This is a genomic window from Ligilactobacillus ubinensis (genome assembly GCF_024160875.1).
Classification (GTDB): Bacteria; Bacillota; Bacilli; order Lactobacillales; family Lactobacillaceae; genus Ligilactobacillus; species Ligilactobacillus ubinensis.
Map to the genome: position 1 here is coordinate 1 of NZ_JAIULA010000020.1, position 53,809 is coordinate 53,809.

General features: G+C 33.9%; 48 protein-coding genes, 2 pseudogenes and 1 riboswitch. Of the genes and pseudogenes, 14 read left to right on the forward strand and 36 right to left on the reverse strand.

All coding sequences use genetic code 11. From position 1 onward, the window contains the following. Positions 1-279: 279 nt before the first annotated feature. The 15 genes and pseudogenes from LB941_RS09395 to LB941_RS09465 form a co-directional block, all read right to left on the reverse strand. Positions 280-384 (reverse strand): annotated as a pseudogene (locus LB941_RS09395) (putative holin-like toxin); the annotation flags it as partial. Positions 385-904: 520 nt separating this feature from the next. Continuing rightward, positions 905-2,200, reverse strand: coding sequence for an SLC13 family permease (locus LB941_RS09400; protein ID WP_253361525.1), 1,296 nt, complete (start codon positions 2,198-2,200; stop codon positions 905-907). A gap of 9 nt (positions 2,201-2,209) precedes the next feature. After that, positions 2,210-3,136 carry an alpha/beta hydrolase gene (locus tag LB941_RS09405; protein WP_253361527.1) on the reverse strand — a complete coding sequence of 309 codons (927 nt, stop codon included), beginning with the start codon at positions 3,134-3,136 and terminating at the stop codon, positions 2,210-2,212. An 876-nt stretch (positions 3,137-4,012) separates the two neighbouring features. After that, a complete protein-coding gene (locus LB941_RS09410) occupies positions 4,013-4,744 on the reverse strand; it encodes a DUF1129 domain-containing protein (protein WP_341869237.1) in 732 nt (243 codons plus the stop codon). A 30-nt stretch (positions 4,745-4,774) separates the two neighbouring features. After that, on the reverse strand, positions 4,775-5,875 hold the full coding sequence (gene ychF, locus LB941_RS09415) for a redox-regulated ATPase YchF (protein WP_253361529.1): 1,101 nt from the start codon (positions 5,873-5,875) through the stop codon (positions 4,775-4,777). Between the two features lie 17 nt (positions 5,876-5,892). Next, complete coding sequence (locus tag LB941_RS09420; protein ID WP_253361531.1) at positions 5,893-6,084, reverse strand: DUF951 domain-containing protein; 192 nt, start codon at positions 6,082-6,084, stop codon at positions 5,893-5,895. 14 nt (positions 6,085-6,098) lie between these two features. Next, on the reverse strand, positions 6,099-6,920 hold the full coding sequence (locus LB941_RS09425; RefSeq protein ID WP_253361615.1) for a ParB/RepB/Spo0J family partition protein: 822 nt from the start codon (positions 6,918-6,920) through the stop codon (positions 6,099-6,101). 50 nt (positions 6,921-6,970) lie between these two features. Then, entirely contained in the window at positions 6,971-7,831 is an 861-nt protein-coding gene (gene noc / locus LB941_RS09430; RefSeq protein ID WP_253361533.1) for a nucleoid occlusion protein, read from the reverse strand. Positions 7,832-7,844: 13 nt separating this feature from the next. Continuing rightward, positions 7,845-8,576: a 16S rRNA (guanine(527)-N(7))-methyltransferase RsmG gene (rsmG, locus tag LB941_RS09435; RefSeq protein ID WP_253361535.1), complete on the reverse strand. Its 732-nt coding sequence runs from the start codon at positions 8,574-8,576 to the stop codon at positions 7,845-7,847. 278 nt (positions 8,577-8,854) lie between these two features. Then, entirely contained in the window at positions 8,855-9,343 is a 489-nt protein-coding gene (locus LB941_RS09440; RefSeq protein ID WP_253361537.1) for a hypothetical protein, read from the reverse strand. 645 nt (positions 9,344-9,988) lie between these two features. Further along, positions 9,989-10,627, reverse strand: coding sequence for an ABC transporter ATP-binding protein (locus LB941_RS09445; RefSeq protein ID WP_253361539.1), 639 nt, complete (start codon positions 10,625-10,627; stop codon positions 9,989-9,991). A 3-nt stretch (positions 10,628-10,630) separates the two neighbouring features. Further along, a complete protein-coding gene (locus tag LB941_RS09450; protein ID WP_253361541.1) occupies positions 10,631-12,763 on the reverse strand; it encodes a bacteriocin-associated integral membrane family protein in 2,133 nt (710 codons plus the stop codon). A gap of 589 nt (positions 12,764-13,352) precedes the next feature. Further along, positions 13,353-14,471, reverse strand: a complete 1,119-nt coding sequence (locus tag LB941_RS09455; RefSeq protein WP_253361543.1) for an AAA family ATPase — start codon at positions 14,469-14,471, stop codon at positions 13,353-13,355. Positions 14,472-14,487: 16 nt separating this feature from the next. Then, the gene (locus LB941_RS09460) at positions 14,488-15,918 is read right to left on the reverse strand and encodes a nicotinate phosphoribosyltransferase (protein ID WP_253361545.1); all 1,431 of its coding nucleotides are present in this window, start codon (positions 15,916-15,918) and stop codon (positions 14,488-14,490) included. A 149-nt stretch (positions 15,919-16,067) separates the two neighbouring features. After that, positions 16,068-16,841, reverse strand: coding sequence for an NUDIX domain-containing protein (locus tag LB941_RS09465; protein WP_253361547.1), 774 nt, complete (start codon positions 16,839-16,841; stop codon positions 16,068-16,070). 345 nt (positions 16,842-17,186) lie between these two features. On the opposite strand from LB941_RS09465, the gene LB941_RS09470 reads away from it, so the two are divergent. From LB941_RS09470 to LB941_RS09495, 6 genes are all read left to right on the forward strand, one after another. Beyond that, positions 17,187-18,008, forward strand: a complete 822-nt coding sequence (locus LB941_RS09470; protein WP_253361549.1) for an alpha/beta hydrolase fold domain-containing protein — start codon at positions 17,187-17,189, stop codon at positions 18,006-18,008. Between the two features lie 48 nt (positions 18,009-18,056). Continuing rightward, positions 18,057-18,710: an HD domain-containing protein gene (locus tag LB941_RS09475; RefSeq protein ID WP_253361551.1), complete on the forward strand. Its 654-nt coding sequence runs from the start codon at positions 18,057-18,059 to the stop codon at positions 18,708-18,710. A gap of 317 nt (positions 18,711-19,027) precedes the next feature. Beyond that, positions 19,028-19,960 (forward strand): LysR family transcriptional regulator, encoded by a 933-nt coding sequence (locus tag LB941_RS09480; protein ID WP_253361553.1) that lies wholly within the window; start codon positions 19,028-19,030, stop codon positions 19,958-19,960. Positions 19,961-20,223: 263 nt separating this feature from the next. Beyond that, complete coding sequence (locus LB941_RS09485) at positions 20,224-21,105, forward strand: metal ABC transporter solute-binding protein, Zn/Mn family (RefSeq protein ID WP_253361555.1); 882 nt, start codon at positions 20,224-20,226, stop codon at positions 21,103-21,105. Between the two features lie 145 nt (positions 21,106-21,250). Beyond that, the gene (locus LB941_RS09490) at positions 21,251-21,910 is read left to right on the forward strand and encodes a metal ABC transporter ATP-binding protein (RefSeq protein ID WP_253361557.1); all 660 of its coding nucleotides are present in this window, start codon (positions 21,251-21,253) and stop codon (positions 21,908-21,910) included. Continuing rightward, positions 21,910-22,710 carry a metal ABC transporter permease gene (locus tag LB941_RS09495; protein WP_253361559.1) on the forward strand — a complete coding sequence of 267 codons (801 nt, stop codon included), beginning with the start codon at positions 21,910-21,912 and terminating at the stop codon, positions 22,708-22,710. The genes LB941_RS09490 and LB941_RS09495 overlap by 1 nt, the downstream gene beginning before the upstream one ends. A 128-nt stretch (positions 22,711-22,838) precedes the next feature. On the opposite strand, the gene LB941_RS09500 is transcribed toward LB941_RS09495, so the two are convergent. The 11 genes and pseudogenes from LB941_RS09500 to LB941_RS09550 form a co-directional block, all read right to left on the reverse strand. After that, entirely contained in the window at positions 22,839-23,798 is a 960-nt protein-coding gene (locus LB941_RS09500; RefSeq protein ID WP_253361561.1) for a serine hydrolase domain-containing protein, read from the reverse strand. Between the two features lie 365 nt (positions 23,799-24,163). Then, complete coding sequence (locus LB941_RS09505; protein WP_253361563.1) at positions 24,164-24,277, reverse strand: putative metal homeostasis protein; 114 nt, start codon at positions 24,275-24,277, stop codon at positions 24,164-24,166. A 13-nt stretch (positions 24,278-24,290) separates the two neighbouring features. Then, positions 24,291-24,446 carry a 50S ribosomal protein L33 gene (gene rpmG / locus LB941_RS09510; protein ID WP_253361565.1) on the reverse strand — a complete coding sequence of 52 codons (156 nt, stop codon included), beginning with the start codon at positions 24,444-24,446 and terminating at the stop codon, positions 24,291-24,293. A gap of 397 nt (positions 24,447-24,843) precedes the next feature. Further along, a complete protein-coding gene (rpmF, locus tag LB941_RS09515) occupies positions 24,844-25,002 on the reverse strand; it encodes a 50S ribosomal protein L32 (RefSeq protein ID WP_253361567.1) in 159 nt (52 codons plus the stop codon). A 22-nt stretch (positions 25,003-25,024) separates the two neighbouring features. After that, positions 25,025-25,294, reverse strand: coding sequence for a 30S ribosomal protein S14 (rpsN, locus tag LB941_RS09520; protein ID WP_253361569.1), 270 nt, complete (start codon positions 25,292-25,294; stop codon positions 25,025-25,027). 963 nt (positions 25,295-26,257) lie between these two features. After that, a complete protein-coding gene (locus LB941_RS09525) occupies positions 26,258-27,139 on the reverse strand; it encodes a nucleotidyl transferase AbiEii/AbiGii toxin family protein (RefSeq protein WP_253361571.1) in 882 nt (293 codons plus the stop codon). Continuing rightward, entirely contained in the window at positions 27,133-27,723 is a 591-nt protein-coding gene (locus tag LB941_RS09530) for a type IV toxin-antitoxin system AbiEi family antitoxin domain-containing protein (RefSeq protein ID WP_253361573.1), read from the reverse strand. Before LB941_RS09530 ends, LB941_RS09525 begins: the two co-directional genes overlap by 7 nt. A gap of 205 nt (positions 27,724-27,928) precedes the next feature. Beyond that, a pseudogene (locus tag LB941_RS09535) lies at positions 27,929-28,333 on the reverse strand (transposase); the annotation flags it as partial. A 503-nt stretch (positions 28,334-28,836) separates the two neighbouring features. Beyond that, positions 28,837-29,535 (reverse strand): LutC/YkgG family protein, encoded by a 699-nt coding sequence (locus tag LB941_RS09540; protein ID WP_253361575.1) that lies wholly within the window; start codon positions 29,533-29,535, stop codon positions 28,837-28,839. 2 nt (positions 29,536-29,537) lie between these two features. Continuing rightward, a complete protein-coding gene (locus LB941_RS09545) occupies positions 29,538-31,028 on the reverse strand; it encodes a LutB/LldF family L-lactate oxidation iron-sulfur protein (RefSeq protein ID WP_253361577.1) in 1,491 nt (496 codons plus the stop codon). Between the two features lie 12 nt (positions 31,029-31,040). Then, positions 31,041-31,814 carry a (Fe-S)-binding protein gene (locus LB941_RS09550; protein ID WP_253361579.1) on the reverse strand — a complete coding sequence of 258 codons (774 nt, stop codon included), beginning with the start codon at positions 31,812-31,814 and terminating at the stop codon, positions 31,041-31,043. Between the two features lie 230 nt (positions 31,815-32,044). Further along, positions 32,045-32,146, forward strand: a riboswitch (THF riboswitch). A gap of 53 nt (positions 32,147-32,199) precedes the next feature. Between LB941_RS09550 and LB941_RS09555 the strand changes: the two genes are divergently transcribed. Further along, the gene (locus LB941_RS09555; RefSeq protein WP_253361581.1) at positions 32,200-32,739 is read left to right on the forward strand and encodes a folate family ECF transporter S component; all 540 of its coding nucleotides are present in this window, start codon (positions 32,200-32,202) and stop codon (positions 32,737-32,739) included. 377 nt (positions 32,740-33,116) lie between these two features. Here the strand turns inward: LB941_RS09555 and LB941_RS09560 are convergent, their stop codons facing one another. Continuing rightward, a complete protein-coding gene (locus tag LB941_RS09560; protein WP_425270532.1) occupies positions 33,117-34,298 on the reverse strand; it encodes a phosphoglycerate dehydrogenase in 1,182 nt (393 codons plus the stop codon). A 2-nt stretch (positions 34,299-34,300) separates the two neighbouring features. After that, positions 34,301-35,389, reverse strand: coding sequence for a 3-phosphoserine/phosphohydroxythreonine transaminase (serC, locus tag LB941_RS09565; protein ID WP_253361583.1), 1,089 nt, complete (start codon positions 35,387-35,389; stop codon positions 34,301-34,303). A gap of 604 nt (positions 35,390-35,993) precedes the next feature. Here serC and LB941_RS09570 point away from each other — a divergent pair. Further along, complete coding sequence (locus LB941_RS09570) at positions 35,994-37,316, forward strand: C40 family peptidase (protein ID WP_253361585.1); 1,323 nt, start codon at positions 35,994-35,996, stop codon at positions 37,314-37,316. 86 nt (positions 37,317-37,402) lie between these two features. Here LB941_RS09570 and LB941_RS09575 read toward each other — a convergent pair whose 3' ends face one another. The 4 genes from LB941_RS09575 to LB941_RS09590 all read right to left on the reverse strand — a co-directional run bounded on the left by LB941_RS09575 (position 37,403) and on the right by LB941_RS09590 (position 41,772). Beyond that, on the reverse strand, positions 37,403-38,209 hold the full coding sequence (locus LB941_RS09575; protein WP_253361587.1) for a transporter substrate-binding domain-containing protein: 807 nt from the start codon (positions 38,207-38,209) through the stop codon (positions 37,403-37,405). Between the two features lie 21 nt (positions 38,210-38,230). Continuing rightward, entirely contained in the window at positions 38,231-38,974 is a 744-nt protein-coding gene (locus LB941_RS09580) for an amino acid ABC transporter ATP-binding protein (protein ID WP_253361589.1), read from the reverse strand. After that, complete coding sequence (locus LB941_RS09585; protein ID WP_253361591.1) at positions 38,971-39,681, reverse strand: amino acid ABC transporter permease; 711 nt, start codon at positions 39,679-39,681, stop codon at positions 38,971-38,973. Before LB941_RS09585 ends, LB941_RS09580 begins: the two co-directional genes overlap by 4 nt. Positions 39,682-39,969: 288 nt before the next feature. Further along, entirely contained in the window at positions 39,970-41,772 is a 1,803-nt protein-coding gene (locus LB941_RS09590) for a glycoside hydrolase family 13 protein (RefSeq protein ID WP_253361593.1), read from the reverse strand. A gap of 305 nt (positions 41,773-42,077) precedes the next feature. Between LB941_RS09590 and LB941_RS09595 the strand changes: the two genes are divergently transcribed. Together LB941_RS09595 and LB941_RS09600 are read left to right on the forward strand one after the other, a co-directional pair. Further along, the gene (locus LB941_RS09595) at positions 42,078-43,448 is read left to right on the forward strand and encodes an NAD-dependent succinate-semialdehyde dehydrogenase (RefSeq protein ID WP_253361595.1); all 1,371 of its coding nucleotides are present in this window, start codon (positions 42,078-42,080) and stop codon (positions 43,446-43,448) included. A gap of 161 nt (positions 43,449-43,609) precedes the next feature. Continuing rightward, on the forward strand, positions 43,610-43,954 hold the full coding sequence (locus LB941_RS09600; RefSeq protein WP_253361597.1) for a hypothetical protein: 345 nt from the start codon (positions 43,610-43,612) through the stop codon (positions 43,952-43,954). Between the two features lie 47 nt (positions 43,955-44,001). Here the strand turns inward: LB941_RS09600 and LB941_RS09605 are convergent, their stop codons facing one another. After that, on the reverse strand, positions 44,002-45,321 hold the full coding sequence (locus tag LB941_RS09605) for an MATE family efflux transporter (RefSeq protein ID WP_253361599.1): 1,320 nt from the start codon (positions 45,319-45,321) through the stop codon (positions 44,002-44,004). 72 nt (positions 45,322-45,393) lie between these two features. Here LB941_RS09605 and LB941_RS09610 point away from each other — a divergent pair, with 72 nt between their 5' ends. Next, entirely contained in the window at positions 45,394-46,128 is a 735-nt protein-coding gene (locus LB941_RS09610) for a MerR family transcriptional regulator (protein WP_253361601.1), read from the forward strand. A 209-nt stretch (positions 46,129-46,337) separates the two neighbouring features. On the opposite strand, the gene LB941_RS09615 is transcribed toward LB941_RS09610, so the two are convergent. Both LB941_RS09615 and LB941_RS09620 read right to left on the reverse strand, forming a co-directional pair. Beyond that, a complete protein-coding gene (locus tag LB941_RS09615; protein WP_253361603.1) occupies positions 46,338-46,760 on the reverse strand; it encodes a flavodoxin in 423 nt (140 codons plus the stop codon). Between the two features lie 126 nt (positions 46,761-46,886). After that, positions 46,887-48,836 carry a sucrose-specific PTS transporter subunit IIBC gene (locus LB941_RS09620; protein ID WP_253361621.1) on the reverse strand — a complete coding sequence of 650 codons (1,950 nt, stop codon included), beginning with the start codon at positions 48,834-48,836 and terminating at the stop codon, positions 46,887-46,889. A gap of 279 nt (positions 48,837-49,115) precedes the next feature. Between LB941_RS09620 and LB941_RS09625 the strand changes: the two genes are divergently transcribed. The 3 genes from LB941_RS09625 to LB941_RS09635 all read left to right on the forward strand — a co-directional run bounded on the left by LB941_RS09625 (position 49,116) and on the right by LB941_RS09635 (position 52,755). Further along, the gene (locus LB941_RS09625) at positions 49,116-50,609 is read left to right on the forward strand and encodes a sucrose-6-phosphate hydrolase (RefSeq protein WP_253361605.1); all 1,494 of its coding nucleotides are present in this window, start codon (positions 49,116-49,118) and stop codon (positions 50,607-50,609) included. Between the two features lie 27 nt (positions 50,610-50,636). Beyond that, a complete protein-coding gene (locus LB941_RS09630) occupies positions 50,637-51,629 on the forward strand; it encodes a LacI family DNA-binding transcriptional regulator (RefSeq protein WP_253361607.1) in 993 nt (330 codons plus the stop codon). Positions 51,630-51,837: 208 nt separating this feature from the next. Continuing rightward, complete coding sequence (locus LB941_RS09635) at positions 51,838-52,755, forward strand: magnesium transporter CorA family protein (protein WP_253361609.1); 918 nt, start codon at positions 51,838-51,840, stop codon at positions 52,753-52,755. A gap of 70 nt (positions 52,756-52,825) precedes the next feature. Here the strand turns inward: LB941_RS09635 and LB941_RS09640 are convergent, their stop codons facing one another. Beyond that, positions 52,826-53,578: a DUF975 family protein gene (locus tag LB941_RS09640; protein ID WP_253361611.1), complete on the reverse strand. Its 753-nt coding sequence runs from the start codon at positions 53,576-53,578 to the stop codon at positions 52,826-52,828. Positions 53,579-53,809 lie beyond the last annotated feature (231 nt).

Sequence of the window (53,809 nt, forward strand, 5' to 3'; positions counted from 1 at the left end):
GTGATTTCAATGAAAATATAAAATAATTCAAGCATAGAAGCTGAATAAAAATAAAGATCGCAATTACAAAAAGCAGCAGAACAGGCTTTCTAAAAATTTACCCACACAAAGTTGACACTATCACCAAATATAAAACATTAGCCAACTTTTAAATGGCATGTTATAATGTAACCAGAAAAAAGAAGCTCTGCGTCAACAGGACTTCCCATGTAGAGCCGTTTAAGACGGTGGTAATTTTAACGATATTTGATAGCCGCTAGCTTGCCAGAGCTAAGGCGGCTACTTTTTTTGCTGACTTTTAATCAGCTCAACAATTAATGCAATTAAGGCCACAGTAAACGTACCGAAACCAAGCATTAATTGTAAAGCATCCGACACGGACACTTAAGCTACTCCTTTCATTAGGATTTATGGGCTTTAAAGGTTTAACACCATAAGCACCACCCCCGATTGGAAATAGCCACCGCCTTAACTTCTCTACTTAATCCATTATACAGGAAAAAGATTGACCAAGATATCTATTCATTTAATTAATTCCATCATCTCCACTGTTCGTCCCTTAAAGAACCTTACAAGTAAAATTCTAGCCAATCCTTTATGTTTTCAAATTAATAAAGATTTAAACGCAAATAGCATAAGTTCAAAACAAGCGGTTTAATTTTTCAATCCGTCGTAAGTTTACAGCGTCCATGCTATGATGGGCTTCATTATGCCAATATTATGCAAATGGAAACTAAAAAGAAAAAGTTTAGCAAACTAAACACATACTTAACATAATTGCTGTTATAAAAAGGCATATATCCATACTGAGAAATTCTCAAATCTTAAAGTGTCTACTTTAATTTTATGGATATCTCTCAAGTAATGGTTATATACCTTTTTTGCATACTTTTACTTTTTCCTTCTAGCCTAGATTCAAAACACCAAACATAGCTGCGATAATAATTACTAACAAGTTTGTGATTGTCATTACTGGTACTGCCCGTTTAGTATATTCGGGAACCTCTAAATCTAACAGTCCACAACCAACATATGTTGAAGAGTTAGTTGGTGTGGCACTAGTTGCTAAGGATAGATTGCAAACAAAAGGTGCAATCATCGCAACTGCTGGGATTCCAAATGCTGCTCCAATAGTTATGAAGATTGGGTATAGAGCATTGAAAATTTGGAATGGAATGAAATAAATAATAATGACACATAATAGCAATAAAATAATATGTAAATAATGCAATACTGGATGTGGTACAACTGAAATCAATGACTTAGATAAAGCACCTACCATGCCAGTATTATTGAAAACGGCCTGATACATATTAATTGCCAATAACATTATTAAAATATTAAGATACATTGGACCGACACTGCCAAAAATCTTACCATAATCTTTGGGATAGTTAACCATCGCTGTAAAGACAGTTGCAATAATAAAGACTAAATATGGTGGTACACTATACACGCCTAATGCTACCATCGCAATAATAAAGACAATTAAATTAATCCAGAAAAATTGTGGACGACTGTTTTCTTTTTCTTCTTCAACTTCTGCTGCTGTTTCTTCTTGTTCAATTACTTGGAATGTCCCATTTTTTTGTCTATGTTTCCATCCAAAATAAATCCATTGTAAAATAATAACTGGAATAAAACAGTATGCCCAAGGTAAGGAAGCTTTAGACAATGCCGTAGCACTCAATCCTGCAGCTGAAGCAGTATACGCCATTCCTATACCCCAAGGAATAAAACACATTGCCGACATTGCAGTCTGTGCAATCATAAATGCATAGCCACGATCAAAATTGAACTTTTTATAGAGCGGTAAAAGAATGGGAAAGGTTATTAAATAAGCAGGAGTAAAATTACCTGTCAGTATTGAAAAACCACCAATTAAAGTTGTTAACACCATCAAAACAATCACATTCATCTTTAAATGACTTGTTAACGCATTAACAATTGTGTTAAACATTCCAGACTCTGTCAACATTGTAAAATACAAAAAAGCAAATAATAACATAAAACCGGTTGTTTGCATTAAAGATGCAAATTGTTGAAGAACAAAGTTACTGGTTTGCGTTAAACTATGACCTAAAAGTAATGAAAAAATAAGTGGAACAATCAGCAGCACAAAATTGAATGGTACTTTATCAGTTACAACCGTTACAACAACTATTGCAATTAACAGAATTGCCATTAATGTTACATTCATAATTTTTTCCTACTTTCTTAAATTTCCGCGAATAAACGCTTCTACACGATCAAGGTTTTCATCTGTATAATATGCAACATCTCCATGTTTAGCACCCTCAATAACATAAAAAGTGGCATCTTTTCTTGTTTCAAGTAATTTTTTATACAGGCGAATGCTTTGATTATATGACACTGTATCGTCCGCTGCACCATGCATCAATAAGACTGGTGGAATTGAAACTTTTTCACTTATATAGTTAGTACAAATTAATTTTTCGGATAAAGTTGGATTTTCATATACATCCTTATTACCAATTTCCATACCTTCAGGTGAATCAGCTTTCCCTTGATTAGGAGTTGTTGGAAAGTCGGGTTGACAAATATCTGTTACTGGATTAAATGCAACAACAGCATTTACTTCAGCCGAATATTCTGAATATAGATCTGAATCTAAGACATTTTTTTGTCCTTGCGTAAATGCTGTAAGTAGTGCTGTATGGCCACCACTAGAGTCACCTAAAATAAAGACATTGTTTGCATCTACCTTATATTCGTCTGCGTGTGCCCGCAGAAACCTAATCCCGGCCTTTGCATCTTCAACAGGTGCTGGAAAAGCTGCTAATGAACTTTCTCGATATTGTAAAATACCAGCAACGAAGCCTTTTTGTGCCAAACGTGCCATCACCGTCAAGCGCTTATAATTGTCTTGCTTCAACCATGCTGATCCTTGAACCCACAACAATAATGGATATTTTCTTACTTCAGCTTCCTTTGTTTCTGGGATAACCAATTGCAATGTTCTCTTTATTCCGTCAACTTCTTCATAAACAACATCATGCTTATATATGCCATACATCTCTTTACCTGTTGCTGTCAGAAAATGGACACCTTCTTGCTGTGCTAACGATTCTTTAAACTCTAAAAAATCCATATTCTTAACTGCTTTTTCTGTCATAACTTTAAAAGCCCCTTTCTATTGTTGTATTTAAATTATTTAATTCACTATTATAACACCTATTTGTATAGTATCCATATGTAATCATCAACATATATTGTGATTTAATTAACAAATATTATACTTAAAATATATAACCATTTTGAAACCGCGTCCAATTGAGCTTTTTTATAAAACCATCAACTTTTTCTATACTTTCATTTTCTGTTAGTCAAACATAATGACCATTACTACATCCGCAAAAATTTTTACGCTCACAAAAAATTTTCGTACTCATATCATCCAACCTACCGTTTCATAGTTGTTCAATCTACACTCATCTCTTTAGTGGTACCAAATATTTTTGTTTCATTCTTCAGATATTTTTCTACAATTTTCATCCGTTATAAATTTACAGCAACCATGCTATGACGCAATCAAAGAAAACAGAAAGTCCCATAATATAGAGTACTGATAGCAAAAAATTCTATCAACATCATTTGCAACTAAAGTATTTGAACGAATCTACCAAACAAGCAAATTAAACATTAAAAAACTCTTTAAGACTTTAGAAGCTTTGATAATTTTCAGATTTGAATTTTATTGCAGTCAAAACATTCTTTTGAGTTTAAATTACAAAAAGCTGTCCACTCTAATTAAGAATGAACAGCTAATAAGCTATGCCAATTTATTATAAAAACTAAATATTTAATTTATCAGTACCACTTGTTAAAGGGGCACCTTTTTAGCTCCACATACTTAATCCCGAAACATGTGCCCAAAAGCCACTAGCTATACAGATCTTTATCAGCTAGAAAAACCAAATTTCGGATTATCCATTTGCACTTTGCACTCTCTGGCTACCTTTTGTCTCACTTGCCTAACTCAAATACACTTTTAACGAAGGAAACGTTGAAAACCGAGTTTTCCCTTTAAATAATAGCGTACTCCAAAAGCAGCTACACCTACTACTGCATACACAATTGGATTCAACGCTGCATTAATCGATGTAGGAATCAAAGCTACCAAATAAAATAGTCCCATCCAACCAATAATTAAGACCAAAGTTGCTAATGTCATGTGAACCCACTTATGTTTATGCTTGTTCAAATTCTGTGGTAGCATAGCCGTATAAAAATAAGCTAAGCCTATCCCTGCAATCACTGACGTTGTTAATAATGTTATCCAACCACCATTTGATTGCGATTGTTTACTGCTACCGAAAAAGCCCAATAATGCATACATGAAACAAAACAAAATCAACATAATCAAACCATTGTCTAAAGCTGATACCCAAAATTTTTGTGGTTTAGGTTCTTCTCTTTTTTTCTTAGGGCCATCAATGATTTCACTTGCTCGTTCTTGTACTGTTCCATATAACCTAGTCGCTGTGATTCCTTGCTTTTGCTTTTCTTTTAGTTCAGCATACATTGTATCTAATGTATCTTCTTTATCTTCATATGCTAACCCTTTTTCATCCAACGCCTTAGATAAACGGAACAAATAGTCTTCATTTCGTTTAGTCAAGCCATCAAATTTGCCTCCCCGAACTGTTACTTCTTGTTTATGCAATTCAGCTTGTTTTTTTGATGCTCCTGCATTTTTTTGACGATTTGATTCATCTGCCACTATAAATTCCTCCTCGAATTGTAACTGGATTTAAACATTAAAGCGAAATTCAATAATGTCACCGTCTTGAACCTCATATTCTTTACCTTCAGAGCGTAAACGTCCTGCTTCACGCACTGCTTGCATACTGCCATACTTATCTAAATCATTAAATGAAATTGTTTCAGCGCGGATAAAGCCTCGTTCAAAATCAGAATGAATAATTCCCGCAACTTGTGGAGCTTTCATACCCCGTTTAAATGTCCAAGCTCTTGTTTCTTTACCACCAGCAGTGAAGAAAGTTGCTAATCCTAATAATTTGTATGATGCGTGAATCAATCTATCCAATCCTGATTCTGTAACACCTAAATCTTCCAAAAAGAATTCACGTTCATCATCATCTAGTTCAGCGATTTCTTCTTCTGTCCGGGCTGAGATAGCCAAGGCTTGTGCACCTTCAGATTCAGCAAATACTTTCACTTCTTGGTAATACTGGCTATCCTCAGGATTAGTCATATAATCATCTGAAATATTTGCCACATATAAAACTGGCTTAGAGGTTAATAGGAATAACCCTTTTACAATTGCCTGTTCATCTTGGCTAAATTCAATTGAGCGAACTGTCTTGCCTGCTTCCAAAACCGGTTTAATCTTCTTTAAAACCTCAAATTCAGCAACAGCTTCCTTGTCTTTAGTCCGAGCAACTTTTTCAACTCGAGCATAACGTTTGTTAATCGCATCCAAATCAGCTAAAACTAACTCAAGATTAATGGTATCAATATCTTCTAGCGGTGCTATTTTATTAGCAACATGCGTAATATTGTCATCATCAAAGGCACGAACAACATGGACAATTGCATCAACTTGACGTATATTTTCTAAAAATTTATTCCCCAGGCCTTCGCCTTTGCTTGCACCTTTAACTATTCCTGCAATATCAGTAAATTCAAATGTTGTATGAATAATTTTTTTAGCTGGAATTAGTTCATCAATTCGTGCTAAACGTTTATCTGGAACTTCAACCATCCCCACATTTGGATCAATTGTTGCGAAAGGATAGTTTGCCATTTCAGCTCCTGCTTTCGTAATTGCGTTAAATAATGTTGACTTTCCAACGTTGGGCAATCCAACAATACCTGCAGTTAATGCCATTTTCTAGTCACTCTTTCCTAATTATTCTCTTCTGCTTTTTCGAGTATTTTTTTCATTTTCTTATCAAACTCACGTCGTGGCAGCATTATTAGTCTACCACAACCGGTACACTTGATTTTGATATCCATTCCCATTCGGATAATCTCCCAACGATTTACACCACATGGGTGAGGCTTTTTCATTTCAACAATATCATGTAAAGCGTACATTGTCATCATCCTTTTTAATCTAAGTTAATGTGCAAAACATCCAAAATTCGGTTAAAATCTGCTACAGAAAAATAATCAATCTCAATTTTCCCTTTACCACTCTTTTTACTTGAATTAACAGTTACTTTTGTTCCAAATTTTTCACCTAATAATTGTTCACTTTGCCTGTAATATGGCTCAGCGATATCTCGAACTTTTTTTCGCTTATTAACTTTATTTTTTTGTCCGTTAAGCTGTTCAACTAACCCTGTCAAATTTCTTACTGTTAGTCCTTCGTTTACTGTTTTTTGCGCTAAGGCATTTACTTTATCTTTATCTTGTAACGACAATAGCGTTCGTGCTTGCGCCATTGAAAGTTCACCTGTTTGCAACAATTTTTTTGTTGCTTGAGGTAAACCTAAAAGACGTAAATAATTAGCAATATATGGACGCGATTTACCTAAATGCTCAGCTAATTGGGTTTGATTTAATTGTAGCTGTTTCATTAATTTCTCGTATGCCTGCGCCTCTTCCAAAGGGCTAAGATCTTCCCGCTGTAAATTCTCTAAAATTGCAATCTCTACCATTTCATCTTCATTAAATTGCCGCACAATTGCTGGAATAGTTGCTTGTTTAGCTAATTTAGAAGCACGAAATCTACGTTCACCTGCAATTAGTTCATATCCCAAAACACTGGATGGGCGAACAATAATAGGTTGAAAAACACCATTTTTTTGAATAGATTCAGCCAATTCTTGTAATGCTACCTCATCAAATGTTTTTCGGGGTTGATAAGGGTTAGGTCGAATCTTTTCAATTGGTATATTTACAATAGTTGCTTTTTTTTCTGCTACCATTGCAGTTAACCACTCTTTTTTCAAATCACCATTTACTGACATAACATCACCTACTTTTGTTCCTTATCATTAAGTGGAATATCAATAATTATTCGATGGTAATCTGGGCCGTCTTCTTCAGTTGCTTTAATTTCCATTCCTGTATCACTTACCATTTTAACTGACTGTAAAATCGTATTAAGCGCAATTTTAGTGCTTTTAGAACTGCCCTTCGGTTTATTTTTAGGCTTTGCTTTAGGTTTAATTTTTGTTTCAACTTTTTTTTCAATTGGCGCTTTTAGTTCAGCAATATACGCTTCTGTTTCTTTGACCGTCAGATGTTGTTCTTCAATTTTTTTAAGAACCTGATTCTGTTCTTCTGGTTCAAGACTAATTAATGCACGACCATGTCGTTCGCTAATTGCACGATTTAACAGGGCATTTTGGATAGTTGAATCTAACTTTAATAAACGCATCTTGTTGGCCACGAAAGATTGACTTTTACCAATTTCTCTTGCTAACTGGATTTGTGTTATTTGATTCAAATCCATTAGTTTTTTATATGATCTGGCCTCTTCTATCGCAGTTAATTCTTCACGTTGCATATTTTCAATTACTGCCATTGAAGCTGCCTCGACATCGCTCATTTCTTTGACAATTGCCGGGATTTTCTCCCATTTTAAGCGCGTTACAGCCCTAAAACGGCGTTCACCTGCTATTATTTCATATTGTTCTGGCAAAAATTCACGTACCACAATTGGTTGTAATAACCCATGTTCCGAAATAGTAGTCGCTAGTTCTGCAATACTCTCATCATTAAATATCTTTCGGGGTTGATAACGATTTGTTTGAATTTTAGCAACCGCTATCTCAGTAACTTCATTTAATTGCGGTTTTTTGTCATCTTTGGATTTAAAAAATGAAAAAGCCATTTTTTCCCCTCCCTTAATTTGCCATGAGTGGTTGTCTAGCTGGCATCCCAGCTTTTCTTGGATATTTCTTAGGTGTTACTTTCTTTTTTTCAACTACAATAATATGTCTTTCATCACCTGTCACTGGTAACTCTAATTGAATATCTTGTTTTACTTTACCGCCCAAAGTTGTGATTGCAAAACTAGCTTCCTCTAATTCTGTTGCTGCTTTTTGAGCTTTAAGTGCAATGAATTGTCCATTTTTTTTAACTAATGGTAAGCAAAATTCTGATAAAACAGTTAAGCGTGCAACTGCACGTGCGGTTACTACATCAAAACTTTCGCGCTTATCACTCTTTTTTCCTGCAAATTCTTCAGCACGTGCATGAAAAAATGAAACATCCTTTAAAGCTAGTTTGTCTGCTAATTCGTTTAAAAAGTTAATTCGTTTATTTAACGAATCTACAATTGTGACTTTTAAGTTAGGAAAAACTATCTTTAATGGAATTGATGGAAAACCTGCTCCTGCACCAACATCACAAATACTTAGTTGTTGCGTTTGTAGTTTCTCAACTACAAATGCAGGTAACAACGAGTCATAGAAGTGTTTTAAATAAACTTCTTTTTTATCCGTTATCGCAGTTAGATTAACATGCGCATTTATTTCAACTAAGAAACGATAATAAACATCAAACTGTTCCATTTGTGCAGTTGTCAAAGTAATACCTTTTTCCAGCAACGCGTGTTGAAATTCTTCTGGTGTCATACTTTTCCCCTTATTCATTAGCTTTAACGTTCTTGTGAAACAAATCTTCAATTTATGTTTCACATACTATACTTAAGTTTAAGTTATTTACCTTATAAAAACAAGATTGCTTTGCTTATTTTAAGTTAATTTGCTAAAAAAGATATCGTTTGCAAAAAAATCAATAAATAAAAAGCATAAACAACTGCTTGTCTCAATAAAACAAATTATCATTTATGCTCAATTATCCAATTTTTTTGTTGGTACTCATAGCCCCTTTTTCTATTACTTTTGAATGCTTATTTATTCTTGTATGGTGTAATCTTCTTATTTCTTCTAAAAGACGTAACTTTATAAATATCTATCGTTATTAACGATACCGCTAAAACACCAACTAATATTGCAAACAAATAAAACGGGAGTAGCTCCTCAACTAAATCAAATGTATCTCTAATTGCAATACATAATCCACCAAAAGAAACGTAAAACCAGGAGTTAGCAATATCTAACACTCGTAAAATTTCTCCCAATTCATTTTCTGTCAACTTATTGTACGTTGAAAAATTACGCAATCTTTTTTTCTCCCAGTATATTTTCACACTAGGTACTAGCCATAAAAATTTACTAATATATACATTTGGAGAATGTATATTTCCATTATCTGATTCTCTATTATCTGATAGTGTCGTTCTTAAAGAGCTTCTACGTTCCAACAACTCCATTAACCCTTGATGATAAGATGCTGCAAACACTAGCCATGCACCTACAACCCCCATTATTTTAATCATGGTACTTTCTCCCCTTTTAGCTTTACATATTACTTTTAAGTGTTATATCTACCTCTATCACACCATAACTAATACATAAATATGTTTAACAATCTTGTCTTATATACTATAAGATATTGCACTCAATCTATTATAATTTATTTATATCACTTATTACTATAAAATTCGAGAAAAGCATCTTAAAAGGATTCAACTACATGTATATCCAATTTGATACTGTCCAAACTGCTCTCAGTAAAAGAATGATTAACAAATAATCAAAACTATCTAGTCATCCTATAATTTGGATAAGAAAAAGGACGCCTCACGTAAACAATACTCTCCATACAAAACAGTTTAACGACATGACCTATATTACAAAATTACATTGTCACCCTCTAACAAACTGAAGTAATACAGGCGATCCTTTTTATTTATAACGTAGTTGAGTATCACGATTAAGAATATGACAAGCAACAACTCTGGAAAATGCTCTTTGACTATGAACTTTTTTGATGTGCCCTGTCTACATGAATTTCATCTTGTAAGAAAAAGACAGCCACTACCCTTAAAACTTTTTACTTAATCCATTAATCTGGGAGGTTGCCCCAGGTTTTACAGAATATTAAATTTGAACATGGGGATTTTTATGTTCAATTAATATGCCTACTTTTCATTCACAGATATTAATTTGGAATCCTTTAGATATAGTTTTTGATTTGCAACTTTCTGAAAATCATCATCATGTGAAACGACAATAATTGTTTTTCCCATTGCTTGTAGATTTTGGAAAATTTTAATGACGGCTTGAGAATTTTGATGATCAAGATTTCCCGTTGGCTCATCAGCAATGAGCACGTCGAAAGGTTTGATAGTTGCTCTCGCAATACCTACTCGTTGTTTTTCGCCACCGCTTAACCTGTATACTGGTTGATATAGCAATTCTGACCGTAAACCAACACTAGCTAATGCTGCAATCATCGCGTCTTCACTAATTTTCTTTTGCGCTATTTTTAGATTACTTTTAACGGTTTTATCATCTAATAAAAAGTAGTTTTGAAACACAAACGAAAAACGTTTACCCCATAGCTCTGGATACTTATATTTTCTCAAATCGCTACCATCTAAAATAACCTGGCCAGAACTTGGAGCATCCATTCCAGCAATAATTTTTAAAAGTGTTGTTTTCCCGGCCCCGCTTTTTCCTGAGATACTACAAAAAGAGCCCTGCGGAATTTCTAAGTTAATATTTTCTAACAAAGATACTCTGTCATAAATTTTCGAGACTTTTCTCAAAAGAATCATTTATTAATCCCTCCCTATGGTTCGATTCCTTTTGCTTATATCGTATAGAATTATGCTGAACGACATTGCTATAGCACCTACAAAAGCTAGTACTGACTCAGTTAAGCTTAACCAATCTATTGTGTGCATCAGGTAAATAGAAATAATGTTTGAAACTATGAATATACCACTAATAAAAATTACCGGGACAATCATAATTTTGTAAAGAGAATATCCCATAAACCGCTTAATAATAATCTCCTTTTCACGAAATAGATAATATTGATTTATTAACACAGATAGTGCGATAAAAGATATGATGCTAACTACAATTATTTGAGTCAAAGCCGTATTGGCAGCATTTTTCGTTTGCTGAATTAGCTTAGCTTTTTGAGTATAAACAGCTGTTACATAATTTATGCTTCTGCCCATTCCACTTTTATATAGTGATGACTGAATTAGCTCATAAGCCTGTCCAACATGTTTATCAAAAAAGAAGAAGCCCCCGTTCAGAGCAAAAAGATTTCCATAACTAAGGCTATTTTGATATTTATCAAAAACCGTTATAATCGGATCTTTCACCATATTTGTTGCTAAATTATCCCCAGAATTTGGATTATATGTAAAATATGCTTGTTCATTTTTAGCATACATGATTTCAATTTTTAAATTTTTTCGTGTAAATTTCGGCATACACTCTTTTTGCTTCCATTCCTTGAAATCTGAATTTAGCTGGAATAGGAATTCAGACAAATAATTAGACCGAATTTGCGACTCATATTTTCTATATTTTTCTGGTACTATTAGTATTTTTTTAAATAGCGTTGGCTTTATCTTCGTTACTTTACCACCATTTACTAACTTTATTTTAGATAACTTCAAATAGTTCAAATCTGCAGTAATGGCCCGACCAGAAGGCCGAATTATATAATCTATTTTAGAATTGTTATCTGGATTAATTGTGTACCAGGGAACCAACTTGTTATTAGAATTATAGACACCTAAAAGATTATTCGAAAATACAACAAAGGTTTGGTCTCGTTTCCTTAACTGATACCACAGTTTTTTCGCGCTAAGATCATAAGTTACTTCTGTCCTATTATCAGTTCTATCAAGTTGGTTAGTTACATTTGTTTGATATATATTCTTTGTAGATGACCAAGCATTAAGATTCTTAGCTTGTTCTTGATATTGTAAAAATTCTCGATGAATCCTAGGGACTTCAATGCTAACAAATAAAACACAAGCTATAAAGGCTGCAACACTGATGATAATAGCAGTTAGTGAAGCTCCTGACCAATTAAATGAAGCTGTTTTAAATTTTGCTTGTAACATGATAGCAGCACTATAAAGTAACAACATCAAGAATAGATAACTAATATACAAAAGCGCTAGCTGTAATATAAACGTCTTATAATAAATAAGACAATCTTTGTAAAATGAGTAGCTTGCTAAAAACACTGCGCTACTAGCCACAGCTATTAGTGTACTAGGTAATAAACTCTTAACAGCTTCACTGACATTACCACTAAGTCGATAACCAAAAAGTTTTCGTAATATAACTTTTTGACGCTCCTTTATAATGACAAACATCAATGAGATTATTGATACAATACCAGAAAGAAGTGCTAATGTAGCAACGTTGATTGTATTATTTATTTCTGAAGAAGTTTCACTTATGTTTGATTTAACTTTAACTTTGCCAAAATGACGCATTATTTTAGTTACTTTATTTATATCACCTTGAACATAAAAGACGCTATTAAAGCCTAAATTCTTAATTTTATAAAAAGGATACAATGTAACTTGATACTGTGTATTTGGTAGAAGTAATTTGGCACCATTATTACTATAGTTGTTAGCCACTTTAATAGAATCTTTGCCTTTTCTTACAGGTAACTTAGAGTTAGCGCTATAAATAACTAGTCCCTTTTCCCCCGTAAAAAAGTATTGCGAAATACTAGTGTTTCCTGTCGCTGCTTTCTGAAGTTGTCTTGTTAATTTAGAATAATCTGCATTGTCTTTTAATTGTAAAGATACTTCCTTTTTTTGTTGATACAATAACTTGTTAAAATAACTGTTGATTGCTGTGTTTATGATAATTGTCCCAGAAAGGACCAAAAAGACTATCATACTGAGTGATAATATTTTTTTCATAAGTTCCTTCTCCCCAATTAAACTATCTTATTAAAAGCCTCTTGTATATATTATAAAAACTAAATGCCCCCATAATAATATTACTGATGCTGGTGCTGTAATATCGCTAGTTGAAAGTTCTACGTAGCCACAGTCCGCAGAAGATAGTCAAAAGAAGAGCTGTAATTTTTTGTAACATCTTTGTTATCCCCTTTTTTAACCTTTTTAGAAAGCGCTTTATTTTTTATTATAGCATTAAATATAAAATTTTAACTAATTAACTACAGGATTTTTATTTAGCTTTTTTACCCAAATTGTCAATTCAAGCGCACCAATGTAGAGTTAATCTGCTAATACAGCTTCAATTATTTCTACCACATAGCGTAACTAACTAGCAGAAGTTCCATTCATTTTTGGACGCATTTTACAGCCAAAATAACTTACTAAAAGCTCTCAACTGCATCAACTGAGTTCCTTTTTATCTAAGCAAACTAAATTCCTAGCACTTTAAACTAACATAAAAGGATCCCCTAGGCTTAAATCAAAATAGATTCAAGCCTAAAAGATCTTCTCTGTCTGTGTATATACTAACTATCCATTCTTACACTTTTTACATTTGACCAACGATAATATCAAGTTTTTCCTTAAAGCTTTCAATGCTTTGCAAATAATTTTCGTAATACATATTATTTCCAGTTTGATTACTTAATATGATAATCTTGTCCGCAAAGCCGGCTTCTTTTAATAAATTCAACACTAATTGCGTGAATTCACCCCGAATCTTCGCGCTGTTCATACTCATATCTCTAAAGCCATCATCGACATACTCATTACCGGGTAATGTAAATAAAATCAAATCCCATTCTTCTTTAGTCACAATGCTTTCATATAAGTTTTTCAGCATTGCATAGTCTTCTTTGGCTATTTCATTTTTTAAATAGTACTCAATGTATGCCATTGTTACTGTTGAATTTGTATCTGCAATAACTAACCCATGATTGCTCTCACCTTCAATCAAGTCTGCTGTTTGCCGATACTGTTCTGTTAATAAATAAGTATAGTCTCTAACCGTTAGTTCATCATCAGTCACATTATATTTATCCTGATATTCACGCGCATATTCCAATGACAACGGTGCATGAAAAGTCCGTGCTAGATCTTGGCCTAAAGTTGTTTTTCCAGTCGAAGCTGCACCCGCTAATAAAACTTTTTTGGTAAAATGCCGATGAAATGGTTGTGTAATATAGTTCCAATTTTCCATCGGATGTTCCCTAATTTTTGTACTTGAAATAGGAATTGTCGTTTGATCTATTTTTTCAACTTGCCAATTAGGATGGATTTGCAAAATTTCTTGCTTACTATTGTCATCACCAACATAAAGTGTCAATGCTACTTCTGTTTCAACAGTTTCTGCTTTTACTACCTGTTCAAGTTCATCTAACCAATCAGCAAAATTACTTGTAGTAGCTAGACTTTTTGACTCATCTAGCATTCCCACAGCAACTAATGGGTCATCCGCAAAAATTTCTCTAATATAGCGGAATCTTTTTTGTAAAGGTAAATCAACTAATGAGCCTTGATCACCTGTCCGGCCTGAAACAACTACCACTGCACCATCATGTTGTCTTTTAGCTGAATGAACAGCGAATACATGACCTAAATGCATCGGTGCGAAATCGCCAAAAATAACAGCAATATCATGACCCTTTACTTTTTTTCGTTGTACCATGAGATTTACCTCCGTTTTAGTACTTACTTAACAGTTCTTGCTGCAAATTGTTTAACTTAATTGTTAGATAAACTGGAAAACTAGATGGATTTATTAAACGCTTTGTTTCATCTGGTAACTCAGACAAGGCATGCTTACTGGCCGCTTGAATCTTAAATACATCATCTTGTATTTCACCTACACGCTTTGTTCCATCTAAAACAGATTTCAATAGTGGCTTGGCAATAAAATCTTGTAAAACTTTCTCTCTTTTCGTTGCCATCATATCTGCTTTAACAACTGCTAATGTGCTACTTAACTTTTCTTCACGTAATGCGATTACGTCAGCAAAAGCTCTTCCAGAAGTATCATATAAACGATACACTTGCTTTATGCCTGGTAAAGTCACCTTAGCCTTTGTTTCACTAACTTTAATCTTGGGCTCAATCTGATTTCCATGCTTAACAGCGCATAACTTATAAACACCACCTAAAACTGGGGATGTTGAACTTGTTATCATTTTTTCGCCAACTCCAAAGTTATCAATTTGAGCCCCTTCATCTAGAATAGATTCAATGATAGTTTCATCTAAAGCATTTGAAATTGTTATCTGAGCTTCTTCAAATCCTGCTTCATCCAATAGTCTACGTGCTTTTTTAGTTAAATCAGTTACATCACCGGAATCAATACGAATTCCACATTTGAAATCAACCTTTTTTTCACGTAATTCTTTAAATACAATAATTGCATTGGGAATACCTGAGTTTAATGTATCATACGTATCTACTAGTAATGAGCAATTATGCGGATACTGGCGTGCCCAGGCACGAAAAGCATCTAGTTCAGTTGGAAAAGATTCAATCCAACTATGCGCCATTGTTCCTGCTACAGGAATATTAAATCTTTTTCCGGCAAGTAAGTTCGACGTGGAAACAGCTCCACCAATAATTGTTGCCCGCGCACCATAAAGTGCAGCATCTGGGCCTTGCGCTCTCCTTGCACCAAATTCCATAACCGCACGTTTAGCGGCTGATGTCGTAATTCGACGTGCTTTTGAAGCGATTAATGTTTGATGATTTATTAAATTTAACAGCATTGTTTCATACAATTGTGCTTGCACCAAAGGTCCTTCTATTGTAACTACTGGTTCCCCAGAAAAAACAGGAGTTCCTTCTGCAATCGTCCATACCTTACACTCATTTTGAAAATTCTTTAAATACTTCAAAAAAGCGGCACTAAATAAATCAAGTGACTTTAAATAGTCTAATTCTTCTTCATCTAAATGAAATTTTTCGACTGCTTCAACAGCTTGTTGGATACCAGCTAAGATAACAAAACTGCCCTTATCAGGAAGTTTGCGGAAGAAAATATCAAATACACCCTCTTCCATCGGCAATTCTTGATAAAAACTATTTGCCATCGTAAACTCATATAAATCTGTTAGTAACGCCAATCTATCGGGATCCATAAAAATATTCTCCTTAATTTTAAAGTATCCACATACTTTAATTATATACAACGTGCTTTTTCTTATCTTAATAAAAAGGTATTAAGTACTTTTATTACTTTAACAAAAATAGCTGTCATTGACAACTAATTTACCTAAACATTTAATTTTTAGTTTTTCTCTGTATCATGCATCCTGAGACTATACAACCGCGGAGGGCGTCCTGGCTGCTTAATCGTTGATATTCCTACATCTTTAAACATATGTCCATGTGTTTTCTTAAAATTAGAATTATCGATTTGCTGCGGACTAACCATTAAAAACGGAGCATATACACTTCGTGCTTCCTTAAGTGTAAATCTCGCCCCCAGTGTCAATAAGATATTCGGCTTATAGTCTAATTTATTCCTGATTCGTGTCGCTGCAACTTTAAAAACCCATTCATGATCAAAAGCTAAATTTGTTTTACTTTCAAGATGAGTCTGTTGATAAAATTGATTTTCATTAGCTGCTTTAGTCGCTAGAAAAAATAAATTTCCACTAATTAAACTGTAACGTTTATCTTTATAGCCAAATCTAAACCACTGAACCTCACTTGCTCCATAACCTGCTCTTAAACGTGGCATTTCAGGTAAAAAAGTCATATAAGCTAATGAAATAGCTCTTTGTCCACTCGTTCTACCCGGATTAGTAAATGTCGCCAACTGCTCAGTATGAATTGCCGATAACTCTAACCCTATCTTCTCTTTAACCAAACGTAATGCTGCTTGATCTGCACTTTCCCGCATTCGCATGAAGGTTTCAGGTAAAGCCCATTTTCCCCTAAATGGCTCATTAGCACGTTTAACTAACAATAAATGCATTTTTTCAGTTTGACGATCAAAACTCCATATTAAATTAACAATATTGATGTAAGGACGCTCAAGCAATTGAACCTCAGTCATTTAAAAACTCCCTTCAAACAAATATCTACAAAATTATTATACGCTATAAAAAGTTTTTATTTCAACAACAACTACCATTTTTCAAGCTGATTACTCTTTTTTTACATTGGTTGCTATTTAAATTATAAATTTTTACTTTACTGAATATGCTAGAATTATTTTTACAAGCTTTCAGAATATATGTTACTATCTTGTTAAAAGTTATCCCCAAAAGCTAGGTTCTTCACCTTTTACTGCAACTAATCTCTGTTGTACATTACTGACTAACTTGTATAAAACTTGCATTTAAAATAATAAATAATACCCTATCTCAAATAAATTAATCAATTAACTAGGAGAAATACCATGTCTATTAAAACTTATACATTAGATGAGCCCCAGTTCCCACAAAATCCTAGGCTTTATCTCGATATACCTTACGCTATAAAAAATGGGCACATACTCAACTTGCATATCATTGAGCCTGCAACTCCAACTGCATCAAATCCACATTTTCCGCTAATAATGTTTACTCCAAGTAAGGATTTTAGCCATACAAACCTGGAAATGTTCTTTTCGCCGTTAATGCAATTAGCCCGCTATGGTTTTGTCATTGCGCTTGTTGAAACGCGCTATCTTCCTAATACTCATTTCCCAGAACAAACTAAAGATATTAATACAGCTACTCGCTATATGTTAAATCATGCATATCAATACCATATTGATCCTTACCGTTATTTTAGTTGGGGACTTAACTCTGGAGCTTATTCCTCATTATTAGCTGCCTGGACAGCACATATCCAAAAGTTCAACGATGAGGATGTTCATACACAGTCTTTGCGGTTCAAAGGTTGCATCAGTTTTAATCCACTTATTGATTTAACACCTGAACCCGAGTCAAAGAAATTACAGACTGCACTTTTAAAATATTTTGACACTACCAATCTCGCGGAATTTAATCTACTAAACTATGTTGGAAAAAAGGAGTTGCCTAATAATTTAATTTTCCAAGTTGAAGCAGCTGCATCACATAAAACTGATTATTCAAAAAAATTCGTTAACTACCTTGAAAAGTCAACTGACTTATCTTCCATCTACACTATGCTTGCGGCAAATGAACTTAATGACGGCTTTTTCACGCCCTATACAATTGACATCATTGTCAACTTTTTGAAGGATAACTTATAGATATATTTAAGCTAGCTCGTCAAGAAAAAAGAAATGAGGCATTACTCTATGAAAACTGATAAACAACTCGAACAGATTTTTATTTTTGCACAAAAAAAATTAGCTCATGACAAAACAGGACATAGTTTTTCCCACATCCAACGCGTCTCAGCTCTTGCTAAGAAACTAGCCCACGAAGAAAAGGCTGATACTTTTATTACGCTAGCCTCTGCATTGCTTCATGACACTATCGATGATAAAGTTGTTGCTGACTCACAACAAGCACTCACAGAAGTTAAACATCTCTTGGCTTTGCTTGAAGTTTCACCTGAAAAAGTTGCCATCATCACTTATATTATTACCCATATGTCCTTTGCAAATTCCTTGAACGGTCAAGAGAAATTACCCTTAGAAGGTCAGATTGTTCAAGATGCTGACTGGCTTGATGCGATGGGCGCTATCGGTATTACTCGTGCAATCTACTATGGCGGCCATCATGCTGAGACTATCTATGATCCGACAATCAAACCACGCACAAATCTAGATAAAACAGAATATCGCAATCTTGCTAACGAAACAATTATCAACCATTTCCACGAAAAGCTATTTCACCTCAAAGATATGTTAAATACCGAAGGTGCACGTAAGCTGGCGCAACATCGGGACGCAGTAATGCATACCTTTTTAGATGAATTCACGGCAGAATGGAATGCTAAACGTTAGATTTTCTTTAAACAAAAACAACTTTTTTTAATCAATTAGCAAACTTTTCTTCAAACAATACGTGTATTGTTTACAGCATAACCTAATAAACCTTTCAAGCTTTTCTTTATTGTTTTCATATAGCTTCCCTTACATGAAAGCAATACCACCAGACCACTATTACGTCTGAAAACACATACTCCTTTTACTCCGGCGAACTGAAGCGTCGGAGTTTTTTTATTGATTGCTATTGTTATTTTTAATATTTTATTGCAGTATTATTCCTAATAATGCATAATGTATATAGTTATATACTTTTTTTAGAAAGGGGCTCTACTATGCGCTCATTTGAGAATGATCAGCAATTCATCAAAATTTTAGAAACAATTATCGACTGTGGAAGTGTTAGCAAAGCCGCTGAGCGTCTTTTTATTTCACAACCATCTTTGAGCAAAAAAATTAAACAACAAGAGCGCGAACTTAATGTAATCCTTATTGATCGCAAACACCACCCCCTACGTTTAACTGAGCCTGGAGAATTTTATCTAAATAATCTTAAACGCTTAACGACGCAATATGAATCCGTCTATCGTGACTTAACTCGTATGGCAAGTTCTAATCATGGTCAAATCTCTTTAGGAATAACACAATCGCTAGGTCAAAAAATTCTACCATTAATATTGCCGCAGTTTCATAATATTTATCAAGATGTTACTCTTCAAATATTTGAAGACTCAGCTGAGCACAACGAAAATCGCTTAGTTCATTCTAAGATAGATTTATATCTTGGAATACTCCCTATTTTCCGTTCAGATATTCATTCTGAAGTTTTAGCAACTGAACCAGCGTACCTACTAGTCCCTAATCGGCATCCTTTGTACATAGCTAATCAGAAACTTAAACATTTAGAATCAGTTCGTGATATAGCACCTTTCGTAGAGAAATATCCTTATATCAGTGATTCTGAAAATACAGGTTTTCAACGTCTAGTTACCAATACTCTAGCCGAGTACGATATCAACTTAAATCAACTATTAAAATGCTGCAATCTTTTAACAGTTGCTAATTTAGCAATTCGTAATATGGGGTGTACCATTATTCCACGTTCTGTAGCAAAGGCTGTCCATCATATTCAACCAGCCAATTTTTATGAACTCCCTAATCAACTTAATTATAAGTTAGTTATTGCGCATAAAGAAGATGAAGAATTGAATGCCCAAATGAAAGCATTTATTAAAATGGCAAAAGGTGCCGGCCCATTATTACTGTAATAAACTATTACTAAGCTTCCTTTATGTGGAAGCTTTTTTGCCGCTAAAATATCTAATAGCACTTAAATATATTCTTTACTAATTCCTAATAAAAAAGTCTAAATAGTAATTAGATGCATTTTTTACTCTTTTCTTCTAATTTTGCAATCTTTCTAAAGTGTAATGGCCTCCGTTATAGCCATTTTCTTACTTGACACGCTTTTTTTTCTTAGTTACTATCTAAAGAGTAATCATTACATTACTTATTAAGGGAGAATATTTATATGAAGAAATTACTAACTCTATTGCTTTCCGCTCTAGCTTTAGTGACACTTGCTTTAGGCTTAGGAGCCTGCTCCAAAAAGGCTTCTACTTCTGCTAGCAGTGGCAACTTAAAAATTGTAGCTACGACTGATTTTTATGGTCAAGTTGCTAAAGAAGTTTTGGGAAAATATGGTACAGTTACATCTATTATCAAAAACCCCAGTGTTGATCCACATGAATACAGCCCTACAACAAAAGTTGCTAAAGTTGTAGCTAATAGTGATCTTGTTTTATATAACGGCTTAGAATACGATACTTGGGTAAAAAAACTTGGAGGTAGTAAATATCTTTCTGTTGCCTCAATTACTAAACAAAAAATTGGCGCAAATGAACATCTTTGGTACAAAAAAAATACCATGGCAAAAGTTGCTCAAGCTTTAGCAACTGAATATGGTAAATTAGATTCAAAACATAAAAAACAATTTGAAGCAAATGCTAAAAAATATCAAGCAAAATTAGCTACTTTAAATACCATGCTTGCTAAAATAAAGAAAAATAGCGATGGCAAAAAAGTAGCCGTCAGCGAACCTGTCTTTGATTATGCACTGCAAGCCATGGGATATACGGTTATTAATAACCATTTTGCAAAAGCTACAGAAGACGGAACGGATCCTTCTTACTCCGATATTAAAGATTTGCAAACAGCTATTAAAAACCATAAAATTGCTTTCTTTGTACAAAACATCCAAACGGATAGTAAAATCATTGATAATATCGTTAAATTATGTAAGGAAAACAACATTCCCGTTGTTAAAGTAACAGAAACTCTACCCTCCGGAAAGAACTATATTCAATGGATGACTTCCGAATATAAACAAGTTCTTAAAATTCAAAATAGTTAATTTTATATTTGAAAATTACTATAATCATGTTTTTAAATTCAATATTCATTTATAATTACTAGTGAGAAATGTTTCATCTTCCCACTAGTAATATTTTATATATTTCATGAAAGGAATTGGACAACTTTTGTCCTAGCGGTACAATATGGATTCGATTTTAAAAGTAACAAACCTAAATTTAGAAATTCCTAATCGAACACTTTTTAAAAATCTTAAATTTGAAATTCCAGCTCATAAATTAACGTGTGTTACTGGAGAAAATGGAGTAGGTAAAACTACGCTTATTAAGCATCTTTTACAAGATTTAGATAATCACTTTACGCAACATGTGCAATTTAGTATTCAGCGTGATCAAATTCAATATGTACCCCAATTACGTAATATTGATGATGAATTTCCTTTAAGCATTCATGATTTTGTTTCACTTGGATTTAAAAAAAGAATTCTACCTTGGAATTCACCACAAATGAAAACAACACTTACTCAAATCCTCACCGAAACAAACTTGTCTAATATAGAAAAGCAACCTTTAGGCCGTTCTTCTGGTGGTGAAAAACAACGTGCTTATCTTGCTCAGGCACTATGTGCTAATCCTGAATTATTAATTCTTGATGAAGCCACAGCTAGCCTTGATGTTATCAGTAAACATGAACTGCTAAAGTTATTAAAAAAAATAATGGCTACCCGTGGCCTTACCATTATTTTTATTACGCATGATCCTGATTTGATTGAGCAATACGCTGATTATGAACTGCACTTATCGAATCAGTCAGGTACACTACTTAAAAAGGAGGGCCTTGACTAATGTTTTACTATGCTTTTATGCGTTATGCATTTACTGCTGGAATCTTCATAGCCCTTATCTGCGGTTTTATGGGCGTTTTTGTCGTCGCAAGACAAACTTCTTTTTTCACACATACCTTATCTGAAATTGGCTTTTCAGGCGCCTCTTTTGGTGTTTTTCTAGGTATCTCGCCGCTTTTGGGAATGTTGCTTTTTACAAGCACTAGTGCCATCTTAATTGGTCTTTCTGGTGAAAAGCTAGGCCGGCGTGAAGCCTCCATTAGTGTGTTTTCAGGCCTTTTCTTAGGTCTTGGAATCTTATTTCTTTCTCTTTCAACGCAACAATCAAGTTACGCTACTAGCATCTTGTTTGGTAGTATCGTTGGAATCGATGCATCTAATCTACACACACTGATTTTCTTAAGCATTATCCTATTAATTACGATTATGCTACTTTTCAGACGTCTAGCATATAATTCTTTTGACGGTCAAGGTGCAGAATATAATCAACGTTATAATAAGTTAGTTTCTATTATTTTTCTTATCTTACTAGCTTTAACAATTAGTGTTACTGCTCAAATCGTTGGTTCTCTTTTAATCTTTGTATTGCTTACTATTCCAGCATCAGCTGCTAAATATTTTGTCCATTCATTAGGTAAAATGATTGCACTAACTTGTGCTTTTGCTTTACTTGGAGTCTGGCTTGGTCTTTATCTCAGCTATTTAACGAATTGGCCTGTCAGTTTCTTTATTACCGCAATCGAAAGTGTTGTTTATGGTGTTGCTATCTTATATGAAAAGATTCAAAATGCACATAAGTAATTGTAAAATGCAACAAAACTAGATATTTTTATGCTACTAAGGTATGTTTCCGATACTCAATCGGGAGCGTACCTTTTTTTAAGCGAAATTCAATCGTCATTATCTCAATTGATATAATGTTCAAGCAGTTATTCTTTAATCACTTCTTGCAACAACTCATTGGCTAAAGAAATGCAATGCTTACTTAAACAATTGATTAAAACAACCGCCGCTGCGCTATTATTGATATCAATTACCATAATTGATAATTGTGTCCCAGTCTGTCCGACTTTTAGCCACAGCCCTTCTTTTTCTCTAACCATTCCCATTAACGAAAATGATTCTGGTCGTTCTTGAAAAACTGGTTCCATAAATAATTTATTTGAAAATTTCAGCATATCTATTATATTGGATTTAAGCCCTCCAGCAGCCTTACCAACATTGTTTTCACAGTTATCCCATTGCCAATTACCATAATTTTTATTTTGAAAATATCCTGGCAATAAATTTTCCATTCCAAAGTTGGTCTCAGTTAATTCTAATTTGTCCTTCAAAAACAAATTCATACAATTTTCATAGCTATCAGTTTCTAATCTTGCAATGATAAGACCCAAAACAGCATATCCAAAATTAGAATATACATACCTATGTCTAGTAGTAACCCTTTTGTGAATCAAGATATTTTCAACACAATTAGAACACATATTGCTCTCGTAAGGATTATATTGACGAGTTCCTTTGTGCTTAATAATTTTAATAAAATCATTTAATTTCAAAGGCGTTAAATAACCATAACCCGACCGATGCATCAATAAGGCACTAATTGTTGGGTAATTTTTTTCAGGTAAACTAGAAATAACCTCATTTACTTTAGTTTGACTCGTCACACTTTTTTTCTGGAACAATTTAATAAAATAAAAAGCTGTAAAAACTTTCGTTAATGAACCAATTTCATAATTTGGTAACTTTTTCTCGTTTAAACAAGTTCTATTTCCATAGGTCTGCCATGATATTTCTTTACGATAAGAAACCCCAATTGATAATGTACTTGTCGGATGTGCGGTAATAATTTTTTTTATGATGTTTTCTATTTTTACTGATATATGCACTTTGCCTAGATTCCTTTTTTTATTTATAATATTACTTTTATTGATTGTCGATGTCTATATGAACACCTAGTAATTCATAAAATGCCCGCCAATTTTCTAAATTCTTCGAAAACTGATGGGCTTGTTTTATCCATGAAATCGATAGAACATTTTTTCTTTCAGTACCCTATATTATAGAACCTAAAAATACCCCATAATTGTTAGTTTCTATATCTAACAATTAAGAGGTATTTCAAAATCAGGATGCTAATCGTTAAGCTGTCAGCTATCATAATTCGTTCAACGATTGTAACGATGAAAAATAAAGAGAATCGGTTCTCTTGGCTTTGTTTTATATTTAGTTATCCATACAAATAAACTCCATGCTATTTTCTCTTGGTTCTACGTTCTTGATGAATGAACTTAAGTGCACGCTTTTTGGTTTTTATATTGGAACTTTTTAATTTACGATATGCTGTTGCTAATGTCATTTTCTCCATTTTTCACCTCAACTTACTTCGTAGTTACTTCAACAAACCATGCTTTTTTACGTAACTTTGGGGAATATTTCTTCAATTTTAATTTTTCAGGATTATTACGTTTGTTTTTGCTCGTTAAATATAAACGTTCACCTGTTATCATACATTCTAGAATAATATTATTGCGCATTTTCTTCCTACCTACCTGTTAAAAATTCTTGGATTTGTTCTTTTTGACTATAGTTCAAAACATCTTTTTGTATTTCTTGTATTAAACAGTCTCTAAATTCTAGAGATACTTCCCAAAACCCATTAATCATTTCAAACTCGTTTTTATTATATTTTTCGAAAACTGGGTACATCTCAAGAAAATCATTCCATTCAAGATAAGGTTCTTCTGAAACACTTTCTACATAACCTTTTTCTAATGCCTGTTTGGTGGGAAAGCCAAATTCATCAATAATTTAATCCTCAATTAAATCTCGGTAAATTTTGGTTTTATATTCTAAAGTAACATCTTCACCATTACTAAAATTTTCAACGGCTTGCTCAACTAAACTTGGATAAATAATTTCCATCTACATCCCTCATTGCTTACGTTTTTTTATTTCTTCTAATGAATAGTGATGACTACGATGATATTCTCCTGTAGAAGCATCTATTGAAAATGTAGGCATTGCAAGACCTTTATTGGTTCTCCGCTTATTCTTCTTACTCTTCGATGTCTTTCTTGCTGGTACTGCCATTTACATCACCTCTCTTGTTCTCTTACCAACTTGCTTTTTTAACTCCAGGAATTTCACCTTTCAAAGTTAAGTTTCGAAAATTTATTCTAGACATTTTAAACTTGCGCATATATCCTCGTGGTCTGCCATCTAACTCATCTCTATTGTGTAACCTCACTGCTGAACTATTTCGAGGGAGCTTACTCAGTCCTTGATAGTCTCCTATTTCTTTTAAATATTTTCTTTTCTCTGCATATTTCAAAACTAAAGCTTTTTGCTTTTCAAGTTTTGCCATTTTAGATTTTTTTGCCATTTTATCTTTTCCTTTTCATATAAATAGTAATCATTACAATTAAAATAATAACTCATACAAATCTTTTTGTAAATGGTAATTATTACTTTTTATTTTAAGAATAAATAAAAAAGGTGAAGTGAACCCACAAGTTTGGACAACTAAATTAAGCTGCTAACTGATTGGCAAGTTCTCGGTATTGTACCGGTGACTTGCCTTTTAATTTTGTTTTAATTTTTGAGTACCCATCTCTTATCGTGTGATTTTATGAATGTATCCAGTTTGTAACCAATTCTGTAACTTCTCTGCTTCAGGTAATATATCAAATAACTTAGCATCTTTAAAATTGCGGCTCCAAGACAATTCATCAAACTGATTGTTGGCATATTTCATATAGGTTAATTTACGATAATACCTATCACCACGACGGATAACATATTTTTCATCTAATTGCCCTTCAACGTGCTAGTCACTAATATTCAAGTTCCTAGTGATTAGGTTTTCTTCATTAATCAGATCGTTCTTCAATTCTGTTAAGCCTGTATACTCGACGGTTTGTGATTTTTTAGTACTTGGATCTGTATAAACTGTTTCCAGAACATACATCTTGTCAGTGCTAATATTACTAAGTGATAGTTGATCACCAAGTAGATTTTCGATATCAAACTTATCCTGTTCTCGGCGAGCGCGACGGAGTAATCTTGAACCACTAAGAATTGCTAGTTTTTAATCTGAATAATCGTTGGTATCATTTTTCAGATTAAAATTAAAAATTTCATCATGCAGATTTCCACCTTTATCACTGACAACCCGCTGTGCGAAATTTTGTATATCGTTATTTCTAATGTCGTTGCTATTTCCAATTATTTTCACACCCGTTTTCTTTTGATATTGTAAATATAAAACAACACTGAGAATTCAGATATTTCACCTAAAAAAGCCAAAGTATATTTCAACTTTGGGATATGGTGGAGTTTCTTCAATTTATCTTTTTTTCTTGGTAACTGAATGTGCATTACCTATCATTTTTTGTTCACTATGTGACAGTTTTTCAATTGAATTTACGATCTGATCGAAATTAATGTCCCGCGCATATTGATTTTCAGGCATCGAACGATATCGATTCCACATGGCATTAAGCTCAGGATCGACACGGATCTGTGTGAGAATTTGATGAATTTGTGGTTGTGTAAATTTCGTATGTCGTACCTCATTTGTAGCATTAAACGAGCGTATTAAATCATGATAGTTAATTCGAAATTTTTGAGGCAGTGCATACAAGTCATAGAAGTCTTTTCCGCGACTATTGGATGTGCCACGTGATAAAACTGTTTGTAATTTTTCTGCCAAGATTTGTTCCAAAGGATATGCTAATACATTAATTATTTTATCTTCAAACATCAATTGATGTTTGAAACGTACTGGTGATGGAATAATCGCATCTCCAGCAGTAATATCCATACGGAATGGAACTCTCATCTTTTCAATATATGCAAATCCTCTAATTCTAAAACCCGGATAGTTTGCTACTTCCCGTGTGTTATCAATTTTGAAATCCTTAAATTCAATTCCTTCAGGGGTAGGATTTTTGAACACTTTCTCTAAAAAATCGTACATAGTTTCTATACTATTGGCTCGGTTAATGATAGTGGTGTCTAAATCTTCTGTTGTTCTATTAGTAATACCGAGGACGGATTGTAATACATATCCTCCCTTAATTACAAGATTCTCTTTATAGGATGATTCAGATATCTTTTCCAACAGTTTTCCTAATATAAAATCTCTTTGAATGATTGCTGGGGAAGTTCCAGTACGTTTTGCTTCTGCTTTAATCCAATCTTTTAGTTGTTTCGATGTCATTACCATTGTGTTTGTAACGCCTCCAAAGCCGTTTTAAGAGATTGTACTCCTCTACTCTTTGCTGAGCTTAGTTGTTGTGAGAGAAGATATGGATCAAACTTTGTTTGATAATATCCTTGCAGTGTTTCATACGCAATCTCACTACTTGGATTTTCAGACCAGAAGTCCACCAGACATCGTTCTACACTATAGCATCTCACATTGTTAAGAGATGGGGTTTTTACCACTTCAATATTTTTTTCAAACTTATCAGCTTTTACATAATGTGGAATTACTTCGTTATTAATTCGGTTAAAATGAAACCCTTGCTTGAAATACATATGATAATTAAACGGAGTATTCGTTGTAAGTTGATATAGATACAACCCAGTTTCCCCACCAAAAACGCCTTGTTTATATTTTTTCTGCCATAACACAAATGGATCTTCAAGCTGATTAGGATCGCTATATAATCCGCGCATTGGTTGATCCAACTCGTTTTGATCAACCAAATATTTCAATGTGCTTCTCTGAAAACCAGCCTTTACCGCTTCTTGGCTAGTAAAGATTCCTCCGTTTTTGTCTAAAAAATGCTGTAGTGCACTATTCATTATTATCACCACCGTACTTATATGCTTTAATTGTATAATAATAACGCAAATGTGTACAGTAAGTTTTCTTGGACTCTTTAATAAGTGATACTGATGAATTAAACATTTAGTTTTTACAATAAATTGGTGTAGCTTATCTAGCTATCTGGGAGTGTCAAGAAATTTGTGTAAATGAAAGTCCCTTTCCTCTGTAAAAAATAATTCGTTAATCGAAAAGTGATTCAAGTGTATCTTTAACTTGACCAAATCCTTTGTGAATTCTTTCAAAATTATTTTCGTTGTAATTAAGTATCTGAACCCCAATGAAATTATCTAAAGATTTTTCATTAGGAAACTGTTCCTTGGACTTAGTTTTGCGTTTTATCTTTTTATTTACTGATTTTAGGATATTGTTTGAATAAATTATTGGTCGAATAACTAATGGAAAGCTCAAAAAAGCTAGTAATTCATTCTCAATTGATTTTAACTTTTTAATTAAATTGAAGTTTGTTTTCTCCCATGTATCGTAAAAACTGTTTAATAGTTGATGTCCTGCCGTTATATCACTTACTGAGTGTAGTTGCTTAAAATTATTTGAGATACTTTCACGATCCTTTAAGCGGACAAGGGAATCCCTCCATTTTGGTTTGGTTTGACGCTTTAATCATACGGGGAAGGGATTCCTTTTTCAATAAGCTTTTTATTTACACAAACTATTTTATACTTCCATTGATAATGCTAACCGTCTTTTAGCCTTTTTTTACTATTGACTTTGTTCAGCTTTTATCTCATGTTTTTTGTCTACTTATCATATCCAAAATAAATTTACACAAAAAACTCCGCAGCCGGGGAAACTACGGAGAAAAGGAGTTGTTATTACATTACTAAGTATCGGGAAAATACTTAATAAATTATAGTTTACTTTTCTTAGGGAAAGAAAAGTAGTAAATATGTTATGAAAAAAAGTTTTGTTATTGGGTATGTTTATATAGTAGTTTAAATTTGTGAACTGTTTGTGAAATTCTTTTGATATAAATAGTTGAATTTCGTGATGAAATTAAGCGTCACATGACTATTTATTGAAATAACTGTTATCTTCGCTTCTTCAAACTAATTTATCGCGCTCACTATTTATTATAAATCTTCGACAACCACATAAGTCATATCAAGTGGTCCATGGACTCCTACTACTAAAACCATTTCAATATCCCCTGAATTTGATGGCCCTGTAATAAAATTAATGTTCGATGTACTAAGGACTCCATTTTTTATATCTGAATCATACTTATCCATTGCTTGCCGCGTTCGTGGTACAATATCACTTTTTTTGATAATACTTAGATAGTGTGTTGGCAAAAAGTTAAACGCACGCCCTTGACCAGCAGTTGTCGCAACTGTAATTGTTCCTGACTCTGCTAATAAATAATCTGCAAATCCAACTGCTCCATCCGCTGACTGTGCTGTTTTTATATTTACCTCACGCGCTGCTTGAGGTTGCCAATATGTTGCGGCTTGTTCTTTTTGCCACTTGTCTAAATTAAATTCATTCCATTTATCGGTTGTTGGCAAAATTAAATTTTTAATTTTCTTTGCTGCTATATATTCATCTAATAACTTTCCCAAATTCTCAGTTGTTACTTTCTTAAAATCAACTTTAACTGCTTCACTATTCTTTTGAGCAATTTCTAATAGCTCATCTTGACTTTTACCAGATAAAGTAGTTTCTGGTAGATCATTTAGAGGTTGGAAAGGATGTTCGTGCAACTGATGTCGTGGTCTCTTAGCTTTTTGAGCTAAAAAATCCAAAAACTCTTCACGATTTGCATTTCCCATAACTATTTCCCTCCCTTAGCAGCTTGCTCTTGCTTGTGCTTTTTGAACCAATGTCTAAAATTCTCATGACTTTTAGCAGGCTGTGGTAAATCACGAATATCTGTCCAACCTCGAGCAAATTTGGGTACCGGTTTATGCAATTTTCCAATTCTACCAGTTTCATATAAAAAGCCCGCTACAGAATCATGGTCATGATGCGAGACAACTTTTGAAGCTGTATTTGCGCCAAACATAGCTGATTTAAAAAGAATTGGTGAGCCTGTTCCAACTCCAATTGTTTTCATAATCGTATTAGTTAAACTATGATCAGTATGCAATTTATCCATCATCACGTGCCGGTGCTCAATTAAAAGTTCGTGCAATGGTATCCGAACAGGACAGGTTTCTGTACATGCAGCACACAAACTCGATGCATATGGCAAATCTCCGAACTCTTCATATCCATCTAAAACAGGTGAAAGAACTGCACCAATTGGTCCGGGATAAATAGAACCATAACCCTTGCCGCCAATATGCCGATAAACTGGACAAACATTTAAACACGAACCACAACGAATGCATTGCAAAACAGATTCAAACTGGGTTCCTAACGCATTTGAACGTCCATTATCAATAATAACAACATGAAAGTCATCTGGCCCATCAGATTCATCGTCTGTGCGTTTACCACTAAATGAACAATAACTAGTTAGTTTTTGTCCAACTGCACTTCGAGAGAGCATATTATCAAGTACTTCTGCTTCTTTTAAACTAGGCACGATTCTCTCCATTCCCATCACAACAACTTGTGTTTTAGGAATAGCCATAGTCAAATCTGCATTTCCTTCATTAGTTACTAAATTAATCATCCCACTATCAGCTATCGCAAAATTACATCCTGTAACTCCCATATCAGCTTGCAAGAAATATTCGCGTAAATATTTACGTGCAAATTTAGCCATTTTTTCCGGTTCATTACTACCTGTATAGCCAAGCTTTTCGAAAACTTTTTGGATTTGGTCGCGATTTTTATGCAAAGTTGGGAAAACAATATGTGTTGGTTCATCCCAATTATCTTCTTGTAAGATGAATTCTGCTAAATCAGTTTCCATCACGGAAACACCTGGTAGTTTCATTAATTCTTTATCCAAATCAATCTCGGTTGAAACCATTGATTTTGATTTAACAACCTTTTTTACCGCTTTTTTTACTGCTAAATCTTTTATATATTCAGTTGCCTCTTGATCTGTTTTAGCAAAGAAAACATGACCACCCTTTTTTTCGACATTATCAGCAAACTCTTCTAAGTAGTCTGGCAAATATTTAATAACATGCTGGCGAATTTGTTCACCTAAATCACGCCATTGTTCCCAATTACCAAGCTCTTTTCTGGCTGCTTCACGTTTATCCCACTGTGCATCTTGGGCTTTAGCAACTGAAGCTTGCATAAACTTATCTTTCTTAGCTTCTTCTACTCTCTCAACGAAAGGTTTAGTACTTGTAGCAATTCCCATGATACTACCCCCTTATTGTTCAACCTTTTCAATATCTTTTTTATACTTAATTCGCTTAACATCAACATTGCTGTTTAACACTTCAGCAATGTGCATAATCTTAATTTTTTCACCCCTGCGGCTAAAACGTCCCCCTATATTCATCAAACATGCAGGGTCTGCACTAATTAATATCTCAGCTTTTGTGCTTAAAACACTGTCTACTTTTTCATCAACCATTGTCTGTGAAATTTCTGGTTCTTTAGCAGAAAAAGTGCCTCCAAAACCACAACAGTTTTGAATGTTGGGTAATGGTGTCATTTCCAAATCCTTTACATGATCTAACAAAACAAAAGGTGCAGTTGCCTCACCTAATAATCTAGTCATATGGCAAGAACGATGATACGTGGCTTTAGCATCTAACTGCGCTCCGGCATCAACCACCCCTAAGACACGATAAAGAAACTGTGAAAACTCATATGATTTATCAGCTAATTCAGCTGCCTTTTGTGCATATTCAGGATCATCTTTTAAACTATTTTTATAACTTCGTAACATCGCAACACAAGAACCCGCTGGGCCAACTATATAATCAGCATCTACACTCAACAAAGAATCAATTTCATTATGTAATGTCTTATCTGTTTCTTTCAAATAACCACTATTATATGTGGGTTGTCCACAACAAATTTGATTTTCAGGTAAATAGCAATCACAACCAAACCTTTCTAGCACTTCAGTCATTGCTTGGCCGACTTTAGGAAAAAATAAATCAACGACACAAGTAGAAAAAATAGCTACTTTCATAAAACATTATCCCCTTAATTAGTAAAATTTATAGATTATATCGTTTACAATATAACACAAAAATTATCCTTTTTTTCAATTAGTGCCTTTTGTTCGAAAAAAAGAAAATTCATTTAATTTTATAAGCATTTTGGAATAACTTTTTAGATTTTTTAACATAAAAACGATTTCTTGCTTATTTTTGAAATTTAATTATATACACAGCTCAGTTTTATTGGTATATTTGTCCAATAGGGGTAGGCACCCTTGCGTTACGGGTCAAAGGAACGGAATGTGAACTTTGACAGAACGGCTTTTGTCATAGCCGACGTTTTGTGTGCCGCATTCACCATCACTAATATTGGTGCTTGCTCTCCTCTGAATATATTTAGGGAGATGTTTTTTTATGACAAAACTTACATGGAGTAGTCCAAAGCTTACTGTACGTATGTTGACAATCACTGCCATTCTAGTTGCTATTCAAGTTGTCCTAAGTAAAATTTCTATTGGTTCTGACAGCTTGGTTAAGATTAGTTTAGGTTTTATTGCAACTGCATTGGTAGGCTATTTTTTAGGCCCTTGGCTTGGTGGAATAGCACTTGTTTTAAATGACTTAATCGCTAATACCTTGCTATCAACTGGCAGTAGTTTTTTTATTGGTTTTACTTTTTCTGCTTTCATATCCGGAATAATCGCAGGCGCTTTTTTACGGAACCAACCTTTAAGTTGGCAGCGATTGGCTATTTATGAACTAGTTCAAATACTGGTTACAAATGTTTTTTTTACCACTCTTTGGATTCATGTCTTATATACAACACCATTTAATACTCTTTTACTTGTACGTTTGCCCAAAGAAATTATTTCTTGGCCAATCGAGACATTCGTTATTGTCGTGGTTCTCCAGGCAATTGCAAAACATGATTTTAAATTAGATCGCGGATATTAATTTTTCTCGTTTGAGCTAAATATCTGTCCTTCTTTATTACTTTCAAGCATACAAAAAGTTGATAGTAGTGACTACGCTATACTGGTCACTATCATCAACTTTTTTGTACTACAAATTTTTAGCATTTTTATCTAATTGAACGAAAAAAATAGTTAGTTAGAGAATATTAACAACATAACTTGAATCCTTCAGACTTTTAGTTATCTGATTTACATCATCAAGTTCAACTATCTACTCTTGAGCGTACATTTTAGCACCAAATATTAGAGGATAACAAAAAGTCCGGAACCTTCGTCCCGAACTCTTCAGACATCAAACCTTGCAAACTAATTACTTGTTTAAATGCCCCTGCCAAGGTAACTATATCTTACCATATTCTATTGAAATGTTATGGGATTTTTTAAGATCCGAACACGGATAACTTCTGGAATCGTCATCAACTCAGTTCGAATTTCTTCAAATTGTTCTGTAGGAATTGCTGCCATATCAATAACTGTATACGCAATTTGCTCCCGGGAACGGTTAATCATATTATCAATATTAAGGTTATAGTTGGCTAAAATTGTTGTAATCCGTCCAACCATATTAGGTACATTACGGTGAATTAATGTTAATCTTAATGGTGCTTCAAAGGGCATGTCAACACTAGGAAAATTAACTGAATTGTTAATATTACCTGTTTCTAAATATCTACGTAGTGTTTGTGCAGCCATTCTAGCTCCATTCACTTCTGCTTCTTCTGTTGTTCCACCTAAATGTGGCGTTACAATAACTTTTTTATTTGCTGCCAAAGCAGGTGTCCCAAAGTCCGTCATAAATTGGCTTATTTTTCCTGCATCAAGAGCACGCAAGACGGCCGCATCATCAACAATTCCACCACGTGAATAATTTAATAGCACTGCCCCATCTCGCATTTGTTCAATTTGTTTAGCACCAATTAAATTATGGTTACGATCAGTATACGGAATATGTATAGTTACAAAATCACTTTGTTCTAATAATTCTTCTAATGTCTCTGCTCGTGGAATATCACTTGATAGCTGCCATGCATGTTCAACCGAAATATAAGGATCATAACCGATAACTTTCATGCCTAAATCTGCAGTTGCCTTAGCCACCCGTGACCCAACTGAGCCTAAACCAACTACCCCGATTGATTTACCTAACAACTCAGTTCCAGCGAAATGATCCTTACCTTTTTCTGTTTGTAAAGAAACATCTGCCCCACCTAACTTATGTGCCCAATTTATTGCTGGCACAACTGGCCGAGAAGCTAGTAAGAGCATCGCTACAATCAACTCTTTTACTGCATTAGCATTTGAACCTGGTGTATTAAAAACAACTGTTCCCATATCAGTTGCAGTAACCAACGGAATATTATTAACTCCTGCTCCTGCTCTTGCAATTGCTAATATGTTAGTTCCAAATGGTGTCTTGTGCATATCTTGGCTTCTAATCAACAATGCATCTGGTCGTTGACTCTGGTTGATTGTGTATATTTTCTTAGGAAATTCTGCTAATCCTTCTTCAGCTATTACATTATACGTTTTAATATCCATTATTATTTATTGTCCCCCACTGTTTGTTCAAATTGTTCCATAAATCTAACTAATTCCTGTACCCCTTCAAGCGGAAATGCGTTATATAGACTAGCACGCATTCCACCAACTAAACGATGTCCCTTTAAATTTAAAAGACCATTCTCAGTCGCTTGTGCAACAAATCGTGCATCTAAAGCTGCGTCTCCCGTCACAAATGGAATATTTGTTGTCGAACGATCTGTTTTTTTAGCTACAGCAGCTTTGAATAATTTTGAATTATCTAAATAATCATACAAAACTTGTGCTTTTTGCTCGTTTAATTTTTGTATAGCATCTACTCCACCAAGTTCAAGTAGCCATTTGAACACCAGACCTGCTGTATAAATAGCAAATACAGGTGGTGTATTAAGTGCTGATTTTTTAGTAACTTGTTTCGCATAATCTAACATAGAAGGTAACCCTGAGACTTGTCCAATCAAGTCATGTCTTACAATAACTACGGTTAACCCTGCTGGTCCAATATTTTTTTGCGCTCCCGCATACACCAGCCCAAAATCGCGAATATTATATTTCTGGCCTAAAATATTCGAAGACATATCTCCAACTAATAGATTATTTTCTACATCCGGTAATTGACAATACATCGTTCCTTCTATCGTATTATTTGTAGTAATATGCACATAATCATATTTTTGATTCAAAGCTATTTCTTGTGGTAATTGCGTATAATCACTATTCGCACCACTAGCTATAATATTAATTTCTTTACCAACTAATTTTGCTTCTTCGGCCGCTCTTTGTGACCAATGTCCTGAATCTATTAAGCCTATGCAATTAGCTTTATTTGCTAAGTTCAAAGGAACAGCTGTAAACTGCAAAGTAGCTCCACCTTGTTGAAATAAAACATCATAATTTGCAGGAATATCCATCAAAGTACGTAAATCAGCTTCTGCTTCTTGTACCATATCTGTGTAAAGAGAGGAGCGGTGACTAATCTCCAGTACACTCATGCCACTATTTTGAAACGACAACAACTCACTTTGTACTTTTTTGATAACTGATGTCGGCAACACCGCCGGTCCAGCTGCAAAATTATAAATACGTGTCACTATCTCCACTTCTTTCTCTTAAAATATTCTCACAAAACTAACATTTTCTCATTCTAAACATTTGTCTTGCTCTTTAAATATAGCCTATCTGACTTTCAACTGCAATATTTAATCTTATTTTCATATTATAAATTTTATAAACTATTTAGTATATTCCTATTTGATTAGTATGTCTATTTTTAAATGGTGGTAGACTGTAAACATTGTATAATCGCTTTTAATATTTTTGTAACATTACAATTAATATATTTATATATTTTGCTAAAATTCAAAAAGCATATTTCCCTATTCTATTAACATTTTATTGTCACTTTAAAACTTTAATTTTGCGTAACATTATCGTAATAATTTAAAAAATAAATATTAGTTATTCTACTCACCCTTGAATTAAAGAATCCCTTTGCTACAGCATTACAACAAAATATTTCTTGTTAATAAAAACTTATATTACTTTAAAAAGTGTTTATATATAAGCCATAGTCTCTACTTTATTACAAAACCACATATTTTGTAACACTTTTTGAACCCTAATGCAATATAAAAAAGATACAATAAGGTTACAGTCATGATTAAAGAATCTAATAATATTGGGAGTGAATTTAATTTGAATAATACAACAAAAAAACTTTTAGTTGGTACAGTAGGTGCGGCTGGTTTATTCTTAGCATCATCAACTACTGCAAATGCCGATACAACATATAAAGTTGTCAAAAGCGATTCCGTGTGGGCTTTGTCTCAAAAATACGGTGTCTCAATTAAGTCAATCGAAACTTCAAATAATGTAAATCAATCAACTCATTTAATTACAGTAGGTCAAACATTAACAATTCCTACAACTTCTTCTGATACAACATCATCTTCGACAACTTCTTCTGATACAACACAAGTTACAGTTGCCAGTGGTGATTCCTTATGGAAGCTTGCACAAGAATACAATACAACAGTTGCTGCCTTGCGTGAGTTAAATGGACTCTCAGAAGATACAACATTAATTCACGTTGGTGACGTTTTAAAAGTTAGCGGTACAAGCACAACTTCAACAGCTTCTACAGCTTCTGAAACAACATCAACCGCTTCTACTGCTACATCAACCGCTTCTGAAACAACTTCTACTGCTGCTTCTACTGCTGCAACAAGTAGTTCTGTAGCTAGTTCTTCTGCAACAACTACAGATAGTAGTTCTTCAAGCGCCTATGTTTCATCTAACCATGTTACATATACTGTTGAATCTGGTGATTCATTATATACAATTGCTCAAGAATATGGTGTTACAGTCGCTTCATTGCGCGCTGCTAACTCATTGGGTTCATCTTTGCAGGTAGGACAAACATTAACTATCAATGATCCTACAAAGACACCTTCAACAACAACAGATACTACAAGTGCTGCTACAACAAGCTCTAGTTCAACAACTACCGCTACTGCAGCAGATACTGCTACAACAAGTACAGCTGCTACTTCAAGTTCCAGTTCTGTTGCAAGTTCATCAAAAGCTTCTAGTTCGTCAACTACTGCAACAACAACTTCTTCATCGACAACTAGTTCTACTTCTACATCATCTGTTTCAGGCAGTTCAATCGTATCATACGCTGAAACATTGACAGGTATTCCATATCTATATGGTGGAACGACAACTTCAGGATTTGACTGCTCTGGCTTTACACAATATGTATATGCACACTTTGGTATTAGTTTACCACGGACTGCAGCATCTCAATCATTAGTTGGAACATCTATGTCAGTTTCTTCAGCTAAAGCTGGTGACTTATTGTTCTGGGGTTCTAAAGGATCATCATATCACGTAGGTATCTACATTGGCGGTACTTCTTATATTGCTGCTCCAACAAGTGGCGAATCAGTTAGCGTCAAGAGTTACCAATATTATCAACCAACTTTTGCTGTTCATGTAAGTGGTGTTAATAACTAATTTGTTAACTTAATAACAAGCTATTACAAAAAAAGCTAGTAGAATCAATTGATTCTGCTAGCTTTTTTTCACTATATCTACTTTAGTTATGGTTTTTTAGTTATATCTTCTCCAAAATATTTCTTTGACAGTTTTTTCAATGTTCCATTACTACGTAATGTCTTAAGTGCTTTATTAATTCGCTTTTGCAATTTTGTATTGTTTTTATTAAGTAATGCTGAAACCTTAACTGGTGCAACCTGTTTTGATAAATCCTTAAAGTTAAGATCACTAGTTTTATTAGATTTAGCATATGCATAATAAGCTTCAGCTGAATTAATTGTCCCGTCAACCCGGCCTTGACGAATTAGAGATAAGCTTGTTGAAAACTCTCCAGATGAAACAATTTTGGCTCCATATTTTTTAGCTAAAATTGCATTATTAGTCCCAGTCCCCTCTGCAAAAGTTTTATTCTTTATTTTATTGATATTTGTTATCTTTGCTTTCTTTGGAGTAATTAAAGCATAGCGAGAATAAATATATGGATTTGAGAAAATATAGTTTTTCTTTCTTTCAGCTGTTTCCGTAATATTATTTAAAACTACATCATATTTTGAAGCACCCACACCAGCAATTAAAGAATCCCATTTAGTTGGAACAAATTTAGCTTTTAAGCCCAATTGCTTAGCCAAAGCTTTACCTAAATCCACTTCAAAGCCCGTTAATTTCCCATTTGCTCGGTATGAGTAAGGTTTATACGTGCCTTCTAGTCCAATTGTTAATTCACTTTTGTTGACTAAATTTCCACTATATGTAGCTGCATCTGCCTTCTGTCCTGCCTCTGTTAATACTGTTGCAACTAATACAGTTCCTAAAACTAACCCCGTTCTTAATAATACTTTTTTGAAATTCATAACAATACCTTCTCTTTACTTTTAATTTTCAAATGTCATTGATGAGATAAATTGACTAATTCTCGCGTTCCTAGTATCTGGATCAAAAAAATTTTCAACAGACCCATCATAGATAATATTTCCTTCTTCAACAAAAATAATTTTGTCTGCTACCCTTTTAGCAAATGCCAGATTGTGTGTAACAATAACCATTGATTGCTGTTCCTTAGCAATTTGTAATAAGACTTTCAAAACTTCTAATTCTAACTCTGGATCAAGCGCCGAAGTTGGTTCGTCTAATAATATATACTCTGGGTTCATTGCCAATGATCTTGCAATTGCAACTCGTTGCGCCTGTCCTCCAGATAGTTGCTCAGGATAAGCATTTGCTTTATCTGATAAACCAACTTTTATCAATAATTCCTTTGCTTGTTTTATTGCAAATGGTCTTTTCTTTTTTAAAACTTGGATTGGTCCTTCAATAATGTTTTCCAAAACTGTAAAATGTGGAAATAAATTATAGCTTTGAAAGACCATCCCAGTTTTTTGCCTTATATAAAATAAATCGTTTTTACTAATCTCTTTAGAAAAGTCAATCTGCAAATCATCAAAATCATATGTACCCGTTTCTGGTTTTTCGAGTATATTTAAAGAACGTAATATTGTTGATTTCCCCGAGCCAGACGGACCGACTAATACTGTCACTTTCCCTCTAGGAAAATCTAGCGAAATATTTTTTAAAACCTGATGACTACCAAATGTTTTGTTTACCTGCTCTAATTTCATCTACTTTCACTTCCTCTTTTAACATGACTTGCATTTAATTTTTTCTCTAGCTTTCCTTGCAACCATGATAAAATAGTACAAAAAATTGCATATACTACAGCAACCAATGAATACATTAATAACGGTTCGTAATTTTCAGCCGCAATCTGTTGACTAACTTCAAACATCTCAACAATTGTTATAGATGCAGCTAACGATGTATCTTTCACCAGACTAATAAAACTATTAGCTAACGGTGGGACTGAAACACGCAATGCTTGGGGTAAAATAATTCGCTTTAGCGTTTGTGTCCTTGTCATTCCTATAGATGCGGCTGCTTCCCATTGACCTGATGGCACTGATTCTATTGCTGCTCTTATAGTTTCTGAAGCATATGCACCTGTATTTAATGAAAACGTTAGAACACCCGCCATAAAAGGATCTAGTTTAATTCCTTCTGGTGTTAACCCCTTGATTTTTAAATATGGCAGTCCAAAATAAACAATAAACAATTGAACTAACAATGGTGTTGAACGAAACAACCATACATAAAATCTAAAAAAAAGCTTTATTACTATATTAATCCCTTTAGTAGCTGATAATCTTATTAAAGCTGTTACTAATGCTAATGCTAAGCCAATAAAAAAAGAAATTAACGCTAACGGAATTGTATATTTAAACCCAGCTTCCAAAATTTGGGGTAAAGATGTACTAATAGTATTCCACATGAGATTTACCTCCTTTTTAAAAATTAGATATAAAAAAGACGAAATCCCAAAAAGATTTCGTCTTATCCGCACCTCAATTTTAGCTACATTATATCCTTGCCAAAAAAGTGGACCGTCTAAGACGAGCTCCACAGCAACACATACTTTGATTTTTTGTAATCAACAATGTATTCATGACAAATTATCCTCACTAAAAATTAGTTATATATCTATTTTATATAGCCTAACGAAGATACACAAAAATGTCAAGCCTGATTCTCATATAATGTTTAATGTATTCTATCATCTTTACGCTTCGATTATTACAAACCCATATTGCCCCAAACGGTCTTCACCAGTTACCATATTCTGGCTTAAAATTAATTTTGCTTTTTGAGGTAAAACAAATTTAATACTGCTATACCCTAAATTAAAAAGTGCAAAAATACGTTTTCCGCCTAAAGAGCGGGTAAAACTAAAATAGTCATATTTACTACTGTATTGACCCCATTCGTACCGACCATCATTCAATAAATCACTATATTTTTTTCTAAATTCAATTAGTATCTGTAAAAAGCGCAACATCGTCTTGTCTTGCTCCTTAACATTCCATTGCATACATGCTCGATTGGCAGGTATATTTTCTCCCTTTAACCCAAGCTCTGTTCCATACAACAAGACAGGACTTCCAGTTTGCATAAATAAATATGCTATCATTGCCCGCATTAACTTCTTATCGTCTTTACACTCGCTTAAAATTCGCGGTGTCTGTGGCGTATCCAAAGTTAATAACATTCCTTGATTTTTTTGCTTACAATAACGTAACATTTGCGTATTAACCGTTTCAATCAAGCTACCTACAGTTGTTTTTTTATTCAGAAAATAATCTTTAATAGTATTACTTAATGGATAATTCACACTACCATTAAAAAGTGTATCTTCCATTAAATTAAGATTCGTATCCTTGTTTTCACCGACTAAATAAAAATCCGGTTTAATTTGTCTGATTTTTTCATGTAGGTAGTTTCGAAATTCACTTGGAAATTCATCTGCTGTACTTATTTTCCATGCATCTATATCTAATAATTGAATCCAATAAGTTAAAACTTTGCAAATGTAGTCTTGCACGTCTATCGAATGCAAATTAAGTTTAGGCAAGTGTGGGTCATTTGCAAACATTTCATAATTGGCATCTGGTGCATAATTAGGATCTGCACTTAATGTATACCGTACCGGAAACTTTTGTATCTTAAACCAATTAGCAAAGTGTGATTTTGATCCTGATTTGCGCACATCTTGCCATTGCAAACAAAAATCACTTATATGATCAAATGTCCCTTCCAACATGACGTGCATCCCACGATTATGCGCCGTATTGACAAGCTTTTTTAAGACTTCCTTATCGCCAAACGACGGGTCAACATTCCAAAAGTCAGCTGAATCATACTTATGGTTAGAATATGCTGTAAAGATTGGTGTTAAATCAAGTCCATTAATTCCCATATCTTGTAAATAGTCAAGATGATCTATAATACCTTGGAGATCACCACCAAAAAAGTTGGTTGCACTTGGTTCTTCACTATTCCATGCCAACGTTCCTGGTTTATCATTAGCTGGATTTCCATTCGCAAATCGATCTGGCATTATCTGATACCAAATAGTTTGTTTAACCCAACTAGGTAGACTAGCTACCTCTTTTGTGTCTAAATAGGGTGTTCTAAATCCCTGCACTTCACGAAAGGCTTCTTCAGTAAATAAAACTATTTTTCGAGCATCGTATAAAAGCTGTTCATTTTCTTTATCGAAAATTCTAAATACATATTCTAAATGTCTGCTCTTTGTAATCGGGATCGTCACTTGCCAGTAATCACTGATAACCCCACGAATATCGCGCGTCATCTCTTTAGTTTCATATTGCCAAATAACTTCGTTATGCTCATTTAATTTACGACTGTAAGGATCCCCATATAATAATTCCACGTGAGCAGCATCATTATGCTTCAAATGCAAAATTATTGTAAATTCCTTTTGATTAAGTGCATATGCCATCTCACTATTAGGATGATGATAAATTGCTGCTAATTCCATATCATTATTTTTTTGCAATTCCACAAAAATCACTTGAATTGCAAAATTCCTTTCTTAAAAATGTTCAATTTTTTTATCTCATATTGTGATTGACCTCACTTCTAACTATTTAGTTATTTATCACTAGTTAGAACACAATATATTCCTATACTTCAAGCGTATTCATTTTTGCTTCATTTAGCAAGTCTTTTTTACTGAATAAAAAAATTTTTAATTGTGTTGTTTTTCACTTTTTGGTAAGGACCAATTATAAAAAAGCAAGCCCCAACTCTTGTAATCGGATTCCTCGAAGAATATAATTAACTGTAGAAAAGTAAGGAGGAACTTTAATGGCTTATAAAACAACTTATCCATACACAAATGAAATCTTACATGAATTTGAGAATGCTACAGATACCGAACTTGAGCAAGCATTAGCTAATGGACATGCTCTTTACAAAAAATGGCGTGATGAAGATATCTCTGAAAGAAAAGCAATTCTTCATCAGGTGGCCACATTATTACGCAAAGACAAACGTAAATATGCTGAAGTAATGACAAAAGATATGGGTAAACTTCTCACAGAATCCGAAGGTGAAGTTGAACTCTGTGCTACTATCGCTGATTATTTTGCTGATAAAGCCGAAGAGTTTCTAAAACCTGTTCCTTTAGAAACTGCTGCTGGTTCTGCTTACTATTTAAAACAGGCAACTGGTGTTTTAGTTGCTGTAGAGCCTTGGAATTTCCCACTATATCAAATCATGCGTGTTTTTGCGCCTAACTTTATGGTTGGTAATCCAATGATTTTAAAGCATGCTTCAATCTGTCCTGCATCAGCTGCTGCCTTTGAAGATTTAGTGCTTGAAGCAGGCGCTCCTGTTGGTAGTTTCAAAAATCTCTTCATCAGTTATGATCAGGTTTCCAAAGCAATTGCAGACCCTCGCGTAGCTGGTGTTTGTTTAACTGGCTCTGAGCGTGGTGGCGCAAGTGTTGCTGCTGAAGCTGGTAAGAACTTGAAAAAATCATCGTTGGAACTTGGCGGAAATGATGCCTTCATTATCTTAGATGATGCTGATTGGGATGAAGTTAAAAAAACAATTCCAGCTGCTCGCTTATACAATGCTGGTCAAGTATGTACTTCTTCCAAACGTTTTATTGTCTTGGCAGATAAATATGAAGAATTTCTTGAAATAGCTAAAGAAGCTTTTTCTCAAGCTAAATGGGGTGACCCAATGGATCCCAAAACAACACTGGCACCTCTTTCGTCAGCTGCGGCTAAGCGCAAGGTCTTATCCCAAATTGATTTAGCTGTTGAAAATGGCGCAGATGTCGTTTATGGTAATGAACCAATTGATCATCCTGGATACTTTGTAATGCCTACTATTTTAACTAATATTACTAAAGATAATCCTATCTATAATCAAGAAATCTTTGGTCCTGTAGCTTCTGTCTACAAAGTTAACAGTGAAGAAGAAGCTATCGCCTTAGCTAATGATTCTAGCTACGGACTAGGCGGTACCGTCTTTAGTAGCAATCCTGAGCACGCTGCTAAAGTTGCTGCTAAAATAGAAACTGGTATGTCTTTCATCAACTCTGGCTGGGCTTCATTACCTGAATTGCCTTTTGGCGGTATCAAAAATTCCGGCTATGGTCGTGAAATGAGCCAAATTGGGTTTAACGCTTTTGTTAATGAACATCTCGTTTTCACACCTAATAAATAAAATTTTAACTAATTAACTGAGATTCAGATAAAATTCCCTTTTGCAAAACAAAACGCAAAGGGGAATTTTTGTCGTCGCTATTATTTATAAATTCACTTGACAATAGTCAACTAAAATCTATAATTAAATCAGCTTATAAGCCTTAGAATGGAGTGTTTACAATGAAAAAACCTTTGCTAAAGATTTTAGATATCTGTCTATCAATTACCTTTATCTTAATGATTTTTTGCTTTGCTTTTTTAACACTTACTTTTTTTGGCACACAACATGCAAAACTCGCCACTATTTTGATTTTAGTTTGTGTCGAAATCATACTTGGTCTTTCAGTTTACCGGCAACGACTCGCCCGTCCTGAAGCTAGAGGATTTAATGAACCTTTACTTATCCCCAAAACTATCTCCGGAATGGGTTGGTCTATTAATTCTTGTAATCCGCTTGGATTAGTTCTTAATATCTTGTTAGGAATTTCAATTTTATTCATAATTGGAAAAGTATTTCTTAGTTAATACTATTTAATTTAGTTGGCAGCTGTTTAATTCTAGTAGCCAACTTTTTATTTATTCGTTACTTTCAAATCAGTTTTTGCAAATTTGAAAATATAATAATAAGACAGCCCTAACATTAGAATTCGTGCTAATAATTCAGCACTCCAAAAAGCATTAGTTGCTAAAGGTTGTAATAAGATATATATTCCCATAACCTTTACTATCAATTCGCCTACATTACAATACAGGTATTCCTTCATATGCACCATGCTACGTAACAAACCTTCATTCAAAAATTTAAAGATGCTTACTAATTGAATTACATTAAACGCTACTAAATATGTTTTGAAAAACAAAAATGCCGGTTGATGTTCAGCAACATCAAAAAAAACACCCGCAATCATTGGTGCAATTAATACCGAAAGAATTGCCATTGTTCCGACATATCCCAAAGAATAAACAGCACACCATTTATAAGTTGCTTGAATTGCTTTTATTTTTTTAGCCGTCAGCATTTGCGCCCCCAAAATAGTCAATGTCTGCGCGAATCCAATTAAAACAATCCGTGCTAATTCCATTACCTTAGAAATTGCTACATAGCCAATAATTATTTCATTTCCAAAAGGATTGATCCAGGCCTGAACAAGTGTGATTGCAAAAGTAATCGCAAATTGTTGAAAAATGTAAGGTAAAGCTATCCGCATTATTTCAAATAGCTCTCCTTTTTCTAAATTAAGCTTAACTTCTGTCTTGTTTAAATATCCCTTCAATAATTTCAAAGTATACATCATGACAAGTGCTTGTGCTAAAACCGTTCCTAAAGCTGAACCTGCAACTGATAAATGACAAATTATAATAAAAAAGAGATTTAATATCAGGTTTAACCCGCTCGAGCCTAGTAGGAGATAAAAACTTTGTTTCGTTTTTTCATTGGCAATTAAAACTGCCCGGGCAATATCGTAAATGTAAATAAAGGGCAAGCCTATTAGATAGATCCTCCCATAAATTAAAGCGTATTGCATTAGATGTTTGGGTAAATTAATCCAGTTTAAAGCAAATGGAAAAATATAATAACCTAAAACTGCCATTCCAATTCCTGCAAGACCACCAATAAAAATAATATTTACCGCTTTTGCTGCCCAATTTTCTTGCTTACCAATTAATCTCGCAACTATAATCTCAACTGCCATTTCAAAACCACCAGATACAACTAAAAAAAGAATTACGATATTAGCTGCATTACCAACCGCAGCTAACTGATTTGCTCCAATAAAATTGCCTATTATTGCCATATCAACAACACTATACAGTTGTTGCACAAATAGTCCGCTAATAATAGGTATCGCAAAAAAAATGATGCGGCGGCGTAAAATTAATGACTCCTTCATTTTCTTACCTCTTTTCAAATGCTATACTATTTATAAACTATTCCCTAGGGTTATAGTCAAGGAGGAATTATTTTGGAAGAACTAACTAGCGGAGCATTTGCCAAACTATGCCATATCAGTAAAAAAACTTTATTTCTGTATGACAAGTTGGACTTGTTAAAACCCATCCGTATTGGAGAAAATAATTATCGTTACTATACCCTGGAACAAGCCGATCGTTTAAGTACGATTAAGTTATTACAGGAATTAGGCAGTAGCCTCACAGAAATTAGCAATTTTTTTAATCTACCGACATTAGAAAATAAAGCCGCCTTTTTGGCTACCCAACATCTCAAATTACAACAGAAACTCCACACTATTAATACGATGGATAAACAGTTAAACTTTTTAATCCACAGACTACATCATTTTGAAAAAATAGGTGAAAATACTTTCTTTACGGAAACTTTAACCGCTCCTGAGTATTACTTTGTTACTAAAATGGATCCTGGTTTCATCCTAAACTCACTTGATTATGGTATCCAATATGGTGTCCTTTTCAATGACAACAGCGATTCCAATAAACTCACTGTTTTTAAACAGGTTGCTTCCCAAAATGCCAATTATATTAAACCCATCGGTAACTACCTTTGCGTTTATAAAGTGCTCAAAAATGAAGAAATGACAACTAGTGTTCTAAATGTCAGGAAACAAATGCAAGCTATTGCTAAATTAGAAGGTCCGCTATACCAAGAAGATTACTGCAGCACAATCGCAGAGATAGATAACAAAGTTGTTATCAAATTTTCTTGTAAATTATCCAACTAAATGAGAGTAAGACAAAAAATAATTAGCTAGAGATCCTTGATGCCATGAAACAGATACCCTCTAGAGGGCGGGGTGCTTGGTTTACAAGGTTAAACGCGACTAACTGTCTTTGGATAAACATTTTAGCACCATATATTCATAAGCAAAAAGAGCCTAAGACTTTTGTCCTAGACTCAACCTGAGCTTACTTTTAACATATTGTTTCCCCACTAAATTTCACGTTTCTCAATTTTTACACCATGTTTTTGGGCTAACTCTGTAATCTCACACATAGTTGCACGTAACGGTTCTTCAATAACTTCAGAAAAAGGAATTACTGTCTTTCCTTCTAAATTGAAGGAACTAAAAAATGCATGCACAATCATTGGAATATGAGCACCAAAGACGGAAGGATACCCTAGATAGATCTCATTGTATTTTTTTAAATCGGGTATCTGCGTTTTTAGTTCTGGAACATGATGTAATCTAATCTCTTTTTCAATGGCAATCCTGCGCTCATCATATTTTTCTGGATATGGATTACGCGGCTCTAATCGAATTAGATCGGCATCTTTTTCATAGCATAAACGTTTAACTTCGCTGGCAACATTATCTGAAAACGAAAAATAAACAATCAATATATCCCTTGACATTTTAATCTTCTCCTTTCTTTATTCTAATTATATTTTAAAGCTTAAAGTCAAATTTATAAAGCAAAAAACAACTCTATCTTAAAAGAACTTACTTTTAAAAATAGAGTTGTTACTTTTACTACTATTCTATTGTATTGTTACTGCTACTAAATTATCACCATGTTTAACTTCTGTAACATTTACACGATCAACACTAGCATAATTTCCTGTATTTGTAACAACTACCATTACTGTTGGATCATATCCTGCTGCTTTTACTTGGGTTACATCGACAGTTCCCAACTTATCACCTTGCTTAACTTTTTGTCCTTGTTTTACAAAGCTTTCAAAATGGGCACCTTTTAAATTAACTGTATCAATTCCAATATGAATTAAAACTTCGGCACCATTATCTGACTTCAAGCCATAGGCATGTTTTGTTTCATATGCAACTGTTACTTCACCATCTACAGGCGCATATATTGTCCCATCAGTTGGTATAATCGCAGCACCATCACCCATTAATTTTGTTGAGAAGACTTGATCATTAACTTCGCTTAATGGTTGAACTGTGCCAGTAACAGGTGAAGCAATATCTTCATTAGCTACATCAGCTACTTGTGCTACCATCTCTTTTGCTACTTGTGTTTCTGAATTTGTTACACTTGCTGTTGCAATTGGACTTGTTGTTGCTACTTCAGGCTCTAATTGATCTTTATGTGCTTTACCATAGATAAAGGTAAGTGTAAACGCAACGGCAAAACTAATTAATTCACATACTATATAAATTGGAATCGACTTTGCATTAATTGACAAGAAACCAAGAAATGCAGCTGATCCTAATGAAACGGCAATTACATGTGTTAACCCTGCAAGTGCAGATGCAATTCCTGACCCAATTAAAGCACAGAAGAATGGGAAACGATATTTCAAGTTAACCCCAAACAAAGCTGGTTCTGTAATTCCCAAACAAGCAGATACCGTCGCTGATGAGGCAAGCCCCTTCATCTTCTTGTTTTTTGTTAACATAAAAATTGCAAAACATGCAGCCCCTTGGGCAACATTAGCCATTGAAGCTACAACGAAAATAAAATCACCATAACCTGTATGATTCTGGGTAAAAGCTGTTATTAATTGTGTTTCTATTGCTGGGAAAGCTTGATGTAATCCCGTTAAAACAATAGGCGAATATACTAAACCAAAAATACCTGTTCCGACAAAACCTAATGTATCATATAACCAAACAATTCCAGATGTAATTGCATCTGATAATCCACGCATAACTGGTCCAACAATAATAAATGTTAAAAAGCCAGTTACCATTAAAGAAATAAGTGGCGTAAATGTAAAGTCAACTGCAGCTGGCAATTTTTTATGCAACCATTTTTCTAAAACGGATAAAATATATACAGCTGCTAAAACAGGAATAACTTGATACTGATAGTTAGCTTGAGAAACTTGCATTCCAAAGATATTCCAGTACTTGCCATCAACTAAACCTGGTGTGGTCATAATCATCCCAACAGCAGCACCTAAAAAGCGATTAGCTCCAAAACGGTTCGCCGCCGATATACCAACTAAAATCGGCATAAAGATAAATGGCGCAGCGGACATAACTTGAATCATATCCGAAATGCCCTTAATTGCTGGATAAGTTGTCACTAATGCTTTAGGACCAAACAGACCTTCTGATGTTAAAAAGTTGTTCAAAGCCATTAATAAACCACCAGCAACCAAAGCTGGAATAATTGGAACAAAAATATCTGATAACAGTTTAATAAATGCCATGACCGGATTGAATTTTTGACCCTTAGCTGCTATCTGTTTTAGATCATCAGTTGAAGCCTCTGATAAACCAGTTTGCTTAATCAATTCATCATAGACATAGTTAACGTCTCCAGGCCCAATGATGATTTGATATTGACCATTCGTTTTAAATGTTCCCTTGACATCATCTTGGTTATCTAATGCACCTTGATCAACCTTTCCATCGTCCTTTAAAACTAAACGCAAACGGGTTGCACAGTGCGCTGCCGCAACCATATTATCCCGTCCAACAGCTTGAATCACGTCAGAAGCAACTTTCTTATAATTCATTGCCATTATACAACACTCTCCTTTGATTGAAAAAATTCACTAAAAATAATTGCAATTGTAACCGATTCCGGTTATCTACAATTATTATGATAACGCATTCTCAAAATATGTCAATCGTTTATCACAAAATTTTATTAAAAGAATTATACTAACATATTAAACGCTGCTATACCAGATATAATTATTACTATAATATGTAGTTCGATTGACACAAAAACAATTTTGAGATAAAATTTAATAGGCAAGACAACGGTTTCATATCAAGGAGGAGCATATATAATGGAATGGACAAGGGAGAAGCGTTACCTACCATACAATCAATGGGACGCCGAAACATTACTGCAGCTTCAAGCGCAGGCAAATAATTCAAAATATCAGGTTAAATACCATATTCGACCTACATCAGGTCTTATAAACGACCCAAATGGTTTTTCTTATTATAATGGAAAATGGCATGTTTTTTATCAATCATACCCTTTTGGAGCAACACATGGTCTAAAATCTTGGGTACATATGCAATCAAGTGATTTAGTCCATTGGGAGAATTTAGGTTTGGCCCTTGGTGCTGACACAAAATATGATAGTCATGGTGCGTATTCTGGTTCAGCATTAGTGATTGATGAAAAGCTATTTTTAATGTATACCGGTAATGTACGTGATAAAAACTGGGCACGCTTTTCCTATCAAAATGGTGCTATACTAGACAAAGATGGACAAGTAACTAAGTTACCCGAACCATTGCTAACAGCGCCTAACCACGTAACAGAACATTTTCGTGATCCTCAGTTAATTAAACATCGGGATCAATACTATGTTTTTTTAGGTGCTCAAGATAAAACAACTTTAAGCGGTCAAGTTGCACTTTTTCGTTCTTCAGACTTACATAATTGGGATGATTTAGGTTATCTCGATTTTTCTGACGAAGTGATGGGCTATATGATTGAATGCCCTAATCTTGTTTTTGTAGATAACAAACCAGTACTTATTTTCTGTCCGCAAGGATTAGACCATGAAGTTAGTGCTTATGAAAACATCTACCCTAATATGTATATTGTAGGAGAACAACTTAAATTTGATGCAGCTAAAATGGAAACTAACCAAAAAAGCCCACTTAATTTAGATGCTGGCTTTGACGTATATGCTACCCAAGCTTTCAATGCCCCCGATGGTAAAACTTATGCGATTAGCTGGGTTGGCTTACCTGATATTGCCTATCCAACAGATACTGAAAACTGGGCAAATTGTTTTAGCCAGGTAAAACAACTTTCACTTGCTGAGGATGGAACTTTAATTCAACGTCCCGTACCCGAAATGGCAAATTTGCGTCATAACGGGGTAAATATCCGTACATCATCTGCTATCAATAATGTTCAAGTAGTTCAAGATACTGCTGGACAACAATTTGAACTTAAAGTAACTATAGCTGCCAACCAGGTTGGTACTTTACATTTAGCAGCTAACTCCAATCTTAGCGAAAGTCTTAAACTAGTTTTTTCAACCGATTGTGATGCTCGTTTGACAGTTGACCGAACCACAGCTGGTATACAATATGCAACTGAATATGGTACAACTCGTGCTGTAGATCTTGTTGCTAATGAAAGTTTAGACCTTGATATTTTCATTGACGGATCCTTATTTGAGATTTTTATTAATGGTGGTCGTCAAGTAGTTACTGGGCGTTTTTTTGCCCCTACTTCAAATACCAAAGTTGCTTTTACTAGCACAAAAGCACTTGGATATTCTGGTACATACTGGCAAATCGAGCATATCTAATTCTATAGAATATGAGAGGTACTAGCTATGCGACCAAAATTAACCGACGTGGCCAAACGTGCAGGTGTTTCATCTACAACTGTTTCACGTGTTATTAATAACTATGGTTATCTCAGCCAAAAAACCAAAGATAAAGTTTTTGCAGCCATGCATGACTTAAATTATCAACCCAATTCTTTAGCACGTTCCTTACATGGTAAAAGTACCAAACTAATTGGAGTCATTTTCCCTTCAATTACTAATCCATTTTTTGCGGAGCTTGTTGAACAAATTGAAAATAAGTTTTTCAATGCCGGTTACAAAGTAATCCTATGTAATTCTGCTGATAACAAAGAAAAAGAACGTGCCTATATCCGAATGTTAATTGCTAACCAAGTGGATGGCATTATTACGGGCGCACATAATCTTGGGATTGATGAATATAATAAAGTCGGACTTCCGATTGTATCTTTTGACCGTAAACTTTCTGAACAAATACCTATTGTGAGTTGCGACAATTATCAAGGTGGTTGGATTGCAACTGAAGAATTATATCATGCTGGTTGTAAACATATTTATTTTTTAGGTAGTGCTATGCGCAAGGGCCATCCAACTGATTATCGTTTGAACGGTTATCAAGATGCTATCAAAAAACTTGATTTAACCGCCCACGTTCATTCTGTTGCTTTTTCAGAATCTGCAACAATAAAATCAGTATCAATTCGAAAATTGCTCGAAACACATAATCCTGATGGTATTATGTGCACAGATGATCTTACTGCCGTCTTAGTTTTACAAATGGCCCAAAAGCTAAATATCCGTGTTCCTCAGGATTTAAAAGTAGTTGGCTTTGACGGTACAAAGTTTATTCAAGATTATCATCCTGAATTATCAACAATAGCTCAACCAATCCCAGATATTGCAGCTTTGCTTGTTAATCTTTTACAACAACGTATCGCAGAACCAGATAAAAAACTATCTCAAACTCAATATGTTTTACCTGTAAAATTCATTCGTAGTTCTTCAACATTTAGATTGTAGTATTATATTGACACATTAAATTTTAAGAAGAGAAATCCTCTTCTTTTTTTGTATTCTATATATAACACGATTTACCATCATTTGACCCTAAACTTATTAGAAATAAACTGAAGCATAAAAATGAACATGTTTCAAACTATATAAATCAATTTAACAAATTAATATGGTAAAATAACGTTAGACTAGCTTAATGATGGAGGATATTGATGTGATCACAAGACAGGAAATTAATGGTAAGGCACCTCTAAATTACAACTGGTTTGATGTTACTGAACTTGATGACAACGATGTAAGTCAACTAAAGCGCTTATTTCGTTTTACTCCTGAAATAATTGGTTATGTTTCAGATAAGCAAGAACGTCCTCGTTATGACTACGACAGTCATACCCAAAGCGAATTAGTAGTGTATGATGTTCCATTATGGCCAAATACTGATACTGCACATTTTACTACTAGACCAATTATTTTTTTGCTACAAGGTACTACAATTTTTACATTTCATACCAATGAAACAGCCTATGTTTTTGAGCAATTTAAGCATGATAGTATTAAAGATATCAAAAGTACAACTGAATTTATAATGACATTTTTATTACATGCTGCAAAATACTTCAATCAAGCACTGGATAAATTAAATAATGAGCGCAATCAACTAGATAAAAACTTGAATAATACTATTATCAATAAGGATTTGCGTAAACTTGCCCAAATAGAGAAAAGCTTAGTTTATCTTGCTAGCAGTATTAAAACAAATCTAATGATGCTAGAAAGTTTACGACATACCCCGCTAACATCTCAAATAACTAAAGAAGCCCAAGAAAAGCTAGATGATATTTTAATTGAAACAGAACAGTCTTCACGAATGGCACAAATTTCTAATGAAGTTACTGAAAAGATATCTACAACTTCTAATAACATTTTGAACAATAACTTAAATGATATTATGAAGTTTTTGACAGGATGGTCTCTTCTTTTAACTATTCCAACCATTATTACAGGTTTTTATGGTATGAACGTAAAACTCCCACTGGAAAGTACTCCACTAGCATGGATTACGATAACTCTATTAACTACTTTTTTCATGCTAGGGCTATATATATACCTTAAACATAATGATTTTCTATAATAAAAAATATCGTTACTAAGAAATCAGCTTTTAAAAACGCATCTCTTAGTAACGATATTTCTATTGTGCTTTAGTTGTTTGTGTTAAAAACTGTTGATGTAAATTTATCTTCTGCTAATCCACGATAAAATTCTGCATAAACAGCGGATTTATATGGTATGAACCATAAAAAGCCAATACCTAATGTTAATACAGATAAAATAGCCCAGCCTAATAAGCTCAACTGTAATACAAATAATTCTATCTTATGTCCATCCATTAATTTCCGACTCTCAGTTACATAATCTAAATAATTCATATCTTCACTTCGACCACTTGTAACACAATCTTTGTAAATAAAATAAGTTTGAGAATAGCTATAACGTTTGATTATTCCAGGAATTATAAATAATAATGTCCATAATATAGTAAAAATATATTGAATAATATATAGAACTAGACACCCAACAAAATATTCTTTAGAAAAAACACTAAACATACCTTTAATAACTGAAAAAGAACTATCCTTTGTTCTTAACCAATCCAAAAATGTAAAACTAATACCTGTTACAATTAATGTTGCAATAATTGTAACACCCGTATTTACTGTGAAATTCAATCCCGAAGATCCCTGAGAATTATTATCAGCAATTGTGTGTACAAAATTACCTGTAGACGAAACGTCCGACATTAATAGTTTAAAAATTAAACCAATGACAGCTGTCAACCCAATTGAAGCTATTATCATTGGTATACTTTCTAGTAAAGTAAGATTTATTGCTTTACCCCATCTTCCTTTAAAGGTCTGGCGCACTTCACGTTTCATCTCTTTGCGTGTTTTCATAAAATTAGTCCCCCTTTTTATTCTCCATTATATCGTACTTCTAAATAAAATGTAATCACTCTATTACAGTATTCATTTCATAAATAGATATAAAATTTGTTATCTTAAAATAAAAGACCTCTATAATAACAACTATAGAGGTCTTTTATTTAAAGTGCACGGCAACGTCCTACCCTCGCAGGAGGCGATCCTCCAACTACTCTCAGCGCTATGAAGCTTAACTTCTGTGTT

What these genes read in the sequence shown, in the direction of transcription:
- LB941_RS09400 (WP_253361525.1), bottom strand. Translation starts at nt 2,200, where the DNA reads ATGAATGTAACATTAATGGCAATTCTGTTAATTGCAATAGTTGTTGTA.
- LB941_RS09405 (WP_253361527.1), bottom strand. Translation starts at nt 3,136, where the DNA reads ATGACAGAAAAAGCAGTTAAGAATATGGATTTTTTAGAGTTTAAAGAA.
- ychF (WP_253361529.1), bottom strand. Translation starts at nt 5,875, where the DNA reads ATGGCATTAACTGCAGGTATTGTTGGATTGCCCAACGTTGGAAAGTCA.
- LB941_RS09420 (WP_253361531.1), bottom strand. Translation starts at nt 6,084, where the DNA reads ATGTACGCTTTACATGATATTGTTGAAATGAAAAAGCCTCACCCATGT.
- LB941_RS09425 (WP_253361615.1), bottom strand. Translation starts at nt 6,920, where the DNA reads ATGGTAGCAGAAAAAAAAGCAACTATTGTAAATATACCAATTGAAAAG.
- noc (WP_253361533.1), bottom strand. Translation starts at nt 7,831, where the DNA reads ATGGCTTTTTCATTTTTTAAATCCAAAGATGACAAAAAACCGCAATTA.
- rsmG (WP_253361535.1), bottom strand. Translation starts at nt 8,576, where the DNA reads ATGACACCAGAAGAATTTCAACACGCGTTGCTGGAAAAAGGTATTACT.
- LB941_RS09440 (WP_253361537.1), bottom strand. Translation starts at nt 9,343, where the DNA reads ATGATTAAAATAATGGGGGTTGTAGGTGCATGGCTAGTGTTTGCAGCA.
- LB941_RS09445 (WP_253361539.1), bottom strand. Translation starts at nt 10,627, where the DNA reads ATGATTCTTTTGAGAAAAGTCTCGAAAATTTATGACAGAGTATCTTTG.
- LB941_RS09450 (WP_253361541.1), bottom strand. Translation starts at nt 12,763, where the DNA reads ATGAAAAAAATATTATCACTCAGTATGATAGTCTTTTTGGTCCTTTCT.
- LB941_RS09455 (WP_253361543.1), bottom strand. Translation starts at nt 14,471, where the DNA reads ATGGTACAACGAAAAAAAGTAAAGGGTCATGATATTGCTGTTATTTTT.
- LB941_RS09460 (WP_253361545.1), bottom strand. Translation starts at nt 15,918, where the DNA reads ATGGATCCCGATAGATTGGCGTTACTAACAGATTTATATGAGTTTACG.
- LB941_RS09465 (WP_253361547.1), bottom strand. Translation starts at nt 16,841, where the DNA reads ATGACTGAGGTTCAATTGCTTGAGCGTCCTTACATCAATATTGTTAAT.
- LB941_RS09470 (WP_253361549.1), top strand. Translation starts at nt 17,187, where the DNA reads ATGTCTATTAAAACTTATACATTAGATGAGCCCCAGTTCCCACAAAAT.
- LB941_RS09475 (WP_253361551.1), top strand. Translation starts at nt 18,057, where the DNA reads ATGAAAACTGATAAACAACTCGAACAGATTTTTATTTTTGCACAAAAA.
- LB941_RS09480 (WP_253361553.1), top strand. Translation starts at nt 19,028, where the DNA reads ATGCGCTCATTTGAGAATGATCAGCAATTCATCAAAATTTTAGAAACA.
- LB941_RS09485 (WP_253361555.1), top strand. Translation starts at nt 20,224, where the DNA reads ATGAAGAAATTACTAACTCTATTGCTTTCCGCTCTAGCTTTAGTGACA.
- LB941_RS09490 (WP_253361557.1), top strand. Translation starts at nt 21,251, where the DNA reads ATGGATTCGATTTTAAAAGTAACAAACCTAAATTTAGAAATTCCTAAT.
- LB941_RS09495 (WP_253361559.1), top strand. Translation starts at nt 21,910, where the DNA reads ATGTTTTACTATGCTTTTATGCGTTATGCATTTACTGCTGGAATCTTC.
- LB941_RS09505 (WP_253361563.1), bottom strand. Translation starts at nt 24,277, where the DNA reads ATGGAGAAAATGACATTAGCAACAGCATATCGTAAATTAAAAAGTTCC.
- rpmG (WP_253361565.1), bottom strand. Translation starts at nt 24,446, where the DNA reads ATGCGCAATAATATTATTCTAGAATGTATGATAACAGGTGAACGTTTA.
- rpmF (WP_253361567.1), bottom strand. Translation starts at nt 25,002, where the DNA reads ATGGCAGTACCAGCAAGAAAGACATCGAAGAGTAAGAAGAATAAGCGG.
- rpsN (WP_253361569.1), bottom strand. Translation starts at nt 25,294, where the DNA reads ATGGCAAAAAAATCTAAAATGGCAAAACTTGAAAAGCAAAAAGCTTTA.
- LB941_RS09525 (WP_253361571.1), bottom strand. Translation starts at nt 27,139, where the DNA reads ATGGTAATGACATCGAAACAACTAAAAGATTGGATTAAAGCAGAAGCA.
- LB941_RS09530 (WP_253361573.1), bottom strand. Translation starts at nt 27,723, where the DNA reads ATGAATAGTGCACTACAGCATTTTTTAGACAAAAACGGAGGAATCTTT.
- LB941_RS09540 (WP_253361575.1), bottom strand. Translation starts at nt 29,535, where the DNA reads ATGGGAAATGCAAATCGTGAAGAGTTTTTGGATTTTTTAGCTCAAAAA.
- LB941_RS09545 (WP_253361577.1), bottom strand. Translation starts at nt 31,028, where the DNA reads ATGGGAATTGCTACAAGTACTAAACCTTTCGTTGAGAGAGTAGAAGAA.
- LB941_RS09550 (WP_253361579.1), bottom strand. Translation starts at nt 31,814, where the DNA reads ATGAAAGTAGCTATTTTTTCTACTTGTGTCGTTGATTTATTTTTTCCT.
- LB941_RS09555 (WP_253361581.1), top strand. Translation starts at nt 32,200, where the DNA reads ATGACAAAACTTACATGGAGTAGTCCAAAGCTTACTGTACGTATGTTG.
- LB941_RS09560 (WP_425270532.1), bottom strand. Translation starts at nt 34,298, where the DNA reads ATGGATATTAAAACGTATAATGTAATAGCTGAAGAAGGATTAGCAGAA.
- LB941_RS09575 (WP_253361587.1), bottom strand. Translation starts at nt 38,209, where the DNA reads ATGAATTTCAAAAAAGTATTATTAAGAACGGGGTTAGTTTTAGGAACT.
- LB941_RS09580 (WP_253361589.1), bottom strand. Translation starts at nt 38,974, where the DNA reads ATGAAATTAGAGCAGGTAAACAAAACATTTGGTAGTCATCAGGTTTTA.
- LB941_RS09585 (WP_253361591.1), bottom strand. Translation starts at nt 39,681, where the DNA reads ATGTGGAATACTATTAGTACATCTTTACCCCAAATTTTGGAAGCTGGG.
- LB941_RS09595 (WP_253361595.1), top strand. Translation starts at nt 42,078, where the DNA reads ATGGCTTATAAAACAACTTATCCATACACAAATGAAATCTTACATGAA.
- LB941_RS09600 (WP_253361597.1), top strand. Translation starts at nt 43,610, where the DNA reads ATGAAAAAACCTTTGCTAAAGATTTTAGATATCTGTCTATCAATTACC.
- LB941_RS09605 (WP_253361599.1), bottom strand. Translation starts at nt 45,321, where the DNA reads ATGAAGGAGTCATTAATTTTACGCCGCCGCATCATTTTTTTTGCGATA.
- LB941_RS09615 (WP_253361603.1), bottom strand. Translation starts at nt 46,760, where the DNA reads ATGTCAAGGGATATATTGATTGTTTATTTTTCGTTTTCAGATAATGTT.
- LB941_RS09620 (WP_253361621.1), bottom strand. Translation starts at nt 48,836, where the DNA reads ATGAATTATAAGAAAGTTGCTTCTGACGTGATTCAAGCTGTTGGACGG.
- LB941_RS09625 (WP_253361605.1), top strand. Translation starts at nt 49,116, where the DNA reads ATGGAATGGACAAGGGAGAAGCGTTACCTACCATACAATCAATGGGAC.
- LB941_RS09630 (WP_253361607.1), top strand. Translation starts at nt 50,637, where the DNA reads ATGCGACCAAAATTAACCGACGTGGCCAAACGTGCAGGTGTTTCATCT.
- LB941_RS09640 (WP_253361611.1), bottom strand. Translation starts at nt 53,578, where the DNA reads ATGAAAACACGCAAAGAGATGAAACGTGAAGTGCGCCAGACCTTTAAA.